At 71.8% G+C, this 57,326-nt stretch carries 54 protein-coding genes, 1 rRNA gene and 2 pseudogenes (1 of these 57 running past the window's edge); 17 read left to right on the top strand and 40 right to left on the bottom strand.

Annotated elements, in window-relative coordinates:
• Positions 1-92, bottom strand: the beginning of a protein-coding gene (locus KME79_RS47575) for a hypothetical protein (RefSeq protein WP_372452516.1). 106 nt of this gene lie to the left of the window's left edge; only the first 92 of its 198 coding nucleotides appear in the window; its start codon is at positions 90-92; the stop codon falls past the left edge of the window.
• Between KME79_RS47575 and KME79_RS47570 the strand changes: the two genes are divergently transcribed.
• The 4 genes and pseudogenes from KME79_RS47570 (at position 1) to KME79_RS37095 (ending at position 3,689) form a co-directional block, all read left to right on the top strand.
• Positions 1-690 carry a response regulator gene (locus KME79_RS47570; RefSeq protein WP_372452514.1) on the top strand — a complete coding sequence of 230 codons (690 nt, stop codon included), beginning with the start codon at positions 1-3 and terminating at the stop codon, positions 688-690. The two genes, KME79_RS47575 and KME79_RS47570, sit on opposite strands and share 92 nt — an antisense overlap.
• Positions 573-920, top strand: a pseudogene (locus tag KME79_RS47565) (carbohydrate-binding protein); the annotation flags it as partial. The gene KME79_RS47570 and the pseudogene KME79_RS47565, both read left to right, overlap by 118 nt.
• A gap of 48 nt (positions 921-968) precedes the next feature.
• On the top strand, positions 969-2,051 hold the full coding sequence (locus tag KME79_RS47560) for a right-handed parallel beta-helix repeat-containing protein (RefSeq protein WP_504739487.1): 1,083 nt from the start codon (positions 969-971) through the stop codon (positions 2,049-2,051).
• A gap of 93 nt (positions 2,052-2,144) precedes the next feature.
• Positions 2,145-3,689 carry a pectate lyase family protein gene (locus tag KME79_RS37095; RefSeq protein WP_219550092.1) on the top strand — a complete coding sequence of 515 codons (1,545 nt, stop codon included), beginning with the start codon at positions 2,145-2,147 and terminating at the stop codon, positions 3,687-3,689.
• Positions 3,690-3,815: 126 nt separating this feature from the next.
• Here the strand turns inward: KME79_RS37095 and KME79_RS37090 are convergent, their stop codons facing one another.
• The 5 genes and pseudogenes from KME79_RS37090 to KME79_RS37070 all read right to left on the bottom strand — a co-directional run bounded on the left by KME79_RS37090 (position 3,816) and on the right by KME79_RS37070 (position 9,736).
• A complete protein-coding gene (locus KME79_RS37090) occupies positions 3,816-6,068 on the bottom strand; it encodes a hypothetical protein (protein ID WP_219550090.1) in 2,253 nt (750 codons plus the stop codon).
• Between the two features lie 137 nt (positions 6,069-6,205).
• Complete coding sequence (locus KME79_RS46675; protein ID WP_219550088.1) at positions 6,206-6,829, bottom strand: hypothetical protein; 624 nt, start codon at positions 6,827-6,829, stop codon at positions 6,206-6,208.
• 145 nt (positions 6,830-6,974) lie between these two features.
• Positions 6,975-7,223 (bottom strand): annotated as a pseudogene (locus KME79_RS47760) (DUF7824 domain-containing protein); the annotation flags it as partial.
• Between the two features lie 333 nt (positions 7,224-7,556).
• Positions 7,557-8,570, bottom strand: coding sequence for an adenosine deaminase (gene add, locus KME79_RS37075; protein ID WP_219550084.1), 1,014 nt, complete (start codon positions 8,568-8,570; stop codon positions 7,557-7,559).
• Between the two features lie 398 nt (positions 8,571-8,968).
• Positions 8,969-9,736: a hypothetical protein gene (locus KME79_RS37070; RefSeq protein ID WP_219550082.1), complete on the bottom strand. Its 768-nt coding sequence runs from the start codon at positions 9,734-9,736 to the stop codon at positions 8,969-8,971.
• Between the two features lie 72 nt (positions 9,737-9,808).
• Here KME79_RS37070 and KME79_RS37065 point away from each other — a divergent pair, with 72 nt between their 5' ends.
• Complete coding sequence (locus tag KME79_RS37065) at positions 9,809-10,378, top strand: Clp protease N-terminal domain-containing protein (protein ID WP_148031272.1); 570 nt, start codon at positions 9,809-9,811, stop codon at positions 10,376-10,378.
• Here KME79_RS37065 and KME79_RS37060 read toward each other — a convergent pair.
• Complete coding sequence (locus KME79_RS37060) at positions 10,370-11,392, bottom strand: GNAT family N-acetyltransferase (protein WP_148031271.1); 1,023 nt, start codon at positions 11,390-11,392, stop codon at positions 10,370-10,372. The genes KME79_RS37065 and KME79_RS37060 overlap by 9 nt on opposite strands.
• An 83-nt stretch (positions 11,393-11,475) precedes the next feature.
• On the opposite strand from KME79_RS37060, the gene KME79_RS37055 reads away from it, so the two are divergent.
• Positions 11,476-13,083: an amidohydrolase gene (locus KME79_RS37055; protein WP_219550080.1), complete on the top strand. Its 1,608-nt coding sequence runs from the start codon at positions 11,476-11,478 to the stop codon at positions 13,081-13,083.
• 51 nt (positions 13,084-13,134) lie between these two features.
• Here the strand turns inward: KME79_RS37055 and KME79_RS37050 are convergent, their stop codons facing one another.
• From KME79_RS37050 to gap, 5 genes are all read right to left on the bottom strand, one after another.
• Entirely contained in the window at positions 13,135-13,479 is a 345-nt protein-coding gene (locus tag KME79_RS37050; protein ID WP_148031269.1) for an RNA polymerase-binding protein RbpA, read from the bottom strand.
• A gap of 70 nt (positions 13,480-13,549) precedes the next feature.
• Complete coding sequence (gene secG, locus KME79_RS37045; RefSeq protein ID WP_148031268.1) at positions 13,550-13,780, bottom strand: preprotein translocase subunit SecG; 231 nt, start codon at positions 13,778-13,780, stop codon at positions 13,550-13,552.
• Between the two features lie 99 nt (positions 13,781-13,879).
• Positions 13,880-14,662 (bottom strand): triose-phosphate isomerase, encoded by a 783-nt coding sequence (gene tpiA / locus KME79_RS37040; protein ID WP_148031267.1) that lies wholly within the window; start codon positions 14,660-14,662, stop codon positions 13,880-13,882.
• On the bottom strand, positions 14,659-15,846 hold the full coding sequence (locus KME79_RS37035) for a phosphoglycerate kinase (RefSeq protein ID WP_219550078.1): 1,188 nt from the start codon (positions 15,844-15,846) through the stop codon (positions 14,659-14,661). The genes tpiA and KME79_RS37035 overlap by 4 nt, the downstream gene beginning before the upstream one ends.
• A gap of 30 nt (positions 15,847-15,876) precedes the next feature.
• Entirely contained in the window at positions 15,877-16,881 is a 1,005-nt protein-coding gene (gene gap / locus KME79_RS37030; RefSeq protein ID WP_148031265.1) for a type I glyceraldehyde-3-phosphate dehydrogenase, read from the bottom strand.
• Positions 16,882-17,122: 241 nt separating this feature from the next.
• On the opposite strand from gap, the gene KME79_RS37025 reads away from it, so the two are divergent.
• Positions 17,123-17,734 (top strand): hypothetical protein, encoded by a 612-nt coding sequence (locus KME79_RS37025; RefSeq protein WP_219550076.1) that lies wholly within the window; start codon positions 17,123-17,125, stop codon positions 17,732-17,734.
• A 7-nt stretch (positions 17,735-17,741) separates the two neighbouring features.
• Here the strand turns inward: KME79_RS37025 and whiA are convergent, their stop codons facing one another.
• The 8 genes from whiA to KME79_RS36985 form a co-directional block, all read right to left on the bottom strand.
• Positions 17,742-18,722 (bottom strand): DNA-binding protein WhiA, encoded by a 981-nt coding sequence (gene whiA, locus KME79_RS37020; protein WP_148031263.1) that lies wholly within the window; start codon positions 18,720-18,722, stop codon positions 17,742-17,744.
• A gap of 71 nt (positions 18,723-18,793) precedes the next feature.
• On the bottom strand, positions 18,794-19,711 hold the full coding sequence (locus KME79_RS37015; protein WP_148031262.1) for a gluconeogenesis factor YvcK family protein: 918 nt from the start codon (positions 19,709-19,711) through the stop codon (positions 18,794-18,796).
• A gap of 74 nt (positions 19,712-19,785) precedes the next feature.
• A complete protein-coding gene (gene rapZ, locus KME79_RS37010; protein WP_148031261.1) occupies positions 19,786-20,655 on the bottom strand; it encodes an RNase adapter RapZ in 870 nt (289 codons plus the stop codon).
• Positions 20,652-22,556: an excinuclease ABC subunit UvrC gene (gene uvrC / locus KME79_RS37005; RefSeq protein WP_219550074.1), complete on the bottom strand. Its 1,905-nt coding sequence runs from the start codon at positions 22,554-22,556 to the stop codon at positions 20,652-20,654. Before uvrC ends, rapZ begins: the two co-directional genes overlap by 4 nt.
• An 89-nt stretch (positions 22,557-22,645) precedes the next feature.
• Positions 22,646-23,098 carry a Rieske (2Fe-2S) protein gene (locus KME79_RS37000; protein WP_219550072.1) on the bottom strand — a complete coding sequence of 151 codons (453 nt, stop codon included), beginning with the start codon at positions 23,096-23,098 and terminating at the stop codon, positions 22,646-22,648.
• Positions 23,099-23,144: 46 nt separating this feature from the next.
• Positions 23,145-23,609: a Rieske (2Fe-2S) protein gene (locus KME79_RS36995; RefSeq protein ID WP_148031258.1), complete on the bottom strand. Its 465-nt coding sequence runs from the start codon at positions 23,607-23,609 to the stop codon at positions 23,145-23,147.
• 105 nt (positions 23,610-23,714) lie between these two features.
• On the bottom strand, positions 23,715-24,131 hold the full coding sequence (locus KME79_RS36990; RefSeq protein WP_219550070.1) for a Rieske (2Fe-2S) protein: 417 nt from the start codon (positions 24,129-24,131) through the stop codon (positions 23,715-23,717).
• 160 nt (positions 24,132-24,291) lie between these two features.
• Positions 24,292-26,316, bottom strand: coding sequence for a hypothetical protein (locus tag KME79_RS36985; protein WP_219550068.1), 2,025 nt, complete (start codon positions 26,314-26,316; stop codon positions 24,292-24,294).
• Positions 26,317-26,519: 203 nt separating this feature from the next.
• Here KME79_RS36985 and KME79_RS36980 point away from each other — a divergent pair, with 203 nt between their 5' ends.
• Together KME79_RS36980 and KME79_RS36975 are read left to right on the top strand one after the other, a co-directional pair.
• Positions 26,520-27,653 carry an alkaline phosphatase PhoX gene (locus KME79_RS36980; RefSeq protein WP_219550066.1) on the top strand — a complete coding sequence of 378 codons (1,134 nt, stop codon included), beginning with the start codon at positions 26,520-26,522 and terminating at the stop codon, positions 27,651-27,653.
• A gap of 50 nt (positions 27,654-27,703) precedes the next feature.
• Positions 27,704-28,564 carry an SGNH/GDSL hydrolase family protein gene (locus KME79_RS36975; RefSeq protein WP_219550064.1) on the top strand — a complete coding sequence of 287 codons (861 nt, stop codon included), beginning with the start codon at positions 27,704-27,706 and terminating at the stop codon, positions 28,562-28,564.
• 3 nt (positions 28,565-28,567) lie between these two features.
• Here KME79_RS36975 and KME79_RS47260 read toward each other — a convergent pair whose 3' ends face one another.
• Both KME79_RS47260 and uvrA read right to left on the bottom strand, forming a co-directional pair.
• A complete protein-coding gene (locus KME79_RS47260) occupies positions 28,568-29,788 on the bottom strand; it encodes a PucR family transcriptional regulator (protein ID WP_219550062.1) in 1,221 nt (406 codons plus the stop codon).
• An 89-nt stretch (positions 29,789-29,877) separates the two neighbouring features.
• Positions 29,878-32,718: an excinuclease ABC subunit UvrA gene (uvrA, locus tag KME79_RS36965; RefSeq protein ID WP_219550060.1), complete on the bottom strand. Its 2,841-nt coding sequence runs from the start codon at positions 32,716-32,718 to the stop codon at positions 29,878-29,880.
• Positions 32,719-32,949: 231 nt separating this feature from the next.
• Between uvrA and KME79_RS36960 the strand changes: the two genes are divergently transcribed.
• Both KME79_RS36960 and KME79_RS36955 read left to right on the top strand, forming a co-directional pair.
• On the top strand, positions 32,950-33,720 hold the full coding sequence (locus tag KME79_RS36960) for a maleylpyruvate isomerase family mycothiol-dependent enzyme (RefSeq protein WP_246641048.1): 771 nt from the start codon (positions 32,950-32,952) through the stop codon (positions 33,718-33,720).
• Positions 33,720-34,376: an MBL fold metallo-hydrolase gene (locus KME79_RS36955; protein WP_219550056.1), complete on the top strand. Its 657-nt coding sequence runs from the start codon at positions 33,720-33,722 to the stop codon at positions 34,374-34,376. Before KME79_RS36960 ends, KME79_RS36955 begins: the two co-directional genes overlap by 1 nt.
• Before the next feature lie 20 nt (positions 34,377-34,396).
• On the opposite strand, the gene KME79_RS36950 is transcribed toward KME79_RS36955, so the two are convergent.
• The 13 genes from KME79_RS36950 to KME79_RS36890 form a co-directional block, all read right to left on the bottom strand.
• Complete coding sequence (locus tag KME79_RS36950) at positions 34,397-34,669, bottom strand: hypothetical protein (protein WP_219550054.1); 273 nt, start codon at positions 34,667-34,669, stop codon at positions 34,397-34,399.
• 56 nt (positions 34,670-34,725) lie between these two features.
• Positions 34,726-35,550, bottom strand: coding sequence for a CDP-diacylglycerol--serine O-phosphatidyltransferase (gene pssA / locus KME79_RS36945; RefSeq protein ID WP_148031248.1), 825 nt, complete (start codon positions 35,548-35,550; stop codon positions 34,726-34,728).
• Positions 35,537-36,178: a phosphatidylserine decarboxylase gene (locus KME79_RS36940; protein ID WP_187281417.1), complete on the bottom strand. Its 642-nt coding sequence runs from the start codon at positions 36,176-36,178 to the stop codon at positions 35,537-35,539. Before KME79_RS36940 ends, pssA begins: the two co-directional genes overlap by 14 nt.
• A gap of 109 nt (positions 36,179-36,287) precedes the next feature.
• Positions 36,288-37,271 (bottom strand): TerC family protein, encoded by a 984-nt coding sequence (locus tag KME79_RS36935; RefSeq protein WP_148031247.1) that lies wholly within the window; start codon positions 37,269-37,271, stop codon positions 36,288-36,290.
• Positions 37,272-37,485: 214 nt separating this feature from the next.
• A complete protein-coding gene (locus tag KME79_RS36930) occupies positions 37,486-38,601 on the bottom strand; it encodes a glycosyltransferase (protein WP_219550052.1) in 1,116 nt (371 codons plus the stop codon).
• Positions 38,602-38,653: 52 nt separating this feature from the next.
• Positions 38,654-40,264 (bottom strand): murein biosynthesis integral membrane protein MurJ, encoded by a 1,611-nt coding sequence (murJ, locus tag KME79_RS36925; RefSeq protein WP_219550050.1) that lies wholly within the window; start codon positions 40,262-40,264, stop codon positions 38,654-38,656.
• Between the two features lie 4 nt (positions 40,265-40,268).
• Entirely contained in the window at positions 40,269-41,123 is an 855-nt protein-coding gene (locus tag KME79_RS36920; RefSeq protein ID WP_148031244.1) for a hypothetical protein, read from the bottom strand.
• A gap of 1 nt (position 41,124) precedes the next feature.
• On the bottom strand, positions 41,125-42,114 hold the full coding sequence (locus tag KME79_RS36915; RefSeq protein ID WP_219550049.1) for a copper transporter: 990 nt from the start codon (positions 42,112-42,114) through the stop codon (positions 41,125-41,127).
• The gene (gene steA, locus KME79_RS36910) at positions 42,111-43,307 is read right to left on the bottom strand and encodes a putative cytokinetic ring protein SteA (protein ID WP_219550047.1); all 1,197 of its coding nucleotides are present in this window, start codon (positions 43,305-43,307) and stop codon (positions 42,111-42,113) included. The genes KME79_RS36915 and steA overlap by 4 nt, the downstream gene beginning before the upstream one ends.
• A gap of 73 nt (positions 43,308-43,380) precedes the next feature.
• The gene (gene recN / locus KME79_RS36905) at positions 43,381-45,093 is read right to left on the bottom strand and encodes a DNA repair protein RecN (protein WP_148031241.1); all 1,713 of its coding nucleotides are present in this window, start codon (positions 45,091-45,093) and stop codon (positions 43,381-43,383) included.
• A 95-nt stretch (positions 45,094-45,188) separates the two neighbouring features.
• Entirely contained in the window at positions 45,189-46,088 is a 900-nt protein-coding gene (locus KME79_RS36900) for an NAD kinase (protein WP_219550045.1), read from the bottom strand.
• Positions 46,085-46,897 (bottom strand): TlyA family RNA methyltransferase, encoded by an 813-nt coding sequence (locus tag KME79_RS36895; RefSeq protein ID WP_219550043.1) that lies wholly within the window; start codon positions 46,895-46,897, stop codon positions 46,085-46,087. Before KME79_RS36895 ends, KME79_RS36900 begins: the two co-directional genes overlap by 4 nt.
• Positions 46,894-47,052: a hypothetical protein gene (locus tag KME79_RS36890; RefSeq protein ID WP_187281133.1), complete on the bottom strand. Its 159-nt coding sequence runs from the start codon at positions 47,050-47,052 to the stop codon at positions 46,894-46,896. Before KME79_RS36890 ends, KME79_RS36895 begins: the two co-directional genes overlap by 4 nt.
• Positions 47,053-47,177: 125 nt before the next feature.
• Here KME79_RS36890 and KME79_RS36885 point away from each other — a divergent pair, with 125 nt between their 5' ends.
• Positions 47,178-47,525 carry an SCP2 sterol-binding domain-containing protein gene (locus tag KME79_RS36885; protein WP_148031238.1) on the top strand — a complete coding sequence of 116 codons (348 nt, stop codon included), beginning with the start codon at positions 47,178-47,180 and terminating at the stop codon, positions 47,523-47,525.
• A gap of 94 nt (positions 47,526-47,619) precedes the next feature.
• On the opposite strand, the gene KME79_RS36880 is transcribed toward KME79_RS36885, so the two are convergent.
• Entirely contained in the window at positions 47,620-48,591 is a 972-nt protein-coding gene (locus tag KME79_RS36880) for an HAD-IIA family hydrolase (protein ID WP_219550041.1), read from the bottom strand.
• A 796-nt stretch (positions 48,592-49,387) separates the two neighbouring features.
• Here KME79_RS36880 and KME79_RS36875 point away from each other — a divergent pair.
• On the top strand, positions 49,388-49,867 hold the full coding sequence (locus KME79_RS36875; RefSeq protein WP_219550039.1) for a GNAT family N-acetyltransferase: 480 nt from the start codon (positions 49,388-49,390) through the stop codon (positions 49,865-49,867).
• 13 nt (positions 49,868-49,880) lie between these two features.
• On the opposite strand, the gene KME79_RS36870 is transcribed toward KME79_RS36875, so the two are convergent.
• Positions 49,881-50,303, bottom strand: a complete 423-nt coding sequence (locus KME79_RS36870) for a tetratricopeptide repeat protein (RefSeq protein WP_148031235.1) — start codon at positions 50,301-50,303, stop codon at positions 49,881-49,883.
• Positions 50,304-50,401: 98 nt separating this feature from the next.
• Here KME79_RS36870 and KME79_RS36865 point away from each other — a divergent pair, with 98 nt between their 5' ends.
• Positions 50,402-51,880, top strand: coding sequence for a DUF1015 family protein (locus KME79_RS36865; RefSeq protein WP_219550037.1), 1,479 nt, complete (start codon positions 50,402-50,404; stop codon positions 51,878-51,880).
• Positions 51,881-51,959: 79 nt separating this feature from the next.
• Here KME79_RS36865 and KME79_RS36860 read toward each other — a convergent pair whose 3' ends face one another.
• Positions 51,960-52,355, bottom strand: a complete 396-nt coding sequence (locus tag KME79_RS36860; RefSeq protein ID WP_219550035.1) for a single-stranded DNA-binding protein — start codon at positions 52,353-52,355, stop codon at positions 51,960-51,962.
• Positions 52,356-52,464: 109 nt separating this feature from the next.
• Here KME79_RS36860 and KME79_RS36855 point away from each other — a divergent pair, with 109 nt between their 5' ends.
• Positions 52,465-53,391 (top strand): MBL fold metallo-hydrolase, encoded by a 927-nt coding sequence (locus KME79_RS36855; protein WP_219550033.1) that lies wholly within the window; start codon positions 52,465-52,467, stop codon positions 53,389-53,391.
• Positions 53,392-53,446: 55 nt separating this feature from the next.
• Here the strand turns inward: KME79_RS36855 and KME79_RS45735 are convergent, their stop codons facing one another.
• Positions 53,447-54,754, bottom strand: a complete 1,308-nt coding sequence (locus tag KME79_RS45735; protein WP_308249188.1) for a hypothetical protein — start codon at positions 54,752-54,754, stop codon at positions 53,447-53,449.
• Here KME79_RS45735 and KME79_RS45730 point away from each other — a divergent pair.
• Together KME79_RS45730 and KME79_RS36845 are read left to right on the top strand one after the other, a co-directional pair.
• Positions 54,692-55,957: a hypothetical protein gene (locus KME79_RS45730; protein WP_246641046.1), complete on the top strand. Its 1,266-nt coding sequence runs from the start codon at positions 54,692-54,694 to the stop codon at positions 55,955-55,957. The genes KME79_RS45735 and KME79_RS45730 overlap by 63 nt on opposite strands.
• A 388-nt stretch (positions 55,958-56,345) precedes the next feature.
• Positions 56,346-57,095: an SAM-dependent methyltransferase gene (locus KME79_RS36845; RefSeq protein WP_219550031.1), complete on the top strand. Its 750-nt coding sequence runs from the start codon at positions 56,346-56,348 to the stop codon at positions 57,093-57,095.
• 129 nt (positions 57,096-57,224) lie between these two features.
• Here KME79_RS36845 and rrf read toward each other — a convergent pair.
• Positions 57,225-57,326 (bottom strand): 5S ribosomal RNA (gene rrf / locus KME79_RS36840); the annotation flags it as partial.

Genomic DNA, 57,326 nt, shown 5'->3' with positions numbered 1-57,326 from the left:
GTGGTGCTCATGGACGTGCGCATGCCGGCGATGGACGGCATCGAGGCCACCCGCCGCATCTGCGCCGCCCGGCCGGAGACGCGGGTGCTCATCGTGACCACCTTCGACCTGGACGAGTACGTTCACGGAGCGCTTCAGGCGGGCGCGGCGGGTTTCCTGCTCAAGGACACCCCGCCCGCCGACCTGCTCCGGGGCATCGGGGTGGTCGCGGCGGGCGAGTCCCTCCTGGCTCCGACCGTCACCCGGCGCCCACCGCCCGGCGCCGGCGATGAAAGTTTCATCCCTTCGGCCCGGCCGGGCACGCCCCTCCCGTCTCCCCTCGGCACCGCTGCCGACCTGCGCCGACCCGTGGTTCATGACGGCCGGCGAGGCGTGGCGCGACCGGCTGTGAGCGGCGCCGGGGCCGGGGGTTCTTTCCGTGATCCCGGTGCTGTGCTTGAGTCGGCAGCATTCGGAAAGCGCTTACCGGGAGTTGGACGATGCGCCTCAGAACGCTCCTCGCTTGCGCCGGCCTCGTGGCCGGCACCCTCGCGGCGGTGTCGCCCGCGCACGCCGCCTCCACCCGGTACGAGGCCGAATCCGCACCGGCGGTCTGCACCGGCGCCATCGAGTCCAACTGGGCCGGCTACTCCGGCAGCGGCTTCTGCAACGGCGCCAACGCCGCCGGCGCCCACGCCCAGTTCACCGTGACCGCCGGGGCCGGCGGCACCGCCACGCTCCGGATCCGCTTCGCCAACGGGACCACGGGTTCCCGGCCCGCCGGGCTGACCGTGAACGGCGCCGCGGCGGGGACCCTGTCCTTCGAGGGCACCGGCGCCTGGTCCACGTGGCAGACCGCGACCGTGACCGTCCCGGTGAACTCCGGCGCCAACACCGTCCGGCTGAACCCGACGACCTCCGCGGGCCTGCCCAACCTGGACTACCTGGACGCCGAGACCGGCGGCGAGCAGCCGGCGAACACCCTCTACGTGGCGACGAACGGCGACGACACCGGCCCCGGGACACTGGCCTCGCCGCTGCGCACGATCCAGCGGGCGGTGGACCTGGCGCAGCCCGGTCACACGATCCTCATCCGGGGCGGCACGTACGCGCCGGGCACGAACATCCGGATCCTCAAGGACGGCACTCCCGCGCAGCCGATCACCATGACCGCCCACGACGGCGAGCGGGTGATCATCGACGGCGAGAACATGCCCCACACGCCGGGCGCGGTCGGCTCCAGCATCCCGCGCGCCGAGCGCGGCGCCGTCCACATCGAGGGCGATCACTGGCGGCTGGCCGGGCTGGAGATCGTCAACGGCCCGTACGGGATCTTCGGGCTCGACGCCAGCGGCAACGTCTTCGACCGCCTGGTCACCAGGGACAACTACGAGTCGGGCCTGCACCTGCAGGGCGCGTCGAGCGGCAACCTGATCGTCGACCTCGACAGCCACGGCAACCGCGACCCGCGCAAGAACGGCGAGAGCGCCGACGGGGTCGCGATCAAGGAAGGGTCCGGCAGCGGCAACGTGATCCGCGGCGCCCGGCTGTGGAACAACTCCGACGACGGCCTGGACTTCTGGATGTTCCTCGGGCAGGTCACCGTGGAGTCGTCCGTGGCCTGGGGCAACGGGTTCAACCGGTGGAACCTGCCTGACTACACCGGCGACGGCAACGGCTTCAAGCTCGGCGGCGGCGACCCGGACCCGGCGGTCGGCCATGCCGTGCGCAACTCCATGGCCTTCGACAACGCGGTGCACGGCTTCACCGACAACGGCAACCCCGGCCGGTTGGTGACCGACCGCAGCACCGCCTGGCGCAACGGCGGCACCGGCTTCGACTACGCCGACTCCGTCTCCGTCCTGACCAGGAACCTGTCGGTGGCGAACCGGACGCAGGCCGCGCCGGGCTCGTCGTCGAGCTCCGGCAACTCCTGGGACCTCGGCGGCACGTGGACGCTCGCGAGCACCGACAGCGGCACGATCACCGGCCCGCGCGCCGCGGACGGCTCGATCCGCTCCTCGTCCTTCCTGCGGCCCGCCAACGGCGCGGACGTCGGCGCCCGTCTCTGACGACCTCACCAGCCACAGCGAGACCAGCCTGAGAAGACCAGCCTGAGAAGACCAGCCTGAGAAGACCAGCCTGAGAAGAGAGGTAAGACAAGGATGAGACGAGCAGGCGCATGGCGGCTCCCGGCCGCGCTGTCCACGGCGGCCCTGGTGGCCGCGCTGGGTGTGGCCTTACCGGCGCTGAACGCCACGGCGGCCGTCGGCAGCGCCACCGGCTACGCGACCGCCAACGGCGGCACCACCGGCGGCGCGGGCGGGCAGACGGTGCGGGCCACCACGGGCACCGCCATCCACGCGGCCCTGTGCAACCGGGCCAGCAGCAGCACCCCGATCACCATCGAGGTCGAGGGCACCATCAACCACGGCAACACCACCAAGGTGTCGGGCGGAAGCTGCAACACCGCCGCCGGGGTGATCGAGCTCAAGCAGATCAGCAACGTCACGATCATCGGGGTCGGCAACGGCGCCGTCTTCGACCAGCTCGGCATCCACATCCGCGAGGCCAGCAACATCATCATCCAGAACGTGACCGTACGGAACGTCAAGAAGTCGGGCTCGCCCACCTCCAACGGCGGCGACGCCATCGGGATGGAGAGCGACGTACGCAACGTCTGGGTCGACCACGTCACCCTGGAGGCCTCGGGCGGCGAGTCGGAGGGGTTCGACGGCCTCTTCGACATGAAGAACAACACCCAGTACGTGACGCTGTCGTACAGCATCCTGCGCAACTCCGGCCGCGGCGGGCTCATCGGGTCCAGTGAGAGCGACCGTTCGAACGGCTTCGTCACCTTCCACCACAACCTGTACGAGAACATCGACTCCCGTACGCCCCTGCTGCGTGGCGGCATCGCGCACATCTACAACAACTCGTACGTGAGCATCCACGAGTCCGGCATCAACTCCCGGGCCGGGGGGCGGGCCAAGGTGGAGAACAACTACTTCAGGAACTCCAAGGACGTCCTGGGCACCTTCTACACCAGCGAGGCCGGCTACTGGCAGGTCGCCGGCAACATCTTCGACAACGTGACCTGGTCCAGCCGCAGCGGCGACAACAACCCCGCCGGGCCCAACCCGCAGTCCAACACCAGCGTGAGCGTCCCGTACGGCTACAGCATGGACGGGGCCTCGTGCGTGCCGAACGTCGTCGCCCAGACGGCGGGCGCCAACAAGGGCATGCGGGTGTCGAACGGCAGCTGCACGCCGCAGACACCGGGGCCGACCCCCACGAACAGCCCCACCCCGACGGTCAGCCCGACCCCGACGACCACGCCGACGGGCGGCGGGACCAACCTCAGCATCGGGGCCGGCGCCGACGGCTCCAGCAAGGCCTCCGGGACGAGCTACGGCAACGTGATCGACGGCAACGCGGGCACCCACTGGTCGCCGAGCGGCTCGACCGGTGACATCTCGGTCAAGTGGGGTTCGGCGAAGACGGTGTCCAGGGTCGTCATCCGTGAGGCGTCGGGCTCCTCGATCGGGTCCTGGCAGCTCGTCAACCACGACAATTCCGCCGTGCTGGCATCCGGCAGCGGGGCGGGCGCCATCACCTTCACCCCCACCACGCTGAAGAAGATCACCTTCCGGATCACCGGTTCGTCCGGCACGCCGAGGGTCGCCGAGTTCGAGACCTACGCCGGGTAGCGACCGATTCGCCGCCTGATCGGGGCGGGGCCGCCTTCGGGCGCCCCGCCCTTTCGGCCGGTTCGGGGAACGTGGAAGCCTGCCCGCCGGAAGGGCCGTGGCCGCCCTGGCCGGGGAGCGGGACTCTCACCGGCTCCCCGCGGGCCTGCGGTAGGTGACGAGCTTGTCGTCCTTCCCCGGGTACGCCATGATCAGGAGCCGCTGGGTGCCCCTCTCCTCGCCCTTCCACGGGAACCAGGCGTGGTGGACGCGGATGCGGTAGCGGCCCCGGCGGCCGCCGGGCGACAGGTCGGGCAGGACGATGCCGGCCAGGACGTCGTGGAACACCAGCTCGCCGTCCGTGCTGGTGTAGCCGGCCTCGGTGACGTGGTCCCAGCCCTTCGTCTCCACCGGCGGGCGGCGGGAGTACGTCTCCAGGGTGACGCAGAGGTGGTACTCGGAGTCCACCGACACCGTCAGGTGCCCGGGGCCGGACTCGACCAGGTCGTCGTGCCGGCCGCCGCCGGAATCGCCGATGCCCGCCGTGTCCCGCATCTCCAGTCCGGTCTCCGGCCACACCGGGTCATCGAGCCGGACCGCCTTGACGGGCTCGATGAGCGGACGGTGGCGCGGGGTGGCGGCGCACTTGGCCCGCTCCTCGGCCTGGAACGCGGCGAACTCCTGGTCGTCCGCCTCCCGCTCGGTCTTGACCTTCGCCGCGGCGGCGGGGCAGATGTCGTCGATCGCCCAGTACAGGTCCCGGACCCGCAGTCCTTCCACGGACTCGACCCGGGCCAGCTCGCGCGGGTCGTCACGGGTGTAGACACCGCACAGGCTCCGGCCGTAGGCGAGCAGCGCCTGGTCGGGCATGGTGGCGGGGATGTCCAGGACCTGGCCGGTGCGTACCTCGCAGATGAACGCGCGCTCGCCCGTGAGCGGCGCGGGCTCCACCCCCGTCTGCCGGCGGTCCGGTGGTGAACAGTCTGCGGCGGTGGTGACCGTGCCCTGCGACCGGTCGGCGGCCGGGACGAAGACCAGCGCCACGGCCGTGGCGAGCGCCATCGCGAACACCCGGCGCCCCCGCCGGGCGGCGGGCGGGGCCGCGTACAGGAGGAACAGGACGAGGGCGGAGACCGCCAGCGCCGCGCTGTACCAGAGCGGCGAGAGGCCGAACACGAGCTGACCGTCCAGGCCCCCGCCGAACTGCCCGTCCGGGTAGACGGCGAGCCGCACCTCGGCCATCTCGGGAACGACCTGCCAGTCCTCCTCCGGCCGCGCCGTGAGCGCCGTCACGACGCCCGCCGCGGCGGCGAGGGCCAGGAACAGCATCGTGCCGGTCAGCAGCCGCCTGCTCCTGCGGATGACGGCCACCAGGACGAGCACGGCCGGGGCGCCCACCCCGACGAGCACGTCCACGGCGACCCAGGCCAGGCCCGCCGGGTGACTGGAGTACTCGCGGAAGAACATGTCCACCGCGCCCCTGGGGCCGATCCAGAAGGGCATCCCCTGGGCGAGGTTGACGGCGGCGGGGACCGACGGCAGCACCACGGCCACGGCGGCGAGCGGCCACGGGCGCGCCGCCGCCCGCTCGCCCCGGCACGTGGACGGCTCCGGTGGCGGCCCGGCCAGTTCGTGGGCCGTCCGCGCCATCCAGATCAGCGCGAAGACGCTCAGGATGGTGCGGACCATGAGGATCACCGTGCCGTGGTCCGCGGTGCCGCCGAACCCGACGATCATGAACGATCCGGACGACAGCGACGCCAGCACCGCCGCGACCATGCCCGCCCGCACGGTGCCCCGGCTCCAGCGCCCGTCCCGGGCCTGCCCGATCAGCACCGGCACCACCCACAGCAGGTAGAGCACGTTGCCCAGCGGCGGCAGGTCCCAGTACTGCCCCAGGCCGTAGGCGACGATGGCGACCAGGTCCACGGCGGTGTCGGCCAGGCCCGCCACGAGTGCCACGATCCGCAGCCACCGGGGGATGGATCCGGCGAGGACCACCAAGAACAGCCAGACGATGGCGAACTGGGTCAATGTGCCGGGCAGGTCGAGCCACCACTGGTACGGGATCGGCGCCTCGTACGCCAGGGCGCAGGCAAGGCTCACGTACAGCGCGGCCCGCAGCAGCCGCACCGGCCGCGCCAGGACAGGCGCCTCGCCGGCCCGCCGCCCGCGCAGGATCTGCCACAGGGCCCAGCCGGTCAGGATCCCGCCCCCGGCCAGGATGACCTCCACCCACCAGGTGTAGGGCACCATGTCCGTGCCCCAGCCGTGCGCGACGAGCGCCCGCAGCACGGCGGCGTCGCCGGTGACCAGCGCGAAGACGCCGGCGACCACGGCGGCGCCCCCGAAGGCGACGGCGATCGGGGCGGCGATCCAGCCGAAACGGAAACGGCGCACAGGACATCTCCCGAGAAGGGGAACCGGTGAACGAAAGGCGATCAACGCTAGCGAGCCGTCCTGAGAACGATCAACGCCACGGCAGGGGGAACGAGCCGGGCCACCGCCGCGCTGTGGTGAGCCGCCTGGTGACGGCGTCAGGCGGGCGGGGCGGTGAGGCAGGCGTGCAAGCGGCGGGCCTGGCGGACGAGTTCGCTGCCGGGTCGGCGGCTCGCCAGTTCGGCGATCACCGGCAACCCGCCCCGCGCACCCACCCAGGAGGCCACGTCGGCCGCGAGCGACACCATCCGGGTGTGCCCCGCGGTGGCCCGCTCCCCCGGCCCCGGCAGAAAGGCGGTCAGCCAGCCGGCCATCACCTCCCACACCTCCCGGTGCGCGCCCTTCAGCGCCGCCCCCCTGAGCGCCGCGAGAGCGTGCTTCGGCCCTTCCCCGCGGTGCCGCAGCACCGCGGCGAGCCGCCGGCCGGCCTCCTCCCCCGCCACACCGCCCCCCGCGGCCAGTCGCAGGAACGCCCCCACCGCCAGGTCCTGGCCGTCGTCGACCAGCGAGTACGCCAGCATCAACGACATCCCGGGCCCCGCCGGGCCGTCGCCGTCGGCCAGCAGGGCGACGTCGGCGGGTTTGTACGCGCCGAAGTACCCGTACGTCGCCGGGTACCGTACGCAGCGGGCGGCGACCAGCTCGCGGTGCCCGGCGAAGACGGCGAGGGTCCGGCCGAGCTCCTCCTCGTGCCAGCGGTGCACCAGCAGGTCGCCCAGCACCTCTTGATACTCGGGCCCGGACGAGAACTCCGAGAACGTGTGGGGCCTGTCCAGGTGCTCCCCCCCTGTGGAGCGTCACCACCGGGTCGGCGGGCCGGTCGGTGAGCCAGCGGGCGACCCGGCGTCCCGCCTCACCGGTCAGCCGCGCCGCGCGGGCGGCCACCTCGGGCTCGACGGCCCGCCCCAGCCGCAGCAGCGCCTGCCGCAGGTCCACGGGCAGCGCCTCGACGCCGGCGCGCTCGTACCCTTCGAGCCGCTCCACCAGCGTCCCCGGGTCGAGCAGCCCGTTGACCCGGGTGGGCGTGGCCAGCAGGTACGGCGGCAGCCGCCGCTCGACCAGGGCGGTGGCGACAGCGGCGGCGCCCGCGATGGTGGCGGCTCCGGCGACCCGCATCGGCTCGATCCAGAGGTCATGCCGCGACCAGCGGACGTGCTCGTGGTACTCGGGTAACTCGTACATCGACCGGCCCCTCCTGCCGGCGAGCTCGCGGACCGCGGCCATGCGCTGTTCGGCGCGCTCGTGCTCCCTGCGCCGGCCGGCCTCCTGGGCGACGGGCAGGTGTCCCGGCAGGGCGGCGGCCACTTCGCGGCGCTGCTCGTCGTCGAGCCCCGTCACCAGCTTGACCACGGCGGGCGTGTCTACCGCCTCGATGGCGGCCCTGACCTCTTCCCAGGCGTTCGTCATGATCGGGACCTTAGGGTGTCCCGCCGGCAAATCGCGGGATCGTCAGGCGGCCAGGGCGTCGATCTCGGCCAGGAGTGCCTTCTTGCGCTCCCGGGCCAGGTAGGAGGCCGTCACCGCGTTGCGGGCGAGCTGGGCCAGCTCCGTACGGCCGAGGCCGAAGACGCGGGCCGCCACGCGGTACTCGCCGGCCAGGGTGGTGGCGAACATGGGCGGGTCGTCGCTGTTGAGCGTGACGAACAGGCCCGCCTCCAGCAGGCGCGGCAGCGGGTGGTCCTCGATCCGCGCCACCTGGCCGGTGCACACGTTGGAGGTGGGGCACACGTCCAGCGGGAGCTGCGTCTCGCGCAGGTGGGCGACGAGCCGGGGATCGGCCAGGCAGGCGATGCCGTGACCGACGCGCTCGGCGCCGAGTCCCTCGATGACCTCCCAGACGGTCTCGGGCCCGGTCATCTCGCCGCCGTGCGGGACGCTGTGCAGCCCCGCCGCCCGCGCGGCGGCGAACGCGTCGCGGAAGGCGTCGCGGTAGCGGGGCCGCCGCTGCTCGATCCCGCCCAGGCCGAAACCTACCAATGCCGCGGGAGGTTCTTCGAGCGCGTGGTCGAGCGTGATCTTCGCGGCCTCCTCGCCGAACTCGCCGGGGATGTCGAAGATGTACGCGATCTCGACCCCGTGCTCGTCGAGCGACCGCCGCGCGGCCAGGTCGAGCGCCCGGGTGACCTCACCTCTGGGGATCCCGGTGATGTGGTGCGCGTACGGGGTGACCTGGAGCTCGGCATAGCGCCCGCCCTGTCCCGCCAGGTCGCGGGCCAGCCCGGTGACGAGGGTGGCGATGTCCTCCGGCTCGCGGACCAGCGCGTTGACGGCCGCGTACACCTGGGCGAAGTGCGGGAAGTCGCGGAAGGTGTAGAACGCGCGCAGCTCCTCCTCGCTCGTGGGCACGCCGTTGCCGGGGTGGCGGCGGGCCAGCTCCAGCACGGTGGGCACGGAGGCGGATCCGACCAGGTGGACGTGGAGTTCGACCTTGGGCAGGGCGTCGATGAAGGCGTCGATGGTCATGCCGACGACCTTAGGCCGGGCCTGGTTCCATCCGGAAGGTTTCGCACCTAAATCTGCCATCATCTTGTCAGATTTGTCCTGACCCTCGGCTGGCTCTGCGGCACTCCTCCCACCGTGCGGACACCGGTCCTCACATCGGGGACCTCGTATTCATGTCCGTCCTCCTGGTGCTGGCGGCGTCCGGCGCTCCGCCCGGCCACGCGCACGGGGGCGGTTCGCTAGCCGTGGTGGACCTGGACCTGCGACCTTGTCCGCGTCCTGCCCTAGCGGGGCAGGAGCCGAAGGGGAGCCGGCCACGAGCTGTGCTCGGCCGGGCGGCCGGCATGACCTTCGTGACCGCGCTGTCGTTCATGGCCGCGCCGTCGCTCTGACGGGCGGTGCTTCTGTCCCGGGAGACGCTAGCCGTTCAGCCGGGCGCGGGCGTGGCGTTCCTCGCGGCGGGCCACGTCGAGCCGGTGGGCGGCGGCCTCCAGCCGTTTGCGCGCCTTGGCCAGCCTCTTCTCCAGCCGGGCCACCTTGTCGGCGCGCTCGCCGTGCTCCCGTTGGGCCTCGGCCAGAGTCTCGCTCCACTCGCGGTGCGCGGCCTCGGCCTCCGCCCGCTCCTTCGCTTCCCTGGCCTCGGCCTCCGCCCGCTCCTCCGCCTTCCGGGCCTCGTCCTCCGGCGGGGGCGGCTTCTTCCTGCGGGCCGCCGGAGCGGCGCTCACGGGAGCGGGCGCGAAACCGCTGTAGCTGAGCGGCTTGGCCAGGCGGCCGCGGCGCACCTCATCGGCGGCGTCCGCGTCCACGACGGCGGCGTCGAGCGTCTGGTCCACCTCCGCCGCGGCGGCGGCCGACAGGTCCGCCGCCTCCCTGATCAACCGGGACAGCCGGCCGGTCACCTCGCCGCGCCGCCGGGTCGCCGCGGCCAGCGCGTCGGAGTCCTGGGCCGCCCACGCCGCGCGCAGTTCCTCGCCGACGGCCAGCAACTCGCCGAGCTCGTCCGCGTGCTCGCGGGCGGCGCGGTTCACCGCCCAGGCGGAGACGGTGGGCTTGCGCAGCTTGCCGATCTCGCGGGCCAGCGCGGCGTCGCCCGCCTCCTTGGCCTCCCGGGCCTCGGCGGTGCGGGCGGCCGTGAAGTCGGAGGGCGGTAGCGCGTACAGCCGCCCGGCCACCTCATCAAGATCCACACATGTGAGGTACCCCACATGGCCGGTTTTCTAGCGCATAGTGGAGACAGCCCACTCGAACGGAGGCCGCCCGTGTTCGAGCGCTTCACCGACCGTGCCCGCCAGGTCGTCGTCCTCGCCCAGGTGGAGGCCAGGGCCATGCGTCACAACTACATCGGCACCGAGCATCTGCTGCTCGGTCTCATGCGGGAGGGCGAGGGGGCGTCCGCGCGCGTGCTGGCCGACTGCGGGGCGAGCCTGGAGCCGGTGCGCGAGTTCGTGGTGCGCGAGATCGGCACCGGCGAGAGCGGGCCCGACGAGCACATCCCGTTCACCCCCAGGGCCAAGAAGGTGCTGGAGCTGTCGCTGCGCGAGGCGTTGCAGCTCCGCCACACCTACATCTCCAGCGAGCACATCCTGCTCGGCCTGCTCAAGGAGGGCCAGGGCCTGGGCGCGCAGGCGCTCGCGGCGACGGGGGCCGACTTCGTCGCGATACGGCAGCGCGTCCTGGACCGGCTGGACCGGGGCCCGAAGGAGCGGCCGGGTGAGACGTACTTCACCGCGAGTTCGACGGTGGCCCAGCGGCTCGCGCAGATCCAGGAGAGCCTCGAACGCATCGAGCGGCATCTCGGCATCGGGCCGGAGCCCGGCCCGTCAGACTGACGTCATGGCGCCGACAGGCAGCCGCCCCTCCACCACGCCGGGGTCGTCGGTGTAGGCGAGCGTGGCGCCCAGCGAGACGAGCAGCCTGCGCATGCGTACGTTGTCGGCGAGCATGGAGGTCCGGACCTCGGCGTAGCCCAGGTCCCTCGCCTCCCGCACGAGCGCCCTGGCCATGACCGAGCCCAGCCCGCGCCCCTGCCAGCGGTCCTCTACCAGGAACGCCATCTCGGCGATGCCCGGATCGGCGGTGAAGACGAGGTTGGCCAGCGCGACCACCTGCCCGTCGTTGCCCGCCACCAGCGAGTGGCCGCGGCGGCGGTCGCACAGCCGCTCGAACATGCGCGGCGGCAGCGACGGCATCGCGGTGAAGTAGCGGAACCGGCGCGACTCCGGCGAGCAACGGTCGTGCAGGTCGCGTACCGCCTCGCGGTAGACCGGGGTGAGCGGCTTGATCACGACCTCGGCGCCGTCGGCCAGCTTGACCGCGGTCTCACCGCCCGCCTGCTCCACGGGCGGCTGGGCCAGCCGGGCGAAGGAGGCGGCCCTGGCGGCCTCGGTCAGGGTGAACGGCAGCTCCGCGCGGCGCAGCCGCACGGCTCTCTTGGCCGCGACCGGCACGACAAGCTGGGTCGGATCAGGCAAATCACTCACCGCATCACCATAGGTCCACCTGGCGTCGTCCGCGCGCAGCAGCTCCGCCAGCAGCTCGGGGAGCCGCCACGGCATGGCGCGCAGCCGGGAGGCGAGCAGGAGGGCTCGGGTGGGCTCGTCGGTCAGCTCGTGCGCGGTCGCGGGCACGACCACGACGCGCCGCCCGCCGGCCGCTTCGAGCGCCTCGCGCACCGTCTCGGGGTTCGCGGGGATGTCGGCGACGAACTCGTCCACGGTGCCGTCAGGGTCGGACTGGACGCTCAGGCCGAGAATGTTGCCACCCCGCTCGGCGAGCGCGGCGGCGAGGGAGGCGAGTCGTCCGGGACGCTCGTCGACGGTGGTGCGGATGCGCAGAAATCCCATATGAGAAGGATGCCGGGTACCTGTTACGTTGCCGCTAACGTCGTGTTTCACCGCTCAACTACCTGTACGAAAGAGCAGGCCGCATGAACATACTCTTCCGAGGCGGACGCGTGTTCACCGCGAAGGGCGACTTCGCCGAGTCCGTCCTGGTGCGCGACGGAGTGATCGCCGCCGTCGGCACCGAGCGGGAGCTGTCCGCCCGGGCGCCCGGGCACGAGACCGTGGACCTGGACGGCGGCCTGCTGACGCCCGGCTTCACCGACGCGCACATGCACCCGGTCCAGGCGGGCCTGGAGCGGGCCCGATGCGACCTCTCGGAACGGTACGGGCTGGACGAGTACCTCGACGCCGTCCGCGCCTACGCGGACGCGCACCCGGACAGGGCCTGGATCGACGGCGGCGGCTGGGACATGTCCGCCTTCCCCGGCGGGCTGCCCAGGCGCGAGCAGCTCGGCTTCCTGGACCGGCCCGCCTACCTGATCCAGCGCGACCACCACGCCGCCTGGGTCAACGGCCGCGCGCTGGAACGGGCCGGGATCGGGAAGGACACGCCCGACCCCGCCGACGGCCGGATCGAGCGCGACCCGGACGGCACCCCCACGGGCGTGCTGCACGAGGGCGCGATGGACCTCGTCGGCCTGCTCACCCCGCGCCCCACCGCGGCGGACCTGGACGCCGCCCTGATGGACGCCCAGGCGCACCTGTTCACGCTGGGCATCACGGGCTGGCAGGACGCGATCGTGGGCTCGTACGCCGGCTCGGACGACCAGTTGCCCGCCTACCTGTCCGCGGCCCGCTCAGGGCGGCTCAGGGCGCGCGTGGTGGGCGCGCTGTGGTGGGACCGCACCCGCGGCCTGGACCAGATCGACGACCTGCTCTCACGGCGGGCGTCGGCCGAGGGGCTGGACCGGTTCGCCGCCACCTCGATCAAGATCATGCAGGACGGCATCACGGAGAACTTCACCGCCGCCACGCTGGAGCCCTACTGCCGGTGCGGCGGCACGGGCCTGTCGTACGTGGATCCGGCCAAGCTCAAGGAGTACGTCGCCGAACTCGACCGGCTCGGCTTCCAGGTGCACGTCCACGCGATCGGCGAGCGCGCGGTGCGCGAGGCACTCGACGGCTTCGCCGGCACCGATCCGGCCAACCGCCACCACATCGCGCACCTGCAGATCATCGAGCCGTCGGACGTGCCGCGCTTCGCCGAGCTGGGCGTGACGGCCAACCTGCAGCCGCTGTGGGCCACCCACCATCTGCAGATGGACGAGCTGACGCTGCCGTTCCTCGGCGAGCCGCGCTCGTCCTGGCAGTATCCGTTCGCGGACCTGCTCCGGCACGGCACCCGGTTCTGCGCCGGCAGCGACTGGCCGGTGTCGAACGCCGACCCGCTGCAGGGCATGCACGTGGCCGTCAACCGCACAGAACCGGGCGGGTCCGTGCACGCCGGCTACCCGACGGCGCAGACGCCGTTCCTGCCCGAGCAGCGCATCGACCTGGCCACCGCGATGACCGCGTACACGGCGGGCTCGGCGTGGATCAACCGCTCCCCCGCCGGGCAGATCGAGCCGGGCCGACCCGCCGACCTCGTGGTGCTCGACCGCGACCCGTTCGCCCTGCCTGCCAAGGACATCTGGACCACCCGCGTCCGCATGACGTTCGTCGACGGCGAAGCGGCGTACGAGAAGGCCTGAACGCGCCGAAGGGCCCCGGCGCGACGCCGGGGCCCTTCGGGTGGTCTGGCCCTACCAGGGGGACTTGTTGTTGCGCAGCCGCTCCAGGGCTTCCTGGAGGATGGCCTTGCCGTCCTTGTCGCTCCTGCGCTCCTTCACGTAGGCGAGGTGCGTCTTGTAGGGCTCGTTCTTCGGGGGGGCAGGCGGCGCATTCTCATCCTGACCGGCCGGGAGGCCACAACGCGGGCAGTCCCACAGCTCGGGGATCGCTGCGTCGCTGGCGAAGCTGGGGCGCGTTTCGTGCATGTTGGCGCACCAGAACGAGACCCGCACTCTCGGAGCCGCTTCGCCGCGCTCGGCCTCCCCCATAGGACCGGCACCGACTCGGCTGCCACGGATCGCGTTGCCACTACCCACGGATGAACTCCTCGCTCGATCGCCCCGTGAGCCACGGGGGGAGAATCACTGTCACGCGTTCTGTCTGGCCTCAGGGCTTGACGAGCAGGCCCAGAGCGATGATGCAGACGAACCAGACCACTCCCGTGATGACGGTGAGCCGGTCGAGGTTACGCTCCACCACCGAGGAACCGCCGAAGTTCGACGAGAAACCGCCGCCGAACATGTCAGACAGGCCGCCACCCTTGCCCTTGTGGAGCAGGACGAGCAAGATCATCAGCAGGCTCGTCAGGATGAGGGCGATGGAGATTCCGAGTTCCACGGTATGCCTAGTCCTTCAATGGTTTGGTACGCGTGACGATTCAGACTTGCCTCTAGAGGGTACGACCTCATGTCAAGTCGCACCCACCGAACGGCTCAGTTAGCCTGCCATATCCGAGAATCGGCAGATCTTCACGAACTCCCCGGCGTCGATGCTGGCTCCACCCACGAGCGCACCGTCGACATCCGGCTGAGCCATGATCCCCGCGATGTTCGCCGACTTGACCGAGCCTCCGTAAAGGATACGGACCGCCGAGGCCACTTCGGGGTCGTACAGCTCCGCGAGTCGCTGCCGCAGTGCGCCGCAGACCTCCTGGGCGTCGTCGGGAGTGGCCACCTCGCCGGTGCCGATCGCCCACACCGGCTCGTAGGCCACCACGATCGACTTCGCCTGCTCGGCGGTGACCTTGCGCAGCGCCCCGTCGAGCTGGCCGAGCGAGTGGGCGATGTGACCGCCCGCCTGGCGCACCTCCAGGCCCTCGCCCACGCACAGGATCGGCGTCAGCGAGTGGCGGAGCGCGGCCAGCACCTTGGCGTTGACGAGGTCGTCGTCCTCGCGGTGGTACTGCCGGCGCTCCGAGTGACCGACGGTCACGAACGTGCAGCCCAGCTTGGCGAGCATGACGCCGGAGATCTCGCCGGTGTAGGCGCCGGCGTCGTGCGGCGACAGGTCCTGCGCGCCGTAGACGATGCGCAGCTTGTCGCCGTCGACGAGCGTCTGCACGCTGCGCAGGTCGGTGAACGGCGGCAGGACCGCCACCTCGGCGCGGTCGAAGTCCTTGTCGTTGAGCGCGAAGGCCATCTTCTGGACCAGCGCGATCGCCTCAAGGTGGTTGAGGTTCATCTTCCAGTTGCCGGCGATGAGGGGCTTTCTCACGCTCAGTCCTCCAAAGCGGCGAGTCCGGGGAGGGTCTTGCCCTCAAGGTATTCCAAGCTGGCCCCGCCACCGGTGGAGATGTGCGAGAAGCCGTCTTCAGGCAGGCCGAGCCTGCGCACCGCGGCCGCCGAGTCGCCGCCGCCCACCACGGTGAAGGCGTCGGACGAGATCAGCGCCTCGGCCACCGCGCGGGTGCCGCCGGCGAACGCGTCGAACTCGAACACGCCCATCGGGCCGTTCCAGAACACGGTCCTGGCGTCCGCCAGCTTGCCGGCGAACAGCTCCCGCGTACGGGGACCGATGTCGAGCCCCTGCCGGTCGGCGGGGATCGCGTCGGCGGGCACCACGTCGAAGGCGGCGTCGGCGGCGAAGTCGGTGGCGGCCAGCACGTCGACCGGCAGCACCAGGTCGACGCCGCGCTCGGCCGCCTCGGCCAGGAAGCCGCGGACCTGGTCGAGCTGGTCCTCCTGGAGCAGCGACCCGCCGACCTCGTGGCCCTGGGCCTTGAGGAAGGTGTAGGCCATGCCGCCGCCGATCAGCAGCCGGTCGACGCGGGTGAGCAGGTTGGCGATGACGCCGAGCTTGTCGCTCACCTTGGCGCCGCCGAGCACGACCACGTAGGGCCGCTCGGTGTCCTCGGTGAGCTTACGCAGCACGTCGACCTCGGCCGCGATCAGCCCGCCCGCCGCGTGCGGCAGCAGCGCCGGCACGTCGTAGACGCTGGCGTGCTTGCGGTGCACGGCGCCGAACCCGTCGCCCACGTAGAGCTCGGCCAGCCCGGCCAGCCGCTCGGCGAAGGCGCGGCGCTCGGCGTCGTCCTTGGCCGTCTCGCCGGGCTCGAAGCGGAGGTTCTCCAGCAGGGCCACCTGGCCCTCCTGGAGGCCCTCCACGGTGGCCCTGGCGCCGTCGCCCGCCACGTCGGAGGCGAAGGCGACGTCCTGGCCGAGCAACTCGCCCAGGCGCCGGGCCACCGGCCGCAGCGAGAACTCTGGCTTGACCTCACCCTTGGGCCTGCCCAGGTGGGCGCAGACGATGACCTTCGCCCCGTTGCCCGCGAGGGCCCGGAGGGTGGGCAGCGACGCGCGGATGCGACCGTCGTCGGTGATCGTCTCACCGTCGAGCGGCACGTTGAGGTCCGCGCGCACGAGAACGCGCCGGCCCTTCACGTCGAGATCGTCGAGATTGCGCAACTGGCTCCCTTTCCTCGCTCGCCCGTCGTCCTACAGGTCCGCGCCCACCAGCTCGATGAGGTCGACCAGGCGGTTGGAGTAGCCCCACTCGTTGTCGTACCAGCCGACGACCTTGACCTGGTTGCCGATGACCTTGGTGAGGCCGGCGTCGAAGATGCAGGAGGCCGGGTCGGTGACGATGTCGGCGGAGACGATCGGGTCCTCGGTGTAGGTGAGGATGCCCTTGAGCGGGCCGTCGGCGGCGGCCTTGACCGCGGCGTTGACCTCCTCGACCGTGACGTCACGGCTGACGTCGATGGTCAGGTCGGTGGCCGAGCCGGTGGGGATCGGCACGCGCATGGCGAAGCCGTCGAGCTTGCCCTTGAGCTCGGGCAGCACGAGGCCGATGGCCTTGGCGGCGCCGGTGGAGGTGGGCACCACGTTGAGCGCGGCGGCGCGGGCGCGGCGCAGGTCCTTGTGCGGGCCGTCCTGGAGGTTCTGGTCCTGCGTGTAGGCGTGGATGGTGGTCATCAGGCCCTTCTCGATGGTGAAGGCGTCGTGCAGGACCTTCGCCATCGGGGCCAGGCAGTTGGTGGTGCAGGAGGCGTTGGAGATGACGGTGTGCTGGGCCGGGTCGTAGGCGGTGTGGTTGACGCCCATGACGACCGTCACGTCTTCGTTCTTGGCCGGCGCGGAGATGATGACCTTCTTGGCGCCGTTGTCGGCGTGGACCCTGGCCTTGGTCGCGTCGGTGAACAGGCCGGTCGACTCGACGACCACGTCGACCCCGAGGTCGCCCCAGGGCAGCTTGGCCGGGTCGCGCTCCTCGAAGACCTTCATGGCCTTGCCGTCGACGGTGATCTCGTCGCTGGAAGCCTTCACCTCGTACGGGAGGCGGCCCAGGATGCTGTCGTACTTCAGCAGGTGGGCCAGCGTCGCGTTGTCGGTGAGGTCGTTGACAGCGACGATCTCGATGTCCTTGCCACTGGCGGCCACCGCGCGCCAGAAGTTGCGACCGATGCGGCCGAAGCCGTTGACGCCTACGCGGATGCTCACGGAACCGATCTCCTCGTACGTGATGGCGGGCTGATACCTCAACTCCAGAAACCCTATCGGACCTAAATTGGTTTAGACCACGCGGTCCCGCCTCGCCGTGAATGGCGGTTCGTTACGCGCGCTTTGTGCACTTCGAGTAAAGTGCCCGACTCATCGGAGTAAACTCGGGCATTCTCTGGGGGCTGAGATGTCAAGACAACGATCCGGCCTGCTTTCAGGCCTGGTCATCGGCTTGATCACGATGCTGATCTGCACTGCCGGATTCGGGACCGCCGTCATCTTCATGGACCGGCTGCCCTCGTCGCTGCGCGCCTTCGGGGACGGGATCCCGGTCCTCGCCGCGTTCGCGTTCGTCGTGGGCGTACTCGTCGGCTGGGCCATCCGCCTCGTCCGCCCCCGCAGCGTCCTGCTGTCCTTCTTCGCGGCCCTGTTCGCGGCCGCGGCCGTGCCCGGGGGCCTGATCGTCATGGGCGCGTACGTGTTCTCGACCGTCGGCGCGCAGCGCTTCGGCGCGGACACCGCGGCCGCGCCGCTGACCCTTCAGGGCTTCCTCGACGCCCTCCCGGGCGCCGCCCGGCAGTTCTGGAACTCGCTCGACCCCTCGTGGCCGCTGCCTGCCGTCATGGCGGCCGCCGCCCTGCCCGCGTTCGTCCTCGTACTCTCCCGCGCCCTGCGCCTGCGCCGTACGGGCAGGCACGCCGCGGCCGAGAAGCCGCAGCGGGACCCGGAGGAGACGGCGGAGAAGGAGCCGGAGCCCGAGTATCGGGCCCCGTTCGAGCCGCTCCAGCCGCCCAAGGCGGACCCGACCGCGACCGGCAGCTTCTTCCTCCCGCCGGACCGCGGCCAGGCCTGAGCGCCGCTCAGGACGTCAGCATGTCGACCGTGAGGTTGGCCTCGGTGCTGGGGATGCCGAGGTCGGCCGCGCGCTTGTCGGCCATGGCCAGCAGCCGGCGGATCCGCCCGGCGATCGCGTCCTTGGTCAGCGGCGGGTCGGCGAGCTGGCCCAGCTCCTCCAGGGACGCCTGCTTGTGCTCCACCCGCAGCCGGCCCGCGACCACCAGGTGCACCGGCGCCTCGTCGCCGAGGATCTCCAGCGCCCGCTGCACCCGCGCGCCCGCCGCCACCGCCGCCCTGGCGGAGCGGCGCAGGTTGGCGTCGTCGAAGTTGGCCAGCCGGTTGGCGGTCGCCCTGACCTCGCGGCGCATCCGCCGGTCCTCCCACATCAGCACGCTGTCGTGGGCGCCGAGCCTGGTCAGCAGGGCGCTGATGGCGTCGCCGTCGCGCACCACGACCCGGTCGACGCCGCGCACCTCGCGCGCCTTGGCGTGGATCTTCAGCCGCCTGGCCGAGCCGACCAGCGCCAGCGCGGCCTCCGGACCCGGGCACGTCACTTCGAGCGACATCGAACGCCCCGGCTCGGTGAGCGACCCGTGGGCGAGGAACGCGCCGCGCCAGGCCGCCTCCGCGTCGCACGAGGCGCCCGCCACCACCTGCCGCGGCAGGCCCCGCACCGGCCGCCCGTGGTTGTCGATCAGTCCCGTCTGCCGGGCCAGCGCCTCACCGTCGCGGTAGACGCGCACGACGTAGCGAGACCCCTTGCGCAGCCCTGCGGGAGCCAGCACCAGCACCTCGGCCTTGTGGCCGAACACCTCCCCGATGTCCTTGATCAGCCGCCGCGCGGTGGCGTTGGTGTCGAGCTCCGCCTCGATCACGATGCGCCCTCCCACCAGGTGCAGGCCGCTGGCGAACCGCAGCAGCGTCGACACCTCCGCCTTCCGGCAGCAGGGCTTGAGCACAGACAGTCGGCTCAGCTCGTCTTTCACCACACCCGTCATCGCCATGAGCGTTAGTCCTCCCCCAAACAGACCGGCTCACAGCATCCTCTCGCACCTTCGCGCCACGCCGACCAGGATCAACGCTTCTGGAGGAAAATCTCGTCCAGGACGGAGGCAAGACGTCGTGGGTCGTGCCGGGGGGAGCCGTCGCGGGCCGCCACGTCGGCCGTCACCAGCCTGGCGCCGAACGCCGCCGCCGACTTCTCCAGCGCGGGCAGGTCGTCGACCACGCCGACGTCGGCGAGCACCACGTCGAGCGAGAGACCGGGCGCGTGCTGCCTGAGCACCTCCAGGTGCTGCTGCGGCGAGAGGTCGTCGGTCTCGCCCGGCTGCGGCGCCAGGTTGAGCGTGACCAGCCGCTTGGCGCCGGTGTCGTGCAGCGCCCTGGCCAGCTCGGGCACCTTCAGGTGCGGCAGCACGCTGGTGAACCACGAGCCCGGCCCGAACACCACCCAGTCGGCCTCCAGCACCGCCTCGACGGCCTCCGGCCGCGCGGGCGGGTCTTCGGGCACGAGCGAGATCGCCTGCACCCGGCCCGGGGTCAGCGCGCACGCCACCTGGCCGCGCACGGTCGAGATCACGCCGTCGAGCTCGACCTCGGCCACGATGTCGAGGGGCACCGAGGCCATCGGCAGCACCCTGCCGTGCGCGCCGAGCAGCCGGCCCACCCATTCGAGGCCCGCCACGGGGTCGCCGAGCAGCTCCCACAGGGCCACGATGAGCAGGTTGCCGACGGCGTGCCCGTGCAGCTCGCCCTCGCTGCGGAAGCGGTGCTGCACCACCTCGCTCCAGGTGCTGCCCCACTCGTCGTCGCCGCACAGCGCGGCCAGCGCCATGCGCAGGTCACCCGGCGGGAGCACGCCCAGCTCGCGCCTGAGCCGGCCGCTGGAGCCGCCGTCGTCGGCGACGGTGACCACCGCCGTCAGCGCGTCGGTCACCACCCTCAGCGCGGACAACGACGCGTACAGTCCGTGGCCGCCCCCGAGGGCGACCACGCGGGGCCCTCCGGACGGCGGCTGCGACCCCGCCCAGAACGGTGGTTCGCTTAACCCGCGCCCGCTGCCACCGGTCACTCCCGCCCCACATCCCGGTGGCTCACCTGGACCTCCATACCGCGGTCACGCAGGCGCGCGGCGAGCTGCTCGGCCATGGCGACGCTGCGGTGCTTGCCGCCCGTGCAGCCGACGGCGAGCGTGGCGTAGCTCTTGCCCTCCCGGCCGTAGCCGGTCGCGACCACCCGCAGGACCTCCTCGTACGAGTCGAGGAACTCCTTGGCGCCGGGCTGGCCGAGGACGTAGTCGCGCACGGCCGGGTCGGTGCCGTTCATCGGGCGCAGGTCGGGCACCCAGTGCGGGTTGGGCAGGAAGCGGCAGTCGACGACCAGGTCGGCGTCGACCGGCAGGCCGTACTTGAAGCCGAACGAGACCACGTTGAGCCGCAGGCCGGGACGGTCGTCGCCGCCGAAGTAGGCGACGATCCGGTTGCGCAGCTCGTGGACGTTGTGGGCGGTGGTGTCGATCACCAGGTCGGCGTTGGCCCGCACCTCGCGCAGGATGCCGCGCTCGCGGGTGATGCCGTCGACGAGCCGGCCGTCGCCCTGGAGCGGGTGGGGGCGGCGGACGTTCTCGAAGCGGCGCACCAGCTCCTCGTCGCTGGCCTCCAGGAACACCACGCGCACCCGCACGGCGCGCGTCTCCAGCTCCTCGATGGCGGCGTTGAGGTCGGTGGTGAACGCCAGGCTGCGCACGTCGACGACGGCCGCCACCTTGTCGGCTGCGAGCTTGACCTTGCCGGCCTCCTCCGCCATGGCGAACAGGAGCCCGGGCGGCAGGTTGTCGATCACGAACCAGCCGAGGTCCTCCAGGGCCTTGGCCGCGGTGCTCCGCCCGGCCCCCGACATGCCGGTGACGATGACGAACGCCGGCTCGGTGGTCTTCACTGCCTCTCCCCCTTCAGGGTCGACACGATCACCTCGGCCGTGGCGGGGCCGATGCCCGGGACCTCGCGGATCTGTTCCGCGGTGGCCTCGCGCAGCTTCTTGACGGAACCGAAGTGCTTGAGCAGCGCCTGGCGGCGCGCCGGTCCGAGGCCGGGCACGCTGTCGAGCGCGCTCTCCTTGACGGACTTGGACCTCTTGGCCCGATGGTAGGTGATGGCGAACCGGTGTGCCTCATCACGCACGCGTTGCAGCAGGTAGAGGCCCTCACTGGAGCGCGGCATGATCACCGGCTGGTCGTCGCCCGGCAGCCACACCTCCTCCAGCCGCTTGGCCAGGCCGGCCACGGCGACGTCGTCGACGCCCAGCTCGTCGAGCGCCCGCTGCGCGGCGGCGGCCTGCGGGCCCGCGCCGTCGACCACCACCAGGTTGGGCGGGTAGGCGAACTTGCGCGGCCGGCCCGTCTCGGGGTCGATCGGGCCGTGGCCGTCGTCGTCCTCGGGGGTCAGCTCGCCGGTGGCGGAGCGCTCCTCCAGGTAACGGCGGAAGCGGCGCAGGATGACCTCGTGGATGGCGGCGACGTCGCCCTCCTTGGTCTTGACCGCGAAGCGGCGGTATTCGCTCTTGCGGACCAGACCGTCCTCGAACACCACCATGGAGGCGACGACGTTCTCGCCCTGCAGGTGGGAGACGTCGTAGCACTCGATGCGCAGCGGCGCCTGGTCGAGGTCGAGCGCGTCGGCGATCTCCTGCAGGGCCTTGCTGCGCGTGGTCAGGTCGCTCGCGCGGCGGATCTTGTGCTGGGCGAGCGACTCCTTGGCGTTGCGCTCGACGGTCTCCATGAGCGCCTTCTTGTCGCCGCGCTGCGGCACCCGCACCTCGACCCGGGCCCTGCGCTGCTCGGTCAGCAGGTCGGCGACGGCGCCGGCGTCGGGCGGCAGCGCGGGCACGAGGACCTCGCGGGGCATCGACTCGGCGGCGGCGTCGCCGTACATCTGGAGCAGGAACTGCTCGACCAGCTCGCCGGGGCCGGCCTCCTCGACCTTGTCGACCACCCAGCCGCGCTGGCCGCGGATGCGCCCGCCGCGCACGTAGAAGACCTGGACGGCGGCCTCCAGCGGGTCCTCGGCGAGCGCGACGACGTCGGCGTCGGTGCCCTCGCCGAGCACGACCGCCTGCTTCTCCAGCGCCCGCTGCAGCGCCTGGATGTCGTCGCGGAGCCGGGCGGCGCGTTCGTACTCCTGCTCGGAGGCGGCCTCGCGCATCTCGCGCTCCAGCCGCTTGATGAAGCGGCTGGTGTTGCCCGCCATGAAGTCGCAGAAGTCCTCGGCGAGCGCGCGGTGCTCCTCGGGCGTGACGCGGCCGACGCACGGCGCCGAGCACTTGTCGATGTAGCCGAGCAGGCACGGCCGGCCGATCTGACCGGCGCGCTTGAACACGCCCGCGCTGCACGTGCGGACCGGGAAGACGCGCAGCAGCAGGTCGACGGTCTCGCGGATGGCCCAGGCGTGCGAGTAGGGGCCGAAGTAGCGGGTGCCCTTGCGCCTGGCGCCGCGCATGACCTGCACGCGCGGGAAATCCTCGCCCATGGTCACGGCGAGGTACGGATAGGACTTGTCGTCGCGGTACTTGACGTTGAAGCGCGGGTCGAACTCCTTGATCCAGGAGTATTCGAGCTGCAGCGCCTCCACTTCGGTGGCGACCACGGTCCAGTCGACGTCGGCCGCCGTGGTCAGCATGGTCTGGGTGCGCGGGTGCAGGGCGGAGAAGTCGGCGAAGTAGGAGTTGAGCCGCTGGCGCAGGCTCTTGGCCTTGCCGACGTAGATCACGCGTCCGTGAGCGTCCCTGAACCGGTAGACCCCGGGGGAATCGGGGATGGAGCCGGGCCGGGGACGGAAACTCAACGGACTGCCACCTGATCGCGCCACGATTCCAGCCTAGTGGCCGTCACCGACAGGCTCGCCCGCCGCGAAGGCGGGCGAGCGCCGGGACGTCACGCCAGCGAGATCTGGTCACCCTCCACGGTGAGCTGGTGCTCCGGCAGCGGCTTGGTGGCCGGGCCGTCGCTCACCGAGCCGTCCTCGATCTTGAACTTGCTGCCGTGGCACGGGCAGACGATGGCGCCGTTCTCGACCTTGTCCACCGGGCAGCCCTGGTGGGTGCACGAGATGCCGTACGCCTTGAACTGGCCCTGCGCCGGCTGCACGACGACGACCTTCTGGTCCGCGAAGATCTTGCCCCCGCCGACCGGGATCTCGGAGGTCGTGGTCAGCCCCCCGCCCTGCGCGGGCGCGGCCTGCGAGGGGGCGCTGGACGAGGCCGGAGCGGCCGGTTCCTGCGTCGCGGCCGTGGTGTCGCTGCCGCCGCAGGCGGCCAGTGCCAGCGTCAGCCCACCCGCGCCGACACCCGCGATCACCGCTCTACGGCTCTTGAGGTCTTCTCCCATGCGCCACAGCCAACCGCAGCCAGGTGAGAAAACCATGAAAGGCGCCTTAGGCGAGCCTGATCTTGCCTCCTGACACACTGATCTTTTTCTCTGCCAGCGGCTCGCCAGCGGGACCTTGGACCACGGATCCGTCCTCGATGCTGAACTGGCTGCCGTGGCACGGGCAGTTGATCACGCCGTTGGAGACGCTGGCGACCGCGCAGCCCTGATGGGTGCAGGTGGCGCTGAACGCCCGGAACTCGCCCTCCGACGGCTGGGTGATGACCACGTCCTGGTTCTTGAATATCTTTCCCTCACCGCTGGGGATGTCGCTGGTGTCGGCGAGTGCCTTCGGCTTCTTCTTCTTGGGCGCGGCGGCCGACTCCTCGCCGTCGGGCTCTTCCGCCAGGTCCGCCGTGTCCGGGGCCGGCTCCGCCGCCGGTGAGCCGTAGCTGGCGCAAGCGGTGAGCACCGCGGCGAGGCCGGCCCCGCCCGCTCCGAACATCACCGCCCGGCGCGTCGTTTCGGTCATGGTGCGTCCTCCCAGGTTCGGGTTTCACTTCAGGTACGTCCGGCGACCTGACTGCGGTTCAGCGTGCCGCGCACCAACCCGGGAGAACCACGCACAATTACCGGTTCACACGACCACGATGCCGTCGCCCTCGACCTTGACCTGGTACGAGACCAGGCTTCCGGTGGCCGGGCCCTTCGTGGCCTGCCCGGTGCCGGCGTCGAACTCGCTGCCGTGGCAGGGGCAGGTCATCACGTTGTCCCGCGGGGTGCTGACGGCGCAGCCGCGGTGCGGGCAGGACGCCCCGTACGCCTTGTAGACGCCTTCCGACGGCTGCGTCACCACGATCTTGTACTTCTTCACCACCGTGCCGCCGCCGACCGGGATGTCGGCGGTCTTGGCGATGACCTTGCCCTTGATGCCCGGCACCTGCCGGTCCTCCGCTTCGCCGCCGCACGCCGCCAGCGACACGCCGCACGCGGCCACCCCCGCTGCGCCCAGCGCCTGCCGCCGCCCGATCACGGAGCCCCCGTCCACCGTCATGCCCTCCCCTGACCTTCATGGCCTGCGCATTACCGGCTTTTCACGATAGGGCCACCCCCCGTCGCCCTCTCTTCCGCCCCGCCCCGAACGACCCGCGACCTCAGCGGGCGCCGGGACGCTGACCGACCCTGCACGTGATCTTCAGGCCGTCACGGTGCTCTCACTCGGGGGCCGACAGGCACGGGGCAGCGCCGCAGACGTCCGTCACCACCCCCGTCTTGAGGAAGACGGCCTTCTGGAGCTGGGCCGCGGGGGTGCGGCGGGGGTCCTCGTGCGGGTCGGTGCCGTGCGGGCCCTCCATCGGCGGCGTGTTGGTGAGCGGCGGCGACGGGGTGCCGCTGTCCCACACCACCAGCGCCGACCCCGCGTGCGCGGTGCGGAAGCCGCGGATGCCCCAGTACGGTTCGGCGTCGGGTGAGCGGCCGGGCGCGAGGGCCGGGAGCCGGACCCGGGCGCCGACGGTGCGCGCCTCGACCTCCGCCGTCACCGTGGCCACCTGGTGGTCGCCGTACGCCACCTGCATGAGCACCCGGTGCCGGGGCGTGCCCGGGTACGGGTCGTCGGTCATGTGGGCGGCGTACCCACTGGCCTCCCCGCGGTCCCACAGCATCTGCATGAGCGCCAGGATGATCTGCTGCTCCAGCCGGTCGGGATAGCTCTGGTCGAACACCGCCTGGAAGGGCGCCGCGTCCGAGCTGCGGTTGAACAGGGTGCTGTAGTTCATGCCGGTCACGCCGAGCACGCCGCGCCGGATGTCCGTGGAGAGCGCGACGAGCGCGCCGCCGAAGATGCCGCCCTGGCTGTTGCCGTCGTAGACGAGCTCGGCGCGGGTGTCGATGAGCGGCCGCCCGCGCTCGTTCCTGAAGGCGGCGTGGGCGGTGAAGCCGTCGCGGGCCGTCATCGCGCGTCCCAGGAACATGAAGTTCAGGAAGCCCTGCTGGGTACGGTCAGGCACGGTGTGGAAGCGTGACATGTCGCCGAATGTGGCGATGACGTTGGGGATGTCCTCGTCCGCCATGCCGATCCACTTGGTGGCGCAGAACACGAACCCGTGCCGCTGCGCCATCGTCCTGACGTTGGACGCGCCCACCTCGGTGTGCCTGCCGAGCAGCCCGTGCCCGTACAGGGAGGGCCTGGCCGGGCGGGTGAAGGCGACGCGGGGGATCTCGCAGCGGAAGGTGGCGACCTGCTCGTTCCCCGGCAGCCTGACCGGCCGCCCGTCCGGGCCGTAGTTCAGCCCGGAGCCGGGCGGCCCGCCGGGCCTGTCGAGGTAGCTCGGCACCCGGAAGGTGCCCTCGACCCGGCGCGCGATCCTGTCGTCCTGCTCGGGGGTGAAGTCGGTGACGGCGGTGACCTCGTACGGGGGCGCGTTCCCGCGCAGCCCGCGCAGGGCGTCGTCGCGCATGGCGAGGGCCCGGCCGGCCAGGTTCCGCTCGCTGGCCACGGTGAAGTCCCAGGCGAGGTGGAGGCCGCCGGCGCGGACGCCGTGGCGGCGCAGCGCGTGCAGCACCGGCTGGAGCTCCCGCTGCCGGTCCCGCAGCTCGTGCCCGTGCGGCAGCGGCGCGCCGGCGATGGCGGCGAACGCGGCCCCGGGCGGGATCGGGGCGCCGCCGGCGTCGCGCAGGTGGCGCAGCGCGACCGCGTACCGGTGTCCCTCGCGCAGGTTGCGGGCGGGGCGGACGATGAGCGCCCGGCGGCCTTCCGGCGCGTTCGCGTCCAGTTCGGCCCAGTACGGCCAGCGCTCACCGGTGTCGAGGTCGAGCAGGACGATGGGCGCGTCCCTGCCGAGCGAGGCGCCGATGTCGGTGATCGGGGCCGCGCCGGTCCTGGCCAGGTCGAGGCCGGGGACGAGGGTGAGGATCATCGAGCCGGGCGAGAAGCCGTCGTTGCCGTTCCACCCGGTGGGGTCGACGGGGACTCCGGCCACCGAGCGGGGCATCGCCTCGACGGGGAACGCGACGCGGCGGCCGGTGGCGGTGCCCCGGTCCGCCACGGTGTAGTGGTCGCTGGGGAACGGCAGCAGGCAGACGGCCGGGTCGATCGGATCACATCCGGGCGCGGCCGGGCCGGTGGTGACAGCCGGGCGCGCGGCGGCGGGCGGGGCCGCAAGCGCCGTGACGAGCGCCGTGACGAGCGCCGTCATCAGGGCCGTGGCGAGCGTGAGGGCGCGGGCAACGGCTCGCATGGGCGGCACCTTCTGAAGAGCGGTCGGGCGTACCGATGATCAGCCTCCCGCCCGGTCCCGTCAATCCCCTTCACAGGCCCCGCACCGGTTTTGTGACGGGTCACAGCAACCGGCCGCCGACTTTACGTTCCCGTCCAATTCACAGGATCCCGTCCACGGCTCATCGTGTGTGGACGCCGTCGCGTACCCCCTCGGGAGCCGCCATGCATCGCCGGACGTTCCTCAGTACGGTCTCCGCGGGTCTGGGCGCCGTCGCCCTGCCCGGCTCGCTCTGGCAGGAGGCGGCCGTGGCCGGGGTGGTGCGGGGCGCGAGCCCGTACGGGCCGCTGGGCTCTCCCGACGGCAACGGCGTCGCGCTGCCCGCGGGGTTCACCAGCCGGGTGGTCGCCCGGTCGAGCAGGCCGGTCGGCGGCATCCTCTGGCATCCGGCGCCCGACGGCGGCGCCTGCTTCGCCGACGGCGGCGGCTGGATCTACGTGTCCAACTCGGAGGTGCCGCTGGTCGGCGGCGCGTCGGCGATCAGGTTCCGGGCTGACGGCTCGATCGAGCGCGCGTACCGCATCCTGGACGGCACGAACCTCAACTGCGCGGGCGGCAGGACGCCGTGGGACACCTGGCTGTCCTGTGAGGAGATCTTCCGGGGCCGCGTCTACGAGACCGACCCGTACGGCGTGCGGATCGCGCAGCCGCGGCCGGCGATGGGCCGGTTCAAGCACGAGGCGGCCGCGTGCGACCCCGACCGGCGGGTCGTCTACCTCACCGAGGACGAGGACGACGGCTGCTTCTACCGGTTCGTCCCGTCCACGTGGGGCGACCTGTCGAGCGGCCGGCTGGAGGTGCTGTGCGGCGGCGACCCGGTGGAGTGGCGTCCGGTCCCCGATCCGGCGCCCGGCACCCTGCGGCGGCAGACACGGCACCAGGTGAGCCAGGCCAGGCACTTCGACGGCGGCGAGGGCTGCCACTACGCCAACGGCGTCTGCTACTTCACGGCCAAGGGCGACCGCAAGGTGTGGGCGTACGACGCGGTCCGCGAGCGGCTCGGCTCGGTCTACGACGGCGGCGGCACGCTCGACGGGGTCGACAACATCACCGGCGCGCCCACGGGTGACCTGTACGTGGCCGAGGACGGCGGCAACATGGAGATCAACATCATCACGCCGGACGGGGTGGTGGCGCCCGTCCTGCGCGTCGACGGCCACGACGGGTCCGAGATCACCGGGCCCGCGTTCTCCCCCGACGGCACCCGCCTGTACTTCTCCTCCCAGCGAGGCTCCAGCGGCGGCAGCGCGGGCCTGGACGGCGTCACGTACGAGGTGACCGGCCCCTTCCGCCACTGATTCCGCCCCCAGCACCGCTCCACCCCCCACTCCCCCGAGAGGTGCCCCGCATGATCCGACGTCTGACCGCTGCCCTGGCCGCGCCCCTGCTGGTCCTCCTGCTGTCCCCGCCCGCCCAGGCGCGGGCCGCCGAGTCGTACGTCGCGCTCGGCGACTCGGCCGCGGCCGGCCCGCTCATCCCCAACCAGGTGCTGCCCGACCTCGGCTGCCTGCGCTCCGACCGCAACTACCCCCGGCTGACCGCGCAGGCGATCGGCGCCGCCTCGTTCCGCGACGTCACCTGCTCAGGCGCGAAGACCCGCGACATGTACGAGCGCCAGAACACCGAACTCGGCTCGGTGGCTCCGCAGCTCGACGCCCTGCGCCCGGACACCACGCTGGTCACGGTGCACATCGGCGCCAACGACGTCGGCCTGACCGGCTTCATCGAGGACTGCCTCAACCTGCTGCCTCCCCCGGTCGGCGACGCCTGCAACGACGACTACCGCACCCCGGACGGCCAGGACAGCTGGCGGGTCAAGACCGACGCCCTGCGGCCCACGCTGGTCAGGCTGGCCGGCGACATCCGGGCCCGGTCGCCGCAGGCCAGGATCTTCATGGTCGGGTACGCCACGTACGCGCGGCCCGACGGCTGCTACCCCCGCGTCCCGATCATCAGGCAGGACGCGAACTACATCCGGGCGACGCTGCAGTACTTCAACCAGATGCTGGCCGAGCAGGCGGCCGCCGCCGGGATCGGCTTCATCGACCTGCAGACCCCCAGCGTGGGCCACGACCCGTGCGCCTCCTCGGGCACCCGCTGGATCGAGCCGTACGTCCCGGCCTCGCCCGCGGCCCCGTTCCACCCGAACGCCCTGGGCATGCGTAACTTCGCCACCATCGTGACCTCGGCCGTGAACGCCGCGCGCTGACGCTCACCCGCCGTTCAGCGTGCGTCGGGCCGCCAGGGCCGCGCCGATGCGCTGGAGCTGGGCCGGGTCCATCGGGTCCAGCCCGGTCAGGGTGACGGCCCTGCGCAGCCGGTAGTCCACGGTGTTCGGGTGGACGTGCAAGCGCTCGGCCGTGCGCCGCCGGTCCAGGCCCGCGTCCAGGTACGCCTTGAGCGTGCGCAGCAGATCGGGGTTGCCGAGCAGCGGATCCAGCAGCCCGGCGAGGCTCGCCAGCGCCTCGCTGGGCCTGCTCAGCTGATACTCCAGCAGCACGTCGGCGAGCCGGTACGCGCCGGGCGGCCGGCCCAGGGACCGCACCACCTCCAGCACCTCCTCGGCCAGCTTGGCGGCGGCGGGCACGCGGGCCGGCTCGGCGGGCTCGGCCGCGGCCCACACCGGGACGCCCGCGGCGCGGCCCGCCGCCGTCACCAGCTCGCCGGCCCGGCACCACCCGGGCTCGCCGGCGCCCAGCGGCACCAGCACCAGCCCGCCGGTGCTGTCGAGCGCCGACAGCACCTGCCCGGCGGCGTGCCGCTGCCAGGCGGCCCGGAACCGGTGCAGCTTGCGCAGGCCGGCGATCGGCCCGCCCTGGTCGTCGGCCGTCTCGTCCGGGTGCGTGCCGAGCGCGGTGGCGACGACCAGGTAGCGGGGCGCGAGCCGGACCCCGGCCAGCGCCTCCCGGTCACCGGCGAGCAGCGCGGCGACGGTCGCGTGCATGGTGTGCTGCTCCTGGCTGAGCATCGCCTCGCGTTCCTCCAGGTACGCGGCGCACACCGCGGACGTCACGGCGCCGGTGTAGCAGAGGATGAGCCGGTTGGCCTCCAGCACGTCGTCGAGGTCGCCGGGCCCGGCGTGCGCGAACAGGCTCTCCCACACCTTCGTCACCCCGAGCTGGTAGGCGGCCAGCAGCGCGTCGAGCGGCACCCCCTCCTGCGCGCGGCGCGCGGCCGAGGCTCGCAGCGGCGCCAGCTCGGCCCGCGTCGGCGGGCGTCGTTCGCGGAACATCCCGCTGATCAGCCGCAGGTTGTGCTCGGTGATGCGGGTGATGTCGCCGTCGAGCTCCTCCCGGGGCAGCCGCCGGTAGAGCGGGATCTCCTCGGCGAACTCGCCGACCAGCCGCCGCGCGAGGCGTACGAGGGGCCGCTCCAGCAGCTCGTGCACGCACACACCGCCCAGCATGAGGGGCCGCGGCGCATCTTCCGACACGGTCAGACCCTGTCAAACCACCCGTCGGAAGACAAGGGCCCACCCGCACCCCGGTCGTGGCCCCGTCCGGACGGGGCCACGACCCCGTGTCACACGGAAAGGATCTTCCGCAGGAAGCGCCCGGTGTGGCTCTCCTCCACCAGGGCCACCTCCTCGGGGGTGCCCGCCGTCACCAGGGTGCCGCCGCGCGAGCCGCCTTCGGGACCCATGTCGATGATCCAGTCGGCCGTCTTGATGACGTCGAGGTTGTGCTCGATGACGATGACGGTGTTGCCGCCGTCGACCAGCCGCCCGAGGACGCCGAGCAGCCGCCGGATGTCCTCGAAGTGCAGGCCGGTGGTGGGCTCGTCGAGGACGTAGACGGTCCGCCCGGTCTGCCGCCGCTGCAGCTCGGAGGCGAGCTTGACGCGCTGCGCCTCGCCGCCGGAGAGCGTGGTGGCGGGCTGCCCGAGCCGGACGTAGCCGAGACCGACGTCGTGGAGCGTCTGCAGGTGGCGCTTGATGGCCGGGATGGCGTCGAAGAAGCCGAGCGCCTCCTCGATCGGCATGTCGAGCACCTCGGCGATCGTCTTGCCCTTGTAGTGGACCTCCAGCGTCTCGCGGTTGTAGCGGGCGCCGTGGCACACCTCGCAGGGGACGTAGACGTCGGGCAGGAAGTTCATCTCGATCTTGATGGTGCCGTCGCCGGAGCACGCCTCGCAGCGCCCGCCCTTGACGTTGAAGCTGAACCTGCCCGGCTGGTAGCCGCGCACCTTGGCCTCGGTGGTGGCCGCGAACAGCTTGCGCACGTGGTCGAACACGCCGGTGTAGGTGGCCGGGTTGGACCGGGGCGTGCGGCCGATCGGCGACTGGTCGACGTGGACGACCTTGTCCGCCTGGTCGATGCCGTTGATCCTGGAGTGGCGTCCGGGGACGGTGCGGGCGCCGTTGAGCTCCTTGGCCAGCGAGTTGTAGAGGATGTCGTTGACCAGCGTGGACTTGCCGGACCCCGACACGCCGGTGACGGCGGTGAACACGCCGAGGGGGAAGTCGATGTCGACGCCCTTGAGGTTGTGTTCGCGCGCGCCCTTGACGGTGATCTGCCGCTTCTTGTCGCGCTTGCGCCGGGTGGCCGGCACCGGGATGCTCCTGCGCCCCGACAGGTACTGGCCGGTGATCGACTCCTCGCTGGTCAGCAGATCCTGGACGGTGCCGGAGACGACGACCTGGCCGCCGTGCTCGCCCGCGCCGGGGCCGATGTCGACCACCCAGTCGGCGGCGGCGATGGTGTCTTCGTCGTGCTCGACCACGATCAGCGTGTTGCCCATGTCGCGCAGCCTGATCAGCGTGTCGAGCAGGCGCATGTTGTCGCGCTGGTGGAGACCGATGGACGGCTCGTCGAGCACGTACAGGACACCGACGAGGCCGGAGCCGATCTGCGTGGCGAGCCGGATGCGCTGCGCCTCGCCGCCCGCGAGGGTGGCGGCGGCGCGGTCCATCGAGAGGTAGTCGAGGCCGACGTCGAGCAGGAAGCCCATGCGGGCGTTGATCTCCTTGACCACCCGCTCGGCGATGTGCATGTCACGGTCGGACAGCTTGAGCCCGGCCAGGAACTTGGCGCACTCGCCGATCGACATCGAGGACACCTCGGCGATCGACTTGTCGGCGACGGTCACGGCCAGGGTGACCGGCTTGAGCCTGGCGCCCTTGCAGGCGGGGCAGGGCACCTCGCGCATGTAGCCCTCGAACCGCTCCCGGGTCGAGTCGCTCTCCGCCTCCGCGTGACGACGCTGCACCCACGGGATGACGCCCTCGTAGGTGGTGTAGTAGGCGCGCTGGCGGCCGTAACGGTTGCTGTAGCGGACGTGGACCTGCTCGTCGTGGCCGGACAGCAGCGACTTCTGCGCCTTCTTGGAGAGCTTCTCCCACGGGGTGTCGGGGGTGAAGCCCATCGCGTTGCCGAGCGCCTCGATCAGGCGGCCGAAGTATTCGCTGGCGTGGCCGCCGGTCCACGGGTGGAGCGCGCCCTCTCGGAGCGTGCGCTCCGGGTCGGGCACGACCAGGTCGGGGTCGACCTCCATCTTGGTGCCGAGACCCGTGCACTCCGGGCAGGCGCCGAAGGGCGAGTTGAACGAGAACGAGCGCGGCTCCAGCTCCTCGAACGACAGGTCGTCGTACGGGCAGTAGAGGTGCTCGGAGTAGAACCGCTCACGGCCGGGGTCGCCTTCGGGCAGGTCGACGAACTCGAGCGTGATCGTGCCCCCGGACAGCTGCAACGCGGTCTCGACCGAGTCGGTGAGCCGCCGCCTGGCCGACTCCTTGACCGACAGACGGTCGACGATGACCTCGATGTCGTGCTTCTCGTACTTCTTGAGCGTCGGCGGCTCCTCCAGCCGCACGACCGTGCCGTCGACGCGGGCGCGGGCGAAGCCCTTGGTCTGCAGCTCGCGGAACAGCTCGGCGTACTCGCCCTTGCGACCGCGCACGACCGGGGCCAGCACCTGGAACCGGGTGCCCTCGTCGAGGTCCATCACCCGGTCGACGATCTGCTGGGGCGTCTGGCGGGCGATCGGGCGGGCGCAGACCGGGCAGTGCGGCTTGCCGACGCGCGCCCACAGCAGCCGCAGGTAGTCGTAGACCTCGGTGATCGTGCCGACCGTGGACCGCGGGTTCTTGCTGGTCGACTTCTGGTCGATGGAGACCGCGGGAGACAGGCCCTCGATGAAGTCGACGTCGGGCTTGTCCATCTGGCCGAGGAACTGGCGGGCGTAGGCCGACAGCGACTCGACGTAACGCCGCTGCCCCTCGGCGAAGATCGTGTCGAAGGCCAGGCTGGACTTGCCGGAGCCGGAGAGGCCGGTGAAAACGATCAGAGAGTCTCGCGGCAGGTCAAGCGAGACGTCCTTGAGATTGTGCTCTCGTGCACCACGCACGATCAGGCGGTCTGCCACGGCGATCCCGGAAGTCGAAAGGCGGATAGGTCCACGGGGGATGGTAGACGGGGGCCCCGACAATTTTCGCTGGGCCGATCCCGGCCGGCCGGTGCCGCTCGCCGGAACTCCGTCCCTCTCAGATTACGGCCTCCAGGGCACAGCGCAGGAGGTCTTCCGTTGTCAACCGCATGACCTGTGCTTTTATGCCCGTGATCGGCTGCGCAGGAGCGCGTGATGAAATATCGGTTCATGACTGTGCTTGCCGCGGTGCGGGAGGAACTGGCCGAGGAGACCGCCCGGTTGCTGGCCACCGCCGCCGCCCTCACCGACCCAGAAGTCCGCGCCCCGTCCAGGCTGCCCGGCTGGACCCGCGGCCACGTGCTCACCCATCTGGCCAGGAACGCCGACAGCCACGTCAACCTGCTCACCTGGGCCAGGACGGGCGTCGAGACCCCGCAGTACCCGAGCCCGGAGGCCCGCGAGGCCGGGATCGAGGCCGGCGCCGCCCGCCCGGCGGCCGAGCAGGTGGCGGACCTGCGCGACAGCGCCGCGCGCCTGGACCGCGCCGTCCGCGAGCTGCCCCCGGACGCCTGGCGGGCGCCGGTGGGCGGCCTGCGCCCGCCCCGTCACCCCGCCTGGTACTGCCTGGTCAGGCGGCTGCGCGAGGTGGGGATGCACCATGTGGACCTGGACGCGGGATACGGCCCCGCCGACTGGACGGACGCGTTCGTGGCCAGGGAACTGCGCGACTGCCTGCGTACGTGGCCGCGCGACCGGAGCACGATCGGCGCGGCCCGGTTCGTCGGCCCGGGCGGCGAGACGCTGGAGGAGTGGCCCGACCTCGGCGACGGCCCGGCGGTGATGGGCACGCCGGCCGACATGCTGGCCTGGCTGACCGGGAGGTCTGAGGGAGATCGGGTTAGGGTGGTGACAGAGGGACGGCCGGTCCCGCCGCCACCGCCGTGGCTGACCGGCGTCGCCCCCGCTGACCTGCCCGCGACGCCTCCGAAGGACTACTGATGACCTACACCGGCGACGTCCAGGTCGGCGGCCCCGCCGACGTGCGGGAGCTGACCGATCTGAGCATCTCCAAGCTCGCCGTCGGCCCCTACGACAACAACGCCTACCTGCTGCGCTGCCGGGCGACGGGCGACGGCCTGCTCATCGACGCGGCCGCGGAGCCCGACCGGCTGCTCGCCCTGATCGCCGACCAGCCGGTCAGCACGATCGTCACCACCCACCAGCACGGCGACCACTGGCAGGCGCTCGACCAGGTGAGCAAGATGACCGGCGCCCAGGTCGTGGCGCACCCGCTCGACGCGCCCGCCCTGCCCGTGCCGGTCGGCCGCACGGTCGAGCACGGCGACCGGATCAACGTGGGCGACGTCACGCTCGAGGTCATCCACCTGCGCGGCCACACCCCCGGCTCGATCGCCCTGCTGTACGAGGGCGACGACGACCACAAGCACCTGTTCACCGGCGACTCGCTGTTCCCCGGCGGCGTGGGCAACACCTGGAAGGACCCGGAGCGGTTCGAGCAGCTCTACACCGACGTGGTGGAGCGGATCTTCGACCGGCTCCCCGACCAGACGTGGGTCTACCCGGGTCACGGCAAGGACACCACGCTGGGCGCCGAGCGCCCGTCGCTGCCGGAGTGGAAAGCCCGCGGCTGGTAGGAGCGCGGCCGGTCCGCGGGTCAGCCGCGCGACAGGACGCGTACGATCCGCTCGGCCGCCCGGGCGGGCTCGTCGACCAGGCCCACGAGCTCGCCCCACGACCAGCGGTAGAACCAGCCGTCGGCCAGCGGCACGCAGTCGACGGTCTCGGCGAGCATCACCGTGTCGGGATCGCTGACGCGCAGCACGGGCGGGTCGGCCCGGAGGGTGGCGGTCAGCCCGTGACGCTCCAGCTCCCCCGCCAGCTTGGCGAGGAAGTACGTGCGCGTGTGCTCGCGCGGGTTGGCCGGCATGCTTCCATGAAAGCCGATGACACCGGGAAAGTCCGCACTTTCCCGGCGCCGGAGGGTCACTGGCCGAGGCGGGCGGCCTCGCGCCGGAGCTCGCGCTTGTAGAACATCATCCGCAGCGGGATGGCGGCGACCAGGGCGATCTGCATGGTGGCGCCGATCTTGATCGGCATGTCGCCGCCCTCGGGCCAGGCGACCCAGAAGGTCAGGAACGCCACGTTCACCATGATCCAGGCGAGCACGACGGCGGCGAGCTGGCCCTTGGGCTTGGGGTATTCGATGCGGCTGACCATCAGCCACGCGACGGCGAGCACCCCGAGCAGCGTCCACACGCTGGGCTCGAAGAGCAGCACGATCGAGATCACGGTCATCGCGCCCATCGGGATGGGCAGGCCCATGAAGTCGCCGCTCTTGGTCTTGACGCAGGCGAACCGCGCCAGCCGGACCACCCCGGCGACCAGCACCGCCGCGGCGGCCGTGACCACAGCGGCGAACGGCACGGCATCGGTGAAGCCGCCCCAGATCACCACCATGAACGCCGGCGCGAAGCCGAAGCTGATCACGTCGGCGAGGTTGTCGAGCTCGGCGCCCATCGCGGAAGCGCGGAAGCGCCGGGCCACCAGCCCGTCGAACAGGTCGCAGGTGGCGCCGATGAGCAGCAGCACCACCGCGGTGGCGAAGTAGCCGGGCGCGGGCGTGAAGTCGCCGCTGGTGCGCAGCGCGTCGAAGACGGACGCGGCCAGCACGCACACGGCGAGGAACCCGCACAGCGCGTTGCCCAGGGACAACGAGTCCGCGGCGGACAGACGGAACGCCTTGCCGACGGGGCCGCGAGGTTCTTCCTCTTCAGCCGCCTGCCAGCCACCGGCGTCAGCCGTGGTCAATTCTGGTCACCCCCGCAACCGTCTTCTCGCCCACGGACACCGCGGAGGAGATCCCTTCGGGAAGGTAGATGTCGACCCTGGAACCGAAGCGGATGAGCCCGATGCGCTCACCCTGCGCGACCTTCGCGCCGGCAGTCAGGTAGGGCACGATCCTGCGCGCCACCGCGCCCGCGATCTGCACCATCTCGACGTCGCCGAGCGCTGTCGCGAAATGCCACACCACGCGCTCGTTCTGGTCGCTGTCCTTGTTGAATGCCGGCAGGAACCCACCCGCCACATGCTGCACGGAGGTGACATTTCCCGCAAGAGGTGCACGATTGACGTGGACGTTCACCGGGCTCATGAAGATGGCCACCCGGGTGCGGCCGTCGGGCCACGGGTCGACGCTCTGGACGACGCCGTCGGCCGGTGACAGGATCCGCCCGTCCCCGACCGTGCGGTCGGGGTCGCGGAAGAACCAGAGCATCGCGCCGGTGAGGGCGCCCAGCGGCACGGCCGCGAACGCCCATCGGCGGTCCCGTCGCGTCAGCAGCGCGGTGGCGGCCGCCGCGGCCGTCGTGGGGAGGAGCCACGGGGAGACCCCGCGTGCGAGCCTGACCCGGCTCGACTTTGCAGAATCGACTGACACGTACAACCTTTGGTGGTGACTGAACGGAGCGCTTTTGCCGTGATGGTACAGAACCCGCAACTATGACACGATACAGCTTCTCCAGCAAAGCGCCTCGAAAGCCGTTTAGCTAGACCTTCTCCGAGGCCGCCTTCACACTCTTGCGCATGTCGACGCGGGCCTTGATCAAGCTTGCCACGGTGGTGATCACCATCGTGGAGCCGATGACCGTGAGGGACACCCAGATCGGGATGTGGGGCGCCCAGGAGACTCCACTGGAGTGCAGAGCTTCCAGAACCAGCTTAACCCCGATGAATCCCAGGATGAACGCGAGCCCGTAGCTGATGTAGACCAGCTTCTGCAGCAGGCCGCCCAGCAGGAAGTAGAGCTGACGCAGTCCCATCAGGGCGAACGCGTTGGCGGTGAAGACGATGAACGGGTCGGTGGTGAGCCCGAAGATCGCCGGAATCGAGTCGAGCGCGAACAGCAGGTCGGTGCTGCCGATGGCGATCATGACGATCAGCATCGGGGTGACCATGCGCTTGCCGTCGATCTTCACCGTGATCTTGGAGCCGACGTATCCCTCGGTGGTGGGCAGGCTCCGGCGCACCCAGCGGAGCAGGAGGTTCTCGTTGACCTCTTCCGCCTCGCCCTTCAGGTGGCCGCGGATGATGTTGATCGCCGTGTAGATCAGGAAGGCGCCGAAGACGTAGAACAGCCAGCCGAACCGTTCGAGGGCGGCGGCGCCGAGCGCGATGAAGATGCCGCGCATGACCAGCGCGAGCAGGATGCCGATGAGGAGCACCTTGTGCTGGTAGGCCTTCGGCACCGCGAACCGGCTCATGATGATGAAGAAGACGAACAGGTTGTCGACGCTGAGGCTGTACTCGGTGATGTATCCGGCGAAGAACTCCCCGGACTTCTCCGGCCCCGAGGTGAACCAGAGGATCACGCCGAAGATGACGGCCAGGGTCACATAGAAGCTGACCCAGGCGCCGGCCTGGCGCATGGAGAACTCGCGGGCCTCGCCGCGGTCGACGATCCACAGGTCCACGGCGAGGACGATCAGAAGACCGCCGATCACGACGATCCACGCCCACAAGGGTTCGGTCACGTTGTACAACCTCCGGCACGCAGGACTGACTGCCGGAGGTCTCTCCCGCCCGCCAAACCCGCGGACCGGCAGCCCCGGGGGCCCCGTGGATCGGGGCTACACCGTGATGACGAGGCTGCCGCGAAGGGATACTCCCCTCCCCAACTCACGCAGTATACGAGAACGTCTCAGTGCAATGTCATCTTCCCTCTGGATCACAAACCGGTGCGGTCCGTCACGACCGGCTGTAGGCCGCGAGCGCGCTCCGCACCGCGTCGTCCTCTCCGGGCAGCTCCTCGCCCCTGCGGGCGGCCGCCGCCGCCCACCGGGCCGCCTCCCCGGGATCGGAGACCAGATCCTGTACGGCGGAGCGCAGGGCGGCCGGGTCACCGTAGGGGACGAGGATCCCCGCGTCGCCGACGAGGCCGGGAACGCCGCCGACGGCGGTGGCGATGACGGGTGTGCCGGCCTTGAGCGTCTCGCTGACGCTGAGCGGCAGCCCTTCCCACCGGCTGGCCCAGACCGCGACGGTGGCGGCGGCGAGCAGGTCGGGCACGTCGTCCCGGTTGCCGAGCAGCACCACGGGCAGGCGCTCGGCGTCGATCCGGCGGCGCAGCTCGCCCCGCAGCGGCCCCTCTCCGGCGATCGCGAACAGCGGCGGCGGATCCTGCCACGGGCCGGCGGCGGCGTCGAGCAGCGTCTCCAGGCCCTTCTGCTGGGCGAGCCTGGCGACGGTGAGCACGAGCGGCCGGTCACCCGCCCCCAGCTCGGCCCGCACCTCCCCGGGCGTCCGCCGGGGCTCCCGCAGGGGCGGCGCGGGCACGACGGCGGGCCTGACGTCCCGCGCTCCCAGCGCGCTCATCCGCTCCCCCAGATCGGGCGAGACCACCAGCACCCGGTCCGCCCGCCGGGCCACGATCCGCTCCAGCACCCCGTACACGGCCCCGACGAACCCTCCGGCGGTCAGCGCGTTGTGCAGCGTCACCACGAGCAGCGGCACCCTCTCCCCCGCCGGCGCCCCGAGGGAAGCGGGGGCCGCCTCGGCACGCCGGGGCATGGCCAGGGCGGCCAGCGCGCCGGCGCGCAGACCATGGGCGTGCACGACGTCGGCCCCCCGTACCACCCGCCGGACGGCCAGCACCGCTCGCGTGTCGTTCACCGGATGCGGCCGATCGGACACCGGAACCTCGACGAACCGGACACCGGCCGCACTGAACCCGAACTGCTCCCCGACCTCCCGCGGACCGGCGGCCACCACCCGGTGCCCGCGCCGCACCAGGCCCGCGGCCAGCATGCGCACATGCCGCCCGGTCCCTCCCGTCGTGGTGCCCACCACGTAAGCCACTCGCACCCGTACCCCTCCCTCTCCAGCATCGAGGCCGCCACCACCCAGCCCGGCCCGGTCACCCTCCGGGCGCGCGCCGCCGGAGGACCCCGGCCACCGCCCGGGCGTCGTCCCTGTCGACCAGCACGACCACGCCGGCGCCCACCGCGACCGCCACCACGGCGGCCAGCAGCGTGACGCCCAGGTTCGCCCACACCCCGGCCGCCCCGATCCCGGAGGCCGCCCAGGCACCCGCCAGGAACCCGGCCGCACCTCCAGCGACGGCCGCGCCCAGCGCCCGGCCGAGCCCGGCCATGGCCGCACGGCCGCGCGCCGCGACCACGTACCCGAGCATGAGCGCCCCGCCGGCGGTCATCCCCACCGTCATCCCGAGCCCCAGCCCGGCGATGCGCCACCCGTCCGGCAGCGACAGCGCGAAGACCGTCTGCGCCACGATCGTCACCGACCACCCGGACACGGTGCCCACGGCGGCCCCCCGCCCCCGGCCGGTCGCGTACAGGACCCGGCTGAGGTGCGCGATGAGCCCGTAGCCGATCAGTCCGGGCGCGAACAGCGCCACGGCCCGCGCCAGCGCCAGCGGGTCCACGTCGCTCTTGTCGGCCAGGAACACCGCCGCCCCGGGCTCGGACGCGGCGGCCAGCACCCCGGCGGCCACCCCGGAAACGAGCACGATCGCCCGGGTGGTGCTCGCCGCGAGCCGGGCGAACGCCTCGTCCTCCCCCACGCCGGCGTGCGCGGACAACCGGGGGAACGCGCTGGTCGCGATGGGCACGGCCAGCACCGCGTACGGCACCAGGTAGATCGCCCAGGCGTAGTTGTAGACCGCCAGCGCCCCGCCGCCGATCACGTCGTTGGCCAGCAGCAGCACCACGACCATGGCGGCCTGCTGAGCGAGCAGCCCGGCGATCCCGGCCAGGGCGAGCCTGCGCACCTGCCCGGCCACGCCGTCGGGGAAGCGCAGCGTGGGCCGCCACCGCACGCCGAGCCGGGCGGTCGGCCCGATCACGGTGAGGACGAGCGCGAGCACGCCGAGGCTGGTGCCTGCCGACAGCGCCAGCTCGGCCGCGCGCGGCACCCCCTCCGGCGTGGCGATCCCGCCGCTGAGCGGCACGAACATCAGGTACGCGACGATGACCACGATGCTCGACACCAGCGGCGCGAGCGCGGGCCCGGCGAACCGGTGGTGCGCCTGCAGCAGCCCGTAGAGCACGACCGCGATCCCATAAAGCGGGATCTGCGGGGCGAAGATCACCAGCATGCGGGCGGCGACGTCGACGGCGGCGCGGCCGCACCCCTCGATGGCGAACAGTCCCATGATCGGCCCGGCGAGCAGCGCGGTGAGCACGGCCACCGGCACGAGCACCACGAGCACCCAGGTGAGCAGGGCGGAGGCGATCCGCCCCACCCGCTCCCTGGCGTCCTCGGACACGGCTCCGGCGAGCACCGGCACGACCATGCCGGCCAGCGCGCCGCCGACGACGACCTCGAAGACGATGTTCGGGATCTGGTTGGCGGTGAAGTACGCGGACGTCAGGCAGTTGGTGCCGACCGTCCGCGCGAGCGCGTACTGCTTGGCGAAGCCGGCCACCCGGGCCAGCACGGTGATCGCGCCGATGAGCAGCGCGCCGCCGGCCACGCCACGGGCCAGCCTCGCCTCGCGTTCGGTCAACGGGTCACGCGTCGGCGGGGCGGCGGCCCAGCAGGTCGAGCCGGTTGAGCACCTTGTTGCCCGCGATGACCTTGGTGAAGCTGATCTTCTCGGAGGCGGCGGTGAGCGCGGCCACGGTGCCGAGCAGGACGAGCCTGCCGGGACGGCCCAGCTTGGTCACCGCGGCCAGGCCCAGCAGCGCGCCCAGCGCGTTGGCGCCCGCGTCGCCGAGCATGGCCCGCTCGCCCAGGTCGTCGGGGAGCAGCGCGGCGGCGGCGCCCAGCGGCACGGCGGCCAGCGCGGCCGTCGCGGGCGAGTCGCCGGCCACGGCCGCCGCCAGCAGCGGCCCGCCGGTGAGCAGCCCGACCTTGATCGCCCGGCCGGGCCGCAGATCGAACAGGTTGGCCAGGTTGGCCGCGCCCGCGACGACCGCGCCGTTGACGAGCGTGTCGGCGGGGCCGTCGGACACCAGCGCGGCGGCGGCCAGCCCGGTCGCGCCGATGCCGAGGATCTTGACCGCGCCGCTGGTGACCTCGCCCCGGGCGAGCGCGCTCAGGTGGCCCTTGAACCCCTTGGACGAGGTGGTGCCGTAGAGGTCGTCGTAGGCGCCGAGCGCGCCGCTGCCGGCTCCGGCCAGCAGCGCCGCCGCCCGCGCGCGGGCGGGCAGGCCGGGCGCCAGCGCGGCCGCGGCGCTCGCCCCGGCCACGAACGCGGGCCCTTCGAGCAGCGTGATCGGCTCGCCGCGGTGGTTCTTGCGGGTCCAGCGGCTGGCGGGGTCGCCGCCCCCGCCTTGCGTACGGGTGAGCGCGGCGTAGGCGGCACGAGCCGCGGCGGCGCCGATCGCGGCGCCCGCGAGGGCATAGAGCAGGCCACGGGCCATGTCAGCTCCCTGACTCGGTGGACGACGGGGCCGGGCTGGGTGTCACCGGCTGGAACGCCGTGGCTCCGGCGCCGGTGCCGTACTGGCCCACGCCCCCGGTCGCTTGCTCTCGCAGAGCGTAGACGATCACGACCTGGCCTTCAGGCATATCGACGTTGTCGACGCTGGAGACCCGCTTGGCGGTCTCGCTGTCGTCGCGCAGGGCGGTGATGGCGCCGCCCGGCGCGGCGGAGGTGGCGGCGGCGCCGGCCATCACGGCGCCCTTGCCGCCGGCGTCGATCCCGCCCGCCACCGAGACGAGCGCCGCAGCCTGGCTTTCGGCGTTGTCTCCCTCGTACGGCGCGTCGGGCGAGTAGAGGACGGCGAGCGTGGCGCGGTTGAGCGGCTCGTCGTTGTCGTCGATGAAGTCGACGTCGATGAACCCGCCCGTCTGGAGGCCGTCGACGACGGCGGACGTGGCCTCGTTGGGGGTGCCGGCCAGCGCCGGGTCGGCGGTCATGAGGGTGGCGGCGAGCAGGGTGGCGGCCTTGTCGTGCACGGTGGCCGTGGTGGGGAAGGCCATCTCGGCGGGCTTGAGCTGGTTGACCAGGCCGTCGAGCACGCCGGCGCTCTTGGGGTCGAAGAACTTGTCGAGCAGCAGGAGCCGGCCGGTGACCTTCGCGCCCGCCTCGGCGAGCACCTGCTCGGTCAGCTCGCGATAGGTGGAGCTCGCACCGGGCGCCTCCACCAGCAGCACCTGCTCGCCGGCGAGCCCGCCCTGGACGAGCTGCGGGGTGAGGGTGGTGATGAACTCCTGGTGGACCTGCTCGCGCCCCTTCATCACGTCGAGCTCGCCGCGCAGCCCTTCGTTGGTCTGGGTGAGCTGACGCGTCATCTCGTTGGCCGTCTTGATCGCTGGATCCTGCAGCAGGTTCGTGCCGAGCACGATGCCGACGGCCAGCGCCAGGAAGATGGCGACGATGGAGACGAGGTGATAGCGGAAATCGATCACGAGAAGAGCCCGACCAACCAGAAGATGAACGCGTTCCAGACGTCTTGCAGGCCGTTCAGCCAGATCTGGCCGAGCGGTGAGGCGGAGAGAGCGACGCCCATGGTGACCAGCGCGGTGGCCGCCAGGAGCAACAGCTGGGAGGTGGTGATGCGACTGCGGTAGAGCATGCTGACGCCCTTGGCGTCGACGAGTCTACTGCCGACGCGCAGCCGGGTGAGAAAGGTGCTCGCCATGCCGGAGCGGCCCTTGTCGAGGAACTCCTCCAGCGTGCCGTGGGTGCCGACGGCGACGATCAGCTCGGCGCCCTTCTCGTCGGCCAGCAGCATGGCGATGTCCTCGCTGGTGCCGGTCGACGGGAAGACGACCGCCTCCTGGCCGAGCTGGTGGACCCGCTCCAGGCCGGGCGCCCGGCCGTCGCGATAGGCGTGCACGATCAGCTCGGCGCCGCAGGTGAGCGCCTTGGCGGAGACCGAGTCGAAGTCGCCGACGATGACGTCGGGCAGGTAGCCAGCCTCCAGCAGCGCGTCGGCGCCGCCGTCGACGCCGATCAGCACGGGACGGTACTCGCGCAGGTACGGGCGGAGGGTGGCGATGTCTTCCTTGTAGTGGTAGCCGCGGACCACGATGAGCGCGTGCCTGCCCTCGATCTTGGTGCGGATGTCGGGCACGCCCACGCCGTCGATGAGCAGCTTGCCCTCGCCGCGGACGTACTCCATCGTGTTGACGGCGAACGCCTCGATCTGCACGGCCAGCCCGGCGCGTGCCTCGGCCATGGCGGCCTCGATGGACTCGGCCGTCTGCTCCTCGCCCTTGCCGACGACCTCGTCATCCAGGTAGACGATGCCCTCGTGGAGCCGGACGACGGCGCCGTCCTTGACCCGCTCGAACAGCTCCTGGCCGACATTGTCGACGAACGGGATGCCGGCCTCGGCGATGATCTGGGGGCCCAGGTTGGGATAGCGGCCGCTGATGCCGGCGGCGATGTTGACCACGCCCGCCGCTCCGCACGCCACAAGGGCCTCCGCGCTGACCCGATCGACGTCGACGTGGTCGATGATGGCGATCTCGCCGGGCTGGAGGCGCTTGGTGAGCCTCTTGGTCCGCCGGTCGATCCTCGCCACACCGGTGACGCCGGGAAGGTCGTTGGCCTTCTTCGCGCGGAGGCCCGGCATCCTGTTCCCCGGAACCTTCATCAAGACCATCCTGCCAGAGCAAAAGACCGGGGAGGCCACGCATGACCGGGCGTGTCCGCTATGTCACACGGAATCACCTGTCGGCCGCCGCCAACCCTAGAAGTTCTTCTGCATGCGCTCTGCCCAGTTCGGAGTCCTCCAAGCCGGCCAGCATGCGCGACAGCTCGCGCACCCGCCCTTCGTGGTCGAGTGTGACCACACCGCTGCGCACCACGCTGCCGTCGCCGGCCTTCTCCACCACCAGGTGCTGGTCGGCGAAGGCCGCGACCTGCGGCAGGTGGGTGACGACGACCACCTGGGCGGTGCGCGCCAGCCTGGCCAGCCTGCGCCCGATCTCCACCGCGGCCTTGCCGCCCACCCCCGCGTCGACCTCGTCGAAGACGAACGTGGGCACCGGGTCCGCGCCGGCGAACACGACCTCGATGGCGAGCATGACCCGGCTCAGCTCACCGCCGGAGGCGCCCTTGTTGAGCGGCAGCGGCGGCGCGGCGGGGTGGGCCGCCATGCGCAGCTCCACCTCGTCGACCCCGTCGGGGCCGAACTCGGCGGCCCTGGCGAGCTGGACGACGACCCGGGCGTGCGGCATGGCCAGCGCGGTCAGCTCCTCGGTGACGGCCTTGCCGAAGCGCTCGGCGGCGGCCTCGCGCACCCGGGTCAGCTCGCCGGCCAGCTCGGTCAGCCGTTCGGTCAGCTCGTCGTACTCGCGGGTGAGCTCGCCGACGCGATCGTCGTCGCCTTCCAACTCGGCCAGCCGGGCGGCCGCCTGCTGCGCCCAGGCCAGCACCGCGGCGCTGTCCTCGCCGTACTTGCGGATGAGGCCGGTGAGCACGGACCTGCGCTCCTGGACGGCGGCCAGCCGGGCGGGGTCGGACTCGACCGACTCGGCGTAGGAGGCCAGGTCGGTGGCCACGTCGGAGATCAGGTAGCCGGCCTCGGCCAGCCGGTCGGCGACGGCGGCCAGCGCGGGATCGTAGTCGCGGACCGCTTCGACGGCCGCGCGGGCCTCGCCGAGCAGCGAGATCACGTCGTGGGCGCCGCCGTCGGCCGCCTCCATGGGGTCGCCGAGCAGCGCGGTGTGGGCGCCGGTCGCGGCGGTGCGGAGGGCGTCGGCGTGGGAGAGCCGCTCCTCCTCCTCGCGCAGCGCGGCGTCCTCGCCGGGCTTGGGGTCGACCTTCTCGACCTCCTCCAGGCCGAACCTGAGCAGGTCGGCCTCCTGCGCGCGCTCCCTGGCCCTGGTGGTCAGCTCCTCGACCTGCGCGCCGACCTGCTTGTGGCGCTTGTAGGCCTGCTGGTAGGCCCGCAGGGGCTTGACCAGGTCGTTGCCGGCGTAGCGGTCGAGCGCGGCGCGCTGCCTGGCGGGCTGGAGCAGCCGCTGCTGGTCCATCTGGCCGTGCACGGCCACCAGGTCGTCGGCGAGGTAGGTCAGCGTGCCGACGGGCACGGACCGGCCGCCGAGCCAGGCGCGCGAACGGCCCTCGGCGGAGACCGTGCGAGAGATGATCAGCTCGCCGTCCTCGGCCTGGCCGCCGATGTCCTCGACCTGCTGGGACACGCGGCCGCCCGGCTCGATGACGAGCGTGCCCTCGACGGTGGCCTTGTCGGCGCCCGGTCTGATGCGGGACGGGTCGGCCCGGCCGCCGAACAGCAGCCCGAGGCCGGTGACGACCATCGTCTTGCCCGCGCCGGTCTCGCCGGTCACCACGTTGAAGCCCGGCGATAGCTCCAGCACGGCCTCATCGATGACACCGAGCCCCTGGATGCGGACCTCCTCGACCCTTGGTCGCACTGCCCACTCCCGTCACTTGCGAGAATACGATCAACCGCGCCGCGGCCCGAACACGTGTGCGTATGCGATCCTACGTGTTCGGCCCTTCAATTCATTCAGGGTCGCACCCTCCCACGCCAGCCCTGCACAGGTAGTTCGAACTTGGCGACCAGCCTGTCGGTGAAGGGGGCGCCGGTGCTCTCGACGCCGTGCAGCCGGGCCAGCAGCACCGGCTCGGCGCCGCGCCGCACCTCGACGCGGCTACCGGAGGGCAGGTCGAAGCGGCGGCGGCCGTCGCACGACAGCACCCCGCCCGGGGTGTCGGGCAGGATCTCGACGGCGACCGTGGAACGCGGCGAGATGACGAGCGGCCGGGCGAACAGGGCGTGGGCGCTGATCGGGACCATGAGCAGCGCCTCGACCTCCGGCCAGACCACGGGCCCCCCGGCGGAGAACGCGTAGGCGGTGGACCCGGTCGGGGTGGCGCAGATCACGCCGTCGCAGCCCCAGCGTGACAGCGGCCGCCCGTCGATCTCCGCCACCACCTCCAGCATGCGCTCCTGCTTCTCGACGGTGACCTCGTTGAGCGCCCAGGTGTCGGCGATGACGTTGCCGTTCTGGCGGGCCAGCACGTCGATGGTCATGCGTTCCTCGACGTCGTAGCGGCCGGCGACCACGTCGTCGACGGCGTCGTCCAGGTCGGCGACCTCGGCCTCGGCGAGGAACCCGACGTGGCCCAGGTTCACGCCGAGCAGCGGGGTGCGGGTCGGCCTGGCCAGTTCGGCCGAGCGCAGCAGCGACCCGTCACCGCCGAGCACGATCATCACCTCGGCGTCCTTGGCGGCGCTCGGCTCCGCGGGCACCACCTCCACGCCTTCCGCGCCGACCTCGCCGGCCTCCACGTCGAGGACCCGTACGCGGAGGCCCGCGTCGAGCAGCCGCCGGATGACCAGGCGGGCGCTCTCGACGGCGGCCTCGCGGCCGGTGTGGACGGTGACCAGGACGGTCCGGTTCATTGCGGCCCTTCCGCGACGGCCCGCCGGATCTCGTGCTCGAGGTCGGCGACCGGCGGCTCGCCCTCCCCCTTGCCCAGCCACAGCAGGTACTCGACGTTGCCCGACGGCCCGGGCAGCGGGCTGTAGGTGACGCCGCGCACGGCCAGCCCCAGCCGCGCCGCCTCGGCCGCGGCCGCGCGCACGGCCCCCGCCCGCAGCTCGGGGTCGCGCACCACCCCGCCCGCGCCGACGAGGTCCTTGCCCACCTCGAACTGCGGCTTGACCAGCATCACGAAGTCGGCCTCCGGCGCCGCGACGGCGGCCAGCGCGGGCAGCACGAGCCGCAGCGAGATGAACGACAGGTCGCCGACGACCAGCGTGGGCGGCTCGCCGACGAGATCCGGAGTGAGGTCGCGGACGTTGAGCCGCTCCATCACCGTGACCCGCTCGTCGGTGCGCAGCGACCAGGCGAGCTGGCCGTAGCCGACGTCGACGGCGAGCACGTGCGCCGCGCCGCGGCGCAGCAGCACGTCGGTGAACCCGCCGGTGGACGCGCCGGCGTCGAGGCAGCGCCGCCCTTCGACGGTGAGGCTCCCGAACGTGTCGAGCGCCCCGATGAGCTTGTGGGCGCCGCGCGAGACGTAGTCGGGGCCGTCCTGGGACTCGGCCACGACGACGGCGGCGGCGGTGTCGACCTGGGTGGCCGGCTTGGCCGCCCGCCGTCCCCCCACGGTGACGCGGCCCGCCTCGATGAGCTGGACCGCCTGCTCCCGGGAGCGGGCCAGCCCGCGCCGCACGAGCTCGCTGTCGAGCCGGACTCTGCGGCTCACTGGGCGTCCACGGCGCCCAGCGCGGCCTCCAGCCCGGAGAACGCCTCTTCGAACACCGCCACGTGATCGCTCACCGGCAGGCCCGGCAGCCGGCCCAGCCCGGCGAGGACCGCGTCGACCCGCGCGTCGCCGGTCTCCTCTGGCAGCTCACTCATGACTCGACGGTAACGCCTCGGGCGAGCGCGCGGGACCTTGGCAGGCGTGTCACGCGTTGAAGGGTCATACGGGGCGCTCGGTGTGGAACGCTACCGACCGTAAAGGAAGTAGAAAGGGAGCGATCATGGCAAGCGTCGAGGAGTGCCGGGCGGCACTGGTCAAGCTCGTCGCGCAGTTCGACGAGATCGACGAGGAGGACCGTGCCAGGCATGTGGTCGAGCGCACGGTCAGCTGCCGCGTCTCCGATCTCGACGTGACCTTCCACGGACGCCTGCACCACGGGGGCCTGGACCCGTTCCTGGAGGCGCCGCCGGCCGACGGCAGGCCGGCCGACGTGAAGCTGACGATCGTCAGCGACGACCTCGTGGCGCTGGTCGACGGAGAGCTGGATCTGGCCCGTGCGCTGCTCGGCGGCCGGGTGAGGATCGACGCCAGCTTCGGCGACCTGCTCCGCCTGCGCCGGCTCCTCTGACCGAGCCGCCCGCCCGCTCACCGCAGGCGGCGCGGCCGGTCCGGGTCGCGCCCTCCGCCGATCACCGGGTCAGCCGATCGTCTTGAGCACCGGATCAGCCGATCCGACCGAGCACCGGCTTGACCGCGTCCTCCTCGGCGGGGCTGTCCCCCGCCGCCGCCCACGCCGCGTCGCACGCCGCTCTCAGCCCGTCGATCCGGCTCCCGTCGCCGTCGAGCCGCAGCGTCCCCTCCACCCAGCGGGCCCGCCACCCGCCGCACGCCCCGTCCCGCACTTCCGGGTACGGTGCCAGCAGGCCGGACAGATCCTCTGCCACGTACGTCGGCCGCTGGTGCGGCGGCGCGGTGAGCATGTCGAGCGGCTTGGCCACCCCCGTGAGCACCAGCAGCCCGTCGACGCCCGCGTTCCGCGCCCCCTCGATGTCGGTGTCGAGCCGGTCGCCGACCACCAGCGGCCGCCGCGCCCCCGTACGGATCATCGACTCCCGGTGCAGCGGAGGATCCGGCTTCCCCGCGTAGAGCGGCTCCACCCCGGTCGCCGACGCGATCACCCGCGACATCGCCCCGTTGCCCGGCACCTCGCCGCGCCCGGTGGGCATGGTCGAGTCGCGGTTGGCGGCCACGAACAGCGCCCCCTGCCGCACCGCCAGCGCCCCTTCGGCCAGCAGCCCGTACGACAGCCCCGCCCACATCCCCTGCACCACGGCCGCGGGCCCCTCGGCCGCCGCCGTGACGGGCCTCAGCCCCTGCCCGCGCACGGCCATCCGCAGCCCGGCCCCGCCGACGACCAGCACCTTCGCCCCCGCCGGCACCCGCTCGGCCACCACCCGCGCCGCCGCCTGCGCCGACGTCACCACGTCGTCCCGCTCGGCGGGAACCCTCAGCTCCCGCAGATGGGCGGCGATGGCGGCAGGCGTCCTGGAGGCGTTGTTCGTCACGTACGCCAGCCTCACCCCGCGCCGCCCCGCCTCCTCCAGCGCCTCGGCCGCGCCGCGCACGGCCCTGGGCCCGAGATACACGACGCCGTCGAGGTCGAGCAGCAGGGTGTCGTAACCGTCGATCAGCACCGCGCCTCTTTCCGTCTCCGGCTCACATCCTGTGAGACTCTAGCCCGCCGTCCCACCGCCACGTTCGCGCCCATACCCCCGCGAATCCCGTCCCCGCACCCCCGCGAGTCCCGTTCCAGCACCCCCGCGAGTCCCGTTCCAGCACCCCCGTGAGTCCCGTTCCAGCACCCCCGTGAACTCCCATTCCCGCACACCCGCCATCCCGACCGGCTGCCCAAGACCACGGCCGCAGAGCTCCTGCCACCGGACGCCCAGAACCACATGAGACCGCCCACAGGCCCATGCGACGCCGTCGAGCCCCGCCTCGGGAGACCCACCGTGGAGATCTGCTGCCGGCCCCACTCCACGACCGACTCAGAGGTCGACACACAACACCCCAGGTCCCGCAGTGGAACCCCACCCGGGAGACCGCTGTGAGGAATCTCCGTACAGATCCGCCACGAAAATCCGCCATGCTGACGCACCGCGCAGACCCGCCACGCGGCCCCGCCACGCAGACTCACCACGCAGACTCACCGCGCAGACCCACCGCCCAGACTCACCGCGCAGACCCACCGCCCAGACCCACCACGCAGACGCATCGCCTAGACCTGCCACGCCGACCTGCCCTGCAGATCCGCCGTGGAAGGTGCCGCGAGGCGCGCTGCTCTTACCGTCAGTCACGTCCGACCCGCCGAGGCCGCACGCCGAACGGTGCACTCATCCCCGGTGGCGAGTTCCCCTGGAGAGGCCGTCATGCAGCGACAGGAGCTCTATCGGGCTGCGTGACGGCGATGACACGTGTTTCCTGGATGGTGTGACGGTTCTTCGTACCAACCGGCTGGAACTACTCCCGGCCAGTCAGGCCGACCTGGACATCCTGGTCGCGCACTGGAACCAGCCGGAAGTGAGGCAGTACCTGTTCGACGACCGGGAGGTCTCCGCCGAGTTCGCCGCCACGCTCCTCGCCGACAGCGCTGACGACTTCACCGAACACGGGTACGGCCTGTGGAAGGCATACCTGCGGGACGAGCTCGTCGGCGTGTGCGGCCTTCGCCGGCACGACAGCGGCCAGGTGGAGATCGTCTACAGCCTCGAACCCGCCCGCCGAGGCTCCGGCCTGGCCACCGAGGCCGCCCTCGCCGTCCTGGAGACGGGCCGGCGAGCGGGCCTCAAGGAGATCCTGCTGGAGACCGACGAGGGCAACGTCGCCTCCCAGCGCCTAGCCCGGCGCCTGGGCGCCGTGCCCAGGGGCGGCGCGGACGGCATACTCCAGTACGTGATCAGCCCTCCGTGACGGCAGCCGCGCCTCACATGTCCCTCCGGGCCTTTAAGGTGGCCCGGACGCTGCGCAACGCCGACACGTAGTTGCGGTCGTCGGGCCGCATGGCGACGGCGATCGCCAGCGGCTCCTGGGCCGCCTCGATGTCGCCGGTCCGCCACAGCGACAGCCCCAACCCGAAGTACGCGTAATCCTCCGTCGGGTTGTCGTCCACGATCCACTGGAAACTGCTGGCCGCCTCCGCGTACCGGCGGGAGTTGAACTGGGCCCGTGCCAGCGCCTCCCTGATGCTGCGCGAATCCGGCTCCGCGTCGGCGGCACGCTCCAGCAGCGCGGCCGCGGCCGCGGGGCTGCCCTCCTTCAAGAGCTTCACACCCCGCTGGTACCAGTCGTACACGTCACCCTGGGGAGTGCCGGGGGAATCTGCGCGGCCGTCGGCACCTTCCATCATGCGTGAGCCCTCCTACATCGGCATACGACGGAGTTACGGAATCGGATCCCAGCGGGGCATTGAGGCGACTACGGGAAGACTCGGGCGTTTATGGCAGCATGCCCGGTATGGGGAATTCTGAACTGCCGATACCGGACGGGCTGATCCTTCGCCCGTTCCGGGGCGTCCGCTTCGCCGTAGACGATCCCGCCAAGGTGACCTCCCCGCCTTACGACCTGATCTCCGACGGCGATGTGAGCGCCCTGCTGGACGCTCATCCCAACAACGTCGTCCGTCTCATCGTTCCCGGCAGACCCGGCACTGATGCTCAGAAGCCCCCTTCCGATCCCTCTACCTCTACAGACCAGAACACCATTAACTCTGACAATCCTCTCGTTTCCTCCCAGAGTCAGATCCAAGTCTCGCCCAATTCCAGGTATCAGGAGGCGGGGAGAACGCTGGAAGCGTGGCTCGCGTCCGGTGTCCTCGTCCCCGACGAGCAGCCGGCGCTCTACGTGTACGAGCAGCGAGGCCCAGGGGTGCTGCAGCGCGGCATCATCGGCGACGTCTGCCTCCCGGATCCGGCGCAGCGCATCATCCTGCCGCACGAGGACGTGCTTCCCGGCCCCATCACCGACCGCCTGGCCCTCATGAGCACCACCCAGGCCAACCTCGAGCCCATCTTCCTCCTCTACAACGGCCAGGACGGCGCGGCGACCCGCCTCGTGGACGAGGTGGCCACCCACCGCGAGCCCCTGGTCACCGCGCACACCGAGGACGGCCTCACCCACCGGCTCTGGGTGGTCACCGACGACGCGGAGATAGCCGCCGTCAACGCCGACCTCCATCCCCGCCAGGCCCTCATCGCCGACGGCCATCACAGGTACGCGACGTACCGCATACTCCAGCGCCGCGAACACGCCCTGCACGCCGAACCCACCGGACCCGGCCACCCCGCCCAGGACGGGATCCCCTCGAACGGCCGTGAGGACGACGGCCGAGGCGCTCAGGACTCGGAGCAGGTCAAGCGGAGCCCGTGGGACTTCGGCCTGGCCTTGCTCGTGGACACCGACGCGTACCCGCCCGACCTCAAGGCCATCCATCGCGTCATCCCCGGCCTCCCGCTGGAGGAGGCGGTGGCCAGGGCCAAGGGCTCGTGGCGCGTACAGGATCTCAGCGACCTCGACGAGGGCCTCCACGCGCTCCACCACACCGAAGGCCCGGCCTTCCTGCTGGCCTGTGAGAACGGCGCGCACCTCCTCACCAGCCCCGACCCGCTGCAGCTCGCGCAGGCCATGCCGGCGGACCGCTCGGCCCGGTGGAACTCGCTGAACACCTCCATCCTCACCGAGTTCGTCCTGCCCAAGGTGTGGGGCCTGCGCGACGACGAGGAGACGGTGCGGATCGTGCACCACGACCCGCACGCCGCCGTGCAGCTCGCCGCGGCCACGGGTGGCACCGCCGTGATCCTCAGGCCGCTGGACGTCGCCGACGTCCTCGCGGTGGCGTCGGGCGGCGAGCGGGTGCCGCGCAAGTCGACCTCCTTCGGCCCCAAGCCCCGCACGGGCCTGGTCCTGAGAACCTTCGCCATCCGCTGACCGTTCTCCCCCGTCACGAGCACCGACGGCGGAGAGCACCGGCCCGTGACGGACGGCCCGCCGAGCGGACCGCCCGGCGTCAGCCCGCCTCGGCGAGGACGGCGACCGGGCGGGGCGCGGAAGGGACCAGCGGTTCGCCGGGCTCGCCCGCCGGGAGCGGGTCGGCCTCGATGACCCTGACCGTGGCCACCTCGACCTCGTAGGCCCAGACCTTGCCCGACGCCGGACCGAAGACACGGCAACGGAAGGCACCGGTGACCTCCATGGCGTCACGGGGTCGGAGAGTGCGGAGGACGTCGGCCACCTCCTGGTTGAAGCTGACGCACGGGATGCTGTCGGTGACCATGCCGTCCCGCCTGTGCCTGCGGCGGCGTACCAGCAGCCGCCACTTCGTCATGGTGTCGCCGCTCGGCAGACTCCGCTCTTCGACTGCCGCGGACAGCCGTCCCACCAGCAAGACCTCGTTGCGGTCCACTGTCGTCCTCCCATTGGTGATCGGGTGGAGATCACTCTCTACGATGTGAGGAAGTCCAGTTCGGCTCGAACGCCGTTCTGGGGATAGCGGACACGGCTCTGGAGTGCCTGTGGACAACATCACCGCCCTGGGCGGCGACGTCTATGAGATCGACACGAAGATGGCCGGATACTCCGGTATCACCGCCGGTTACCTCATCCTGGGTGATCGTCCCTGCCTGGTCGAAACGGGGACATCCACCTCGGCCCCCGTCGTTCGTGACGCGCTCGCGTCGCTGGGCGTCGGCCCGGACGATCTGGCCACCGTCGTGGTCACGCACATTCATCTCGACCACGCGGGCGGGGTGGGAGACATCGCCAAGTTCTTCCCGTCCGCGCAGGTCGTCGTGCACGAGAAGGGCGCCCGGCATCTGGCCGAACCGGCCAGGCTGATGGCCAGCGCCAGAATGGTGTGGGGAGACCGCCTGGACACGCTGTTCGGCGAGCTCTCCCCCACCGAGGCCGAACGCATCGTCGCCCTCGGCGACACCGGCGCCATCGACCTCGGCAACGGCAGGACGCTGAGCAGCCACTACTCTCCCGGCCACGCCAAGCACCACGTAGGGCTGATCGACTCCGCCACCGGTGACCTTTATGTCGGCGACGCCGCGGGCGTCTACCTGCCGCAGACCGGCGATCTGCGCCCGGCCACCCCGCCTCCGGACTTCGACCTGCAGACCGCCCTCGACTCGATCGCCCTGTTCCAGGCACTGCAGCCACAACGGCTGCTGTTCAGCCATTACGGGCCGGTCGACGCGGTACGGGACACACTTGACCGATCAGCTGAGGAGCTGCGCATCTGGGTGGACCTCACCCGCCAGGCCCACGCCGAAGGCTTGGACCTGGACCACGCCGTGGCCATGGTGCGGGACCGTACCAGGGAGCGCTACCAGGCGCTGGCCGGCGACGACGAGACGGCCGAGCAGTTCGAGCTGCTCAGCGGCGCCCCGTCGAACGTCGCCGGCATCCTCCACTGGCTGGACCGCGTCTCCCCGTGAACGCGACCTCGGGTACGCACTCGCCGGAACGGGAGTGCGTACCCGAGAGCGTCACCTACTCGGACTGCTTACCGGGTTCGTCCCCAGCATGGTCACCGAAGTCCGGCTCGATGAAGGACGGGGAGATCGGCACCGATGAAGCGCCGCCCTGCTTTCCGTGCTCGGCATCCGCCGGCTCGTCCGGCTCGCCCGCTACGTGCTCGCCCGCCTGACCGGGTCGTGCCGCCCCGCCGGTTCGCTTGGACGACGCGCCCCCGGCCTGCTCAGGCGACGTACCCGACTCCTCCCGAGCCTGCCCGGGCGACACGGCCGAGGTGCTCTCACCCTCAGCCCGCTCAGGCGACGTAGCGACACTCTCGTCCCCGGCGCGCTCGGCAGACGTACCCGCCTCCCGAGGCTGCCCCGGCGACGTGGCCGCGTCGCTCTCGCCCTCAGCCCGCTCGGCCGACGTACCTGCCTCCCCCCGAGCCTGCTCGGGGGACGTGGCCGAGTCGCTGTCGTCCCCGGACTGCTCGGGCGACGCAGCCGGGACGCTCTCGGCCTGCTCACGGCGGTTGTCCGCGCCGGGCCGCTCGGACGACCTGCCCTGCTCGGCGTCATGGTCGGCCTCTTCAGCACGCGGCGCGTCCGGCTCCGCCTCGCTGCCGGCCTTGCCGGCATCCTGTGCGGCCGGTCCGGCGTCACGAGCTTCCGGTTCGCCTTCGCCGCCGGCCTCCGTGGATGCCTCGGAAGCGGCGTCCCCCGGGGACACGAAGTCCTCGTCGTAGCCTTCCTCGACGTCCTCGATCGTCGCGCCGGTCAGCTCGGCGTACCGCTCGGCGGCGTCCGTCTCGCCGTCCTCGTCGAACGCCACCGCCCTGCCGAACCAGTCCACCGCCGCGTCGTGGTGTCCCGCTTCCTCCAGCGCGTCCGCGTACGCGAACGCCAGGCGCGCCGACCACGGACGGGGCTGCGGGTCGCGCAGTTCTGGAAGCCGCTGGAGCGTGATGACCGCCGCGTCGTGCTGGCCGAGGTCGCGACGCGCCCCCGACTCCACGATCGTCAGCTCGATCCGCCCGGCCCGGTCCAGCCGCTCGGCCTCCGGCGAGCGCACCAGGTCGAGCGCCCGTTCCGGACGTCCCATCCCGCGCTCGCAGTCCGCCATGACCGGCAGGTACGCCTCCGAACCGGTCATCCTCCTGGCCGCGCGCAGATCGCTCAACGCCTCGCTGAAGTGTCCGGCCCGGTACGCGACGATGCCGGCCGCCTCCCGTACGACACCGATCCTGGCCGCGAACCTGCGCGCCACCTTGGTGTGTTCGTGAGCCTTGTCGGGATCGTCCTCTTCGAGGGCGCGCTCGGCGGCGAGGAGGTGCCGGCCCACCAGTTCGGCAAGATCCGTGGGCAGGGACCGCAGCTCCTCGCGCACCTCCTTGTCGAGGTCGTCGGCGCTGATGTCGGGCGCGACCTCAGGCAGCGGCTCGCGCTGCGGCCGGTCACCCTCGCGGTCGTCCCTGCCGAAGCGGGCGCGAGTGCCGGGCCGCTCCTCCCGCGAGAACGGACGCGAGCCCCCCTCACGGCGCGGGCCACGGTCGTCACGCCGGGGTCCGCGATCGTCGCGCTCCCTGAAGGGACGGCGCTCACCCTCGCTCCGGGAGCCGCGATCGTCGCGATCCCGGTACGGACGACGCTCATCACGATCCCTGGGAGGACGACTCTCGTCCCGATCGCGGTACGGGCGACGCTCCCCGCGATCCTGATAGGACGGACGGTCACCCCGGTCCTGATAGGGGCGACGCTCGCCGCGATCCTGATCCGGCCGACGGTCCCCACGGTCCTGGTAGGGCCGACGCTCGCCTCGGTCCTGGTAGGAGGGACGGTCACCCCGGTCCTGATAGGGCCGACGCTCCCCACGATCCTGGTAGGACGGACGATCCCCCCGGTCCTGGTAAGGGCGACGCTCGCCACGGTCCTGGTAAGAGGGACGGTCCCCACGATCTTGGTACGGCCGACGCTCCCCACGATCCTGATAGGACGGACGATCCCCACGATCCTGGTGCGGCCGACGGTCACCCCGGTCCTGATAGGACGGGCGGTCTCCCCGGTCCTGATAGGGGCGACGCTCACCACGGTCCTGATAGGGGCGACGCTCACCACGGTCCTGGTAAGAGGGACGGTCACCCCGATCTTGGTATGGCCGACGCTCGCCACGGTCCTGATGGGACGGACGATCCCCACGGTCCTGGTAGGGCCGACGTTCGTCTCTGTCCCTCGACGGGCCACGCTGGGAGCCGCGGTCGTCCCGATCCCGGAACGACCGGCGCTCGCCGCTGTAACCACGCTCCTGCCGAGGACCGCGGTCATCACGGTCCCGGTAGGGCCGGCTCTCGCCACGATCTCCGGAAGGACGACCTTCGTCACGATCCCGATAGGAACGGCGGTCGTCGCCCTCACGGCGATCCCGGTAACCCCCGGCGCCGCGCGGCCCGCGATCGTCGCGGTCGCGGAACGGCCGGCCGCCACCGCCTTCGCCCCGCCCCTGGCCTCCCCGGCCTCGGTCCTGATAGGAACGCCTGTCGCCGCCTGAACGGAACGGACGGTCTCGATCGTCGCGCCCGCGGGAACCGGATCCGCCGTTCCTGTCGCCATGCGAGCGCTCGCCCCCGTTATCGCCGCGCCCGCGCTGCTCGCCGTCCGATCCGCTATCTCTGTTCACTTCTGGTCCATTTCGTTGGCTCACTCAGCGAGCCTCTATTACCCGTACGGGCCCGCCGTGGCTGGTCGCCGCCCATCCCGGGCCTTACGCGACGAAGGCCACCCGTGGTTGGGGTGGCCCGGTACTCCCCCAGCCTAGCAAGCCGGGGCATGTCCGGAACCCGCACAACCACGGATCCGGCCGACCCGAAGCCGCCGGTCATCCGAGTGACCTGCATATTGAGTGGCAGGGCCGAGACGGCTTCCGTGAGACTGACCCCATGTCTCTGCGCTTCCATGAAATAGCCGAAGCCCGTCACCGCATACTCAATCCGCTCACCGACGACAAGCTCGATCTGCTGGGCGAGATCTGCCGTGTCGACGCGGGAACGCGGCAACTCGACCTGGCGTGCGGCAAGGGCGAAATGTTGAATCGCTGGTCCGCCCGTTACGGCCATCAGGGCATCGGCGTCGACATCAGCAAGGTGTTCCTGGAAGCGGCGAGAGATCGCGCCGGTGAACTGGAGGTCGCCGACCGCGTCCAGTTCGTCGAAGCGGACGCCGGCACGTACGACGCCGAACCGGGGGCGTTCGACATCGTGTCCTGCATCGGCGCGACCTGGATCGGCGGCGGCCTTTCCGGCACCCTCGGCCTGATGCGCCGCCCCCTCCGCCGTGACGGGCTCGCCCTGGTGGGAGAGTGCTACTGGACGACCCCGCCCCCGCCCGAAGCGGTGCGGGCCCTCTCTCTGGAGGAGGACGCCTTCACCTCTCTTTCCGGTACGGGAGAGCGTTTCGAGCAGGCGGGATTCGAGCTGCTGGAAATGGTGCTGGCCAGCCCGGACAGCTGGGATCGGTACGTGGCGAGCCAGTGGTGGACGATAAGCGACTGGCTTCGCGCCAACCCCGGAGATCCCGACGCCGACGCCATGCGTGAGTTCCTGACGACGGCCAGGCGTTCACATCTGGAGTACGGGCGGGAGTATCTGGGCTGGGGCGTCTTCGTACTCCGCCAGGAGGCGACCTCCTGAAACACAAAGGGCCTCGGCAAGCATGCCGAGGCCCCAGAAAACGAGAAAAGCCCCGAAGCCATAGCCTCGGGGCTCACCCACGAGAAAGGCCCCGACAGAAACTGTCGGGGCCTTTCCCATATGAAAATTGTCCGGCGGTGACCTACTCTCCCACACCCTCCCGAGTGCAGTACCATCGGCGCAGAGAAGCTTAACTTCCGGGTTCGGAATGTAACCGGGTGTTTCCTTCCC

It is taken from the genome of Nonomuraea harbinensis (assembly GCF_019396385.1).
GTDB classification, from domain to species: Bacteria; Actinomycetota; Actinomycetes; order Streptosporangiales; family Streptosporangiaceae; genus Nonomuraea; species Nonomuraea ferruginea.
The sequence above is the reverse complement of the archived record's forward strand: the minus strand, read 5'-3'. Positions and strand labels throughout refer to the sequence as shown.

What these genes read in the sequence shown, in the direction of transcription:
- KME79_RS37095 (WP_219550092.1), top strand. Translation starts at nt 2,145, where the DNA reads ATGAGACGAGCAGGCGCATGGCGGCTCCCGGCCGCGCTGTCCACGGCG.
- add (WP_219550084.1), bottom strand. Translation starts at nt 8,570, where the DNA reads ATGACCATCGACGCCTTCATCGACGCCCTGCCCAAGGTCGAACTCCAC.
- KME79_RS37060 (WP_148031271.1), bottom strand. Translation starts at nt 11,392, where the DNA reads ATGGGATTTCTGCGCATCCGCACCACCGTCGACGAGCGTCCCGGACGA.
- KME79_RS37055 (WP_219550080.1), top strand. Translation starts at nt 11,476, where the DNA reads ATGAACATACTCTTCCGAGGCGGACGCGTGTTCACCGCGAAGGGCGAC.
- KME79_RS37025 (WP_219550076.1), top strand. Translation starts at nt 17,123, where the DNA reads ATGCTGATCTGCACTGCCGGATTCGGGACCGCCGTCATCTTCATGGAC.
- whiA (WP_148031263.1), bottom strand. Translation starts at nt 18,722, where the DNA reads ATGGCGATGACGGGTGTGGTGAAAGACGAGCTGAGCCGACTGTCTGTG.
- KME79_RS37000 (WP_219550072.1), bottom strand. Translation starts at nt 23,098, where the DNA reads ATGGGAGAAGACCTCAAGAGCCGTAGAGCGGTGATCGCGGGTGTCGGC.
- KME79_RS36995 (WP_148031258.1), bottom strand. Translation starts at nt 23,609, where the DNA reads ATGACCGAAACGACGCGCCGGGCGGTGATGTTCGGAGCGGGCGGGGCC.
- KME79_RS36990 (WP_219550070.1), bottom strand. Translation starts at nt 24,131, where the DNA reads ATGACGGTGGACGGGGGCTCCGTGATCGGGCGGCGGCAGGCGCTGGGC.
- KME79_RS36985 (WP_219550068.1), bottom strand. Translation starts at nt 26,316, where the DNA reads ATGCGAGCCGTTGCCCGCGCCCTCACGCTCGCCACGGCCCTGATGACG.
- KME79_RS36980 (WP_219550066.1), top strand. Translation starts at nt 26,520, where the DNA reads ATGCATCGCCGGACGTTCCTCAGTACGGTCTCCGCGGGTCTGGGCGCC.
- KME79_RS36975 (WP_219550064.1), top strand. Translation starts at nt 27,704, where the DNA reads ATGATCCGACGTCTGACCGCTGCCCTGGCCGCGCCCCTGCTGGTCCTC.
- KME79_RS36960 (WP_246641048.1), top strand. Translation starts at nt 32,950, where the DNA reads ATGACTGTGCTTGCCGCGGTGCGGGAGGAACTGGCCGAGGAGACCGCC.
- KME79_RS36955 (WP_219550056.1), top strand. Translation starts at nt 33,720, where the DNA reads ATGACCTACACCGGCGACGTCCAGGTCGGCGGCCCCGCCGACGTGCGG.
- KME79_RS36950 (WP_219550054.1), bottom strand. Translation starts at nt 34,669, where the DNA reads ATGCCGGCCAACCCGCGCGAGCACACGCGCACGTACTTCCTCGCCAAG.
- KME79_RS36920 (WP_148031244.1), bottom strand. Translation starts at nt 41,123, where the DNA reads ATGGCCCGTGGCCTGCTCTATGCCCTCGCGGGCGCCGCGATCGGCGCC.
- steA (WP_219550047.1), bottom strand. Translation starts at nt 43,307, where the DNA reads ATGAAGGTTCCGGGGAACAGGATGCCGGGCCTCCGCGCGAAGAAGGCC.
- KME79_RS36900 (WP_219550045.1), bottom strand. Translation starts at nt 46,088, where the DNA reads ATGAACCGGACCGTCCTGGTCACCGTCCACACCGGCCGCGAGGCCGCC.
- KME79_RS36890 (WP_187281133.1), bottom strand. Translation starts at nt 47,052, where the DNA reads ATGAGTGAGCTGCCAGAGGAGACCGGCGACGCGCGGGTCGACGCGGTC.
- KME79_RS36885 (WP_148031238.1), top strand. Translation starts at nt 47,178, where the DNA reads ATGGCAAGCGTCGAGGAGTGCCGGGCGGCACTGGTCAAGCTCGTCGCG.
- KME79_RS36870 (WP_148031235.1), bottom strand. Translation starts at nt 50,303, where the DNA reads ATGATGGAAGGTGCCGACGGCCGCGCAGATTCCCCCGGCACTCCCCAG.
- KME79_RS36865 (WP_219550037.1), top strand. Translation starts at nt 50,402, where the DNA reads ATGCCCGGTATGGGGAATTCTGAACTGCCGATACCGGACGGGCTGATC.
- KME79_RS36845 (WP_219550031.1), top strand. Translation starts at nt 56,346, where the DNA reads ATGTCTCTGCGCTTCCATGAAATAGCCGAAGCCCGTCACCGCATACTC.